A 42708-nucleotide genomic window follows, 5' to 3' on the forward strand; every position below is an offset into this window, starting at 1 on the left:
GATCGCCGTCGCGTTCGCGCGCGCCGGTGCGGCGGTCGTGGCCGTGGCGCGCACGGAGTCCGCCCTGCGGGAGCTGGCCGCCGAGACACCCGGCATCGACATCGAGGTCGCCGACGCGGCAGATCCGACCGTGCCGGGGGCGCTGCTCGACCGCCACCGGCCGGACGTCCTGATCATCGTCGCGGGCGCGCCACCGCTGATGCGTCCGCTGCACCAGCACACCTGGGAGACGTTCTCGGCGAACTGGAATACGGACGTGCGCATCGCCTTTCACTGGTTGCGCGAAGCGCTGCTGACGCCGCTGCCGCCCGGTGCGCGCGTGATCGTCGTCAGCAGCGGCGCCGCCGTCCAGGGTTCACCGCTCAGCGGCGGATACGCCGGAGCCAAGGCGACCCAGCGGTTCATCACCGGCTACGCCCAGGACGAGGCCCGGCGCGCCGGAATGGACATCACCTTCACGACGGTGCTGCCCCGGATCACTCCCGCCACGAGCCTCGGCCTGCCCGCGGTCCGCGCCTACGCCGCCCGGGCCGGCCGGAGCGTGCAGGAGTACATCGAGCAGATGGGTCAGCCGCTCACTCCCGAGATCGCCGGCGCCGCATTGCTCGAACTCGCCTCCGCGGGCGAACCCGCGACGTCCTGTCAACTCACCGCCGACGGCCTGACGGCCCTGCCGTGATCGGCGTCGTACGCCATTCGACCGACGAAGAAGGAGGAACAGATGCGCAAGCTCATCGCGGCGATGAAGATCTCGGTGGACGGGAAATACGAAGGGCCGGACGGATATGCGGACTGGGTGCACGGCTGGTCCGATGATTACGGAATCACTCCGCAGATCGACGCCTGTGTGCTCGGTGGCCGGATGTACGACGGCTACGAACCGTACTGGACCGCGATCGGCGACCACCCGGACGAACCCCTGCCCCGGACCGGCGCGGCGCCGACGCCGGGCGAGCTCGAATGGGTCGACTTCGCCCGGAAGACACCACATTACGTCGTCTCCACAACGAAAAGCGCGGCCGCATGGCCGAATACGCGATTTCTGCGCGGACTCGACGACGTCGCGGCACTGAAATCCCAGCCCGGAAAGGATATCTACCTCCTGGGCGGCGCCACCCTCACCGGCGCCGCGCTCGACGCGGGCTTGGTGGACGAGATACGCCTGATCGTCTACCCACTCATCGCGGGAGACGGGCCGCCCCTGTTCGCGACCGCGAGTGTTCGCCATCCGCTCGAACTCCGGAAGTTCGAGCAGTTGCCCGACGGCCGGCTGAGCTACGTCTACGACGTCGGCTGACCGGCAACGAACGCCGGGCCGCTCCCCAGTGGCGGTCCGGCGTTCGACGCGGTGCGGCGTTTACGATGCCGTTCGCACCGGCGCCTGCTTCAGTTCGCGCAGCGCCGTGCGCAGCCCCCGGCGCTTGCCGGTCTCCGGGTCGACGCCGAAATGCGCACGCATCCCGTCGCGAATCGCGAACCGCAACTCGGAAGCGGTTTCCGGGGCGTCATCGGAGGTCGCGGTGAGCAGGGCGTTGGGCAGGGCCAGTTTCGCGATCGTCCGGAACGACTGCAGATACTGGCGGCCGAGCGAACCGGTCGTGTACGGCAGGTCGTATTTGTCGCACAGTTCCCGGACCCGGACCCCGATCTCCTCGTACCGGTTGCTGGGCAGGTCGGGGAACAGGTGGTGTTCGATCTGATGGCTGAGGTTGCCGCTCATGAAGCGCATGAGCGGCCCGGCGCGAAAGTTGGCCGACCCCAGCATCTGTCGCAGATACCAGCGGGGCTGATCCTCCTCCGCGAGCTCCTCGGTGGTGAACTTCTCCGCCCCGTCGGGGAAGTGGCCGCAGAAGATGACCATGTAGGCCCAGTAGTTGCGGATGAGATTGGCGGTGGCGTCGGCGGTCAGCGTCGTCTTCCAGTTGCGCCCCGACAACGCCGGATAGATCAGATAATCCTTGGCCGCCTGCTTGCCGACCTTCGTTCCGATGATGCGCAGATCCCGGAACGCCTGCCGCCAGGTTTTGTCCTTGCGGCGAATCTTCTCCACCTCGAGGTGGTGCAGCGCGACGCCCCATTCGAACAATGTTCCCAATGCCAGGTTGTACACCGGATTTCCGATGTTCCACCACTCCCACCGCTGGTCGCGGGTCACTCGCAGAATTCCGTAGCCGACGTCGTCGTCCTTTCCGACGACGTTCGTGTACTTGTGATGGACGAAATTGTGCGAATGCTTCCATTGCACGCTGGGGCAGGTGGTGTCCCATTCCCAGGACGAGGAGTGGATTTCCGGATCGTTCATCCAATCCCATTGCCCGTGCATCACATTGTGGCCGAGCTCCATGTTCTCGATGATCTTGGCGAGTCCGAGCATCGCCGTGCCGGCGAGCCATGCGACCTTGCGATTGCTGAACATCAGCGTGACCCGGCCGCCTGCTGCCAGGGCCCGCTGCAGGGCGATGGTGCGATGGATGTAGCGGGCGTCCCGCTCACCGCGAGATTCCTCGATATCGCGGCGGATGGTGTCCAGTTCGGCGCCGAGTGCCTCGATGTCCTCGGGGGTCAGATGGGCGTAGGCGTCGATATCGGTGATGGCCATAGGGGCTCCTACAGATCGAGGGTGCATTCTCCGGACACGCTGCTGATGCATGTCTGGATTCGTTCTCCTTCGCGGCGCTCCGCGCCGGTGCGCAGATCGCGCACATATCCCCCCGCCAGCGGGACGACGCAGGTTTGGCAGATGCCCATCCGGCAGCCGAAGGGCATGCCGATGCCCAGCTCTTCTCCCGCTTCGAGAAGTGTGGTGGCGCCGTCGATCTCCGCCTTCTTGCCGGACGCGGCGAAGTACACCGTTCCGCCTTCGCCGCCGTGGTCGGTGCGGGCGATGGTGAATCGCTCGGTGTGCAGCCGGTGGCGCAGTCCGCCCGCCTCGTAGTGCGATTCCATCTCGTCGAGCAGCGCCGGTGGGCCACACGCCCAGCAGTGGCGTTCGCGCCAGTCGGGCACCCACTCGTCGAGCCGCGCGGCGTCGAAATTGCCCATCTCCCGGGTCAATTGGAGCGTCAGGTCGTAACCGTCGGAGTTGTCGGCCCGGGTCTGCATCTCGTCGGCGAAGATGACGTCGTCGCGGGTGGGCGCCGAATGAATGTGGCAGATGTCGGGTGACTGCCCATGCGCCTCGAGGGCGCGCAGCATCGCGATCACCGGCGTGATCCCGCTGCCCGCGGTGACGAACAGCAGTTTCTCGGGCACCGGCTCGGGCAGATGGAAATCGCCCTTCGGCGCCGCGAGCCGGATCACCGTGCCCGGCTCGACACCGTCGACCAGGTGCGTCGACAGGAACCCGTCGGGATTCGCCTTCACCGTGATCGAGATGGTCTTGTCCCCGCTCGCGCCGATGGAGGTCAGGGAATACGAGCGCCAATGCCAGCGGCCCCCGATCTGCAACCCGATGCCGACGTACTGTCCCGGCGTGTAGTTCGTCGGAAAACCCCAGCCCGGCCGGATGACGACGGTGGCCGACTCGGCGGTCTCCTTGACGACGTCGACGACCTTGCCGCGCAGTTCGCGCGCGGTCCACAGCGGATTGACCAGGCGGAGGTAGTCGTCGGGAAGCAGGGGCGTGGTGGCCCGCGCCACCAGCCCGCGCACGACGTTGACTCGTGGCTTCTTGGCGCTGATATCGGCGGCAGGCCGCTTACTCCATTTCAACAGATCCATGGAAGCCCTCACTTCCGTGTACACCCGTACACTCGAAATGCCTGTGCCTACGTGCGGTCGTATACCACCTTCGCGCGCGGCTACACAGAAGTTCTCGAGGTTGTCCGAAATCGGCCCGGCTGCCCGGGTGGCTGTACGGGTGCTCCGGCCGGTACGCCCATTCGAGTGGACGACTGTGCGCCGAAAGGTCACGCCACGCGACCCGGGCCGGATCAACCGTCCCGTGGTTTGCGCCGGTCGTAGGCTTGCCCCATGGCACACGATCGCGACACGGCGCACGACATCAAGCCTCGCTCCCGGGATGTCACCGACGGGCTGGAGAAAACCGCCGCCCGCGGCATGCTCCGCGCCGTCGGCATGGGCGACGACGACTGGGCCAAGCCGCAGATCGGCGTCGCGTCCAGCTGGAACGAGATCACCCCGTGCAATCTGTCGCTCGATCGCCTGGCCAAGGCGGTCAAGGAGGGCGTGCACGCCGGCGGCGGCTACCCGCTCGAATTCGGCACGATCTCGGTCTCCGACGGGATTTCGATGGGTCACGAGGGGATGCACTTCTCCCTGGTGAGCCGCGAGATCATCGCCGATTCCGTCGAGACCGTCATGATGGCCGAACGGCTCGACGGATCGGTCCTGCTCGCCGGCTGCGACAAGAGCCTGCCGGGCATGCTGATGGCCGCCGCGCGCCTGGATCTGGCGAGTGTGTTCCTCTACGCCGGTTCCACGCTGCCGGGCAACGTCGACGGCCGCGACGTCACGATCATCGACGCGTTCGAGGCGGTCGGCGCCTGTATGAAGGGGTTGATCAGCCGCGAGGACGTCGACCGGATCGAGCGCGCGATCTGTCCGGGCGAAGGCGCCTGCGGCGGCATGTACACCGCCAACACCATGGCCTCGGCCGCCGAAGCGCTGGGCATGAGCCTGCCCGGCTCGGCAGCACCGCCCGCGCCCGACCGGCGCCGCGACGAGTACGCCCGCAAGTCCGGCGAGGCCGTGGTCGGACTGCTCCGCAGCGGCATCACCGCCTGCGACATCCTGACCCGCGAGGCGTTCGAGAACGCGATCACCGTGGTCATGGCGCTCGGTGGGTCCACCAATGCCGTCCTGCATCTGCTGGCCATCGCGCGGGAGGCCGGAGTCGAGCTGACCCTCGCCGACTTCAACCGGGTCGGCGACAAGGTGCCGCATCTGGGGGATCTCAAGCCGTTCGGCCGCTACGTCATGAACGATGTCGACCGCGTCGGCGGCATCCCGGTGGTGATGAAAGCCCTGCTCGACGCGGGGCTGCTGCACGGCGACGTGCTGACCGTGACCGGCGCGACGATGGCCGAGAATTTGGCGCACATCGAACTGGGCCTCGACGGTGACGTGATCCGCCCGCTCGATCGCCCCATCCACAAGACCGGCGGACTGACCATCCTGCACGGCACCCTCGCGCCCGAGGGTGCGGTGGTCAAGAGCGCCGGATTCGACTCCGACGTCTTCCGCGGCACCGCGCGGGTCTTCGACGGTGAGCGCGCCGCGATGGACGCGCTCGAGGACGGCACGATCGGCGCGGGCGATGTGGTCGTCATCCGCTACGAAGGCCCCAAGGGCGGCCCCGGCATGCGCGAGATGCTCGCCATCACCGGCGCGATCAAGGGCGCCGGCCTGGGCAAGGACGTCCTGCTGCTCACCGACGGCCGATTCTCCGGCGGCACCACCGGTTTGTGCGTCGGTCACGTCGCGCCCGAGGCCGTGGACGGCGGGCCGATCGCTTTCGTCGCCGACGGCGATCCCATCGTTCTCGACGTCGCCAACCGCATCCTCGACGTCGAGATCGACGAGGCCGAGCTCGCCGCGCGCAAGGTCGGCTGGGAGCCGCTGCCGCCGAAGTACACCTCGGGAGTGCTTGCCAAGTACCGCAAGCTGGTCAGCTCCGCGGCCCACGGCGCCGTGACCGGTTGAGGCGGACGAGGCCGTGACCGTGCCGTAGCGTTGCGCCATGGCAACGTTGGTCAGTTTCCACGCTCATCCCGACGACGAGGCGATCACCTGTGGCGGGGTGATGCGCAAGGCGTACGAGCAGGGACACCGCGTGGTTCTCGTGGTGGCCACCCGCGGCGAGCACGGGGAGGTGCCGGCGGGATTCCTCGACGAGGGTGAGCCGTTGTGGCAGCGGCGGGTTCGTGAAACCCACGCTGCCGCAGAGATTCTCGGCGTCGCGCGGGTGGAGTTCCTCGGCTACGTCGACTCGGGGATGATGGGGACGCCCACCAACGACGCGGCCGGATCGTTCTGGACCGCACCCGTCGAGGATGCCGCGCGGCGGCTGGCCGCGATCCTCGCCGAGGAGGACGCGGAGGTGCTCACCGTCTACGACGACCACGGCGGATACGGTCATCCCGACCATATCCAGGTCCACCGCGTCGGGATGCGTGCCGCCGAATTGGCCGGTACCCCACGGGTTTTCCAGAGCACCATGAACCGCGACGAGGTCGTGCGCGGCATGAAGGAGATCGCCGCGCAGGCTGGGGAGACCGGAATCGAGGCGCCCGATATCAGCGCGGTCGCCGAATTCGGGAAGCCGGAATCGATGCTGACCACGGCCGTCGACGTCTCCGCCTACCTGAGCCACAAGCGCGAAGCCATGCGGGCGCACCGGAGCCAGATCGACGAGCAGTCCTTCTTTCTCGCGATGCCGGATCCGGCGTTCGCTCGCGCGTTCGGCACCGAATGGTTCATCCGCGGCGGCGCGCGACCGGGCATCCTCGAAACGGATCTGTTCGCGGCTCGATGACATCGGCCCCGCGGTCCGGATCGGGACCGCGGGGCCGACGGCAGGACTCTCCGATTACGTCCGTTCCGAGGGGACGTCGAGGACGTCGAAGCCCTTGTAATCGGCCGCGGCCACCTCGGCGATGATCTCGCCGTATACGCCGAATCCGCCGACGAAGGGCATGAACACCCGCGGCTTACCCGGCACGTTCGCGCCGAGATACCACGAATTGGCTTGCGGCATCAGAGTTTTCGATGCACGCTCGGCGCATTCGGCGACCCAGGCCGAGACCGCGTCGGGCCGCGCCTCGAGAGCGGCCGCGCCGCGGCGGTCCAGGAAGTCGATCGCGTCGCCCACCCAGTCCACGTGCAGTTCCGAATGCAGCACCATATTGGCCAGGACCGAGGGGCTGCCGGGCCCGGTGAGGTTGAACAGATTCGGGAAGCCGCTGATGCCCAGGCCCAGATAGGTTTTCGGGCCCTCGCGCCATGCCTCGTTCAGGGTTTCGCCGCCGCGGCCGACGATGTTCATCTTCGCGACCGATCCGGTCATCGCGTCGAAACCGGTGGCCAGGACCAGGGTGTCGAGGGGGTAGTGCGCGTCGGTGGTGTGCACGCCCGCGGCGTCGATCCGCTGGATCGGAGTGGTGCGCAGATCCACCAGTTCGACGTTGTCGCGGTTGTAGGTCTCGTAGTAGTTCGTATCGGTGCAGATCCGTTTGGCGCCGATCGGATGGTCGCGCGGGATCAGCAGGTCGGCGACGCGCGGGTCGTGGATCACCGCGCGCACCTTCTGCTCCCAGAACCGGCGCGCCGGCTCGTTCGCCTCGGCGGTCACCATCTGATCGGGGAACGTCTTGCTGAACAGCACGCCGCCGAGCTGCCAGCGCTCCTCGTAGGCGTCGTGGCGCTCCTGCTCGGACACCTGGAGGGTGTTCTCGGGGTGCGGCCGGTGCGGGGAACCGCCGCCGCTGGCCATCGACAGCCGCCGCCGCTCCGCATACCCGGCCTTCTGCCGGCGGCGCGTTTCCTCGTCGAGCGGCGTATTACCGGCGGGCACACTGTAATTGGGTGTGCGCTGGAAGACGTACAGCCGCTCCGCCTGCTCGGCGAGATGCGGAATGGCTTGGATGCCCGAGGATCCCGTGCCGATGACACCGACCCGCTGACCGGTGAGGTCGACACCGTCGGCGGGCCAGCTGGAGGTGTGCAGCAGCCGGCCGGCGAAGGTCGCCAGCCCGTCGATGGCCGGGGTGTTGGCATTGGACAGCGGGCCGGTGGCCAGCACGACGAACCGTGCCGTCACCTCGGCGCCGCTGTCGACGCGGACCCGCCAGCGCAACGTGGTCTCGTCGAGCACGATATCGGTTACCCGCGTGCCGAATTCGATATCGCGGCGCAGATCGTAGCGGTCGGCGACATGTTCGAGATAGGACAGGATCTCCGGCTGGGTGGCGTACTTCTCGCTCCAGTTCCATTCCTGTTGCAGGGCGTCGTCGAACGAGTACGAGTAGTCGACGCTCTCGACGTCGCAGCGCGCGCCCGGGTAGCGGTTCCAATACCACACGCCGCCCACGCCGTCGCCGGCCTCGAACGCCTGCACGCGCAGACCCTGTCCGCGCAGCCGGTGGATCGCGTAGAGCCCTGCGATGCCTGCGCCGACGATCACCACATCGACGCCGGTACGGATATTCCCAGTGGACGATGTCGTCTCGGGGGTCACAGTCGGATACCTTTCGCCGGAGACCTGTTTCTCCGCCCTCGACGCTAGGAAAGGGCACGGCTCCCGGGCAGATGTCGTCCCGCTGACCGGCGCTCACGGCGATCCGGCTCCCGATGACCGGGACGCGCGCTGCGCCGGGCAGCGGCGCCGGGACCACCGGCCGCCGCGACACCGAGGACCGGTTGCAGGCGGAAGTCGAACACCGTTGACACCGTGGGTTCGCGGTGGTTGAGTTGATTTACAGCGTGTAGCCAGTGGGTAGCTTTGCAGACTGTCGAAGTGCCCCGGACAGGGCTGTCGCGTCATTCGCCGAATCAGGTATCGACCATGATCATTCTCGGAATCATTCTCCTCGTCGTCGGTTTTCTGCTGAAGATCCACATCATCTGGATCATCGGAATCGTGGTCCTCGTCATCGGCCTGGTGCTGCTGGCCATGGGGTCGATGGGTCGTGCCGTCGGCGGGCGACGCCACTACTACTGACGCCGGTGCCGATGCCGGCCGCACCCCGGTCCGCCCGAGCGAGTTCGAGGAGTCGAGATGAGTACCACCACGATCGTCGTGATCGTTGTTGTCGTGGTTGTGGCGATCCTGGTCATCGCCGCGCTTGCCCGGGTGGCCGTGGCCCAGCGTAAGGAACATCGGCGCGCGGAGGCCGCGGAGATCCGCGAGAAGGCGACCGAGCGTTCCCACGAGGTCGGCCGTCGCCAAGCGCTCGCCGACGAAACCGCGGCCAAGGCCCGGGCGGCGTCCGCCGAGGCCGATATCAAGGCGGCGCAGGCGGCAGGTCTGAAGGAACAGGCAGCCGCTCACCACACCGAGGCCGCGACCTCACGCGACGAACTCACCCAGGAGTTTCACCGCGCCGACAAGGTCGATCCGGATGCGCGAACCCCCGAGCCCGGAAAGGACGCCGAGCGCGGCCGCACGTCCGGAGCCGATACCGCGCGAAACGAGGCGCATCGCAGCGATACTCCGCGAAACGACGTCCCGAGAAGCGGTCCCACCGAGGGCCGCTGACCCCCGCCGCCGTCACCGCGCAGACCGGCGCGCTCAGCGCCCCCACAGTGCGCGGTGGGCGCGCGGCCAGAACTCGAATCCGGCGGTGGCCAGGCCGCCGAGGCCGATCACCAGTACCGCCGCATCGACGCTGGTACGCCCTTCGCGTGCCCAGTAGACGTCCTCGAGATCCAGCAGCAGCGCCAGTTCGTCGACGATCAGGGCGGAACCGGCGCCGTAGGAGGTGGCCACCACCGGATGCCGGCGGGTGCGCTCGGTGCCGCGCAACGCCACCATCCCCACCCCTGCGAGCGTCGCGATCCCGATGTTGTAGTGGTGAAAATGCTTGCCGCCCAGGCTGATTCCGCCACCGCTGGGTCCGTGGCCGGCGCGGATCCAGTGCGTGAGGGCCCGCGTCGTCCCGAAGGTCGCCGTGAACGCGGCCCACGCCCATACCGCCGACCGTTCGCCGGGCCCGAGCGTCTCCATCCACGCCCGCCGCACCTCGCGGCCTCGATGCCGGGCGGTGGCCAGGGCGCTCCTGCCGTCTCGATCGGTCACGCTCTCATGGTCGTCCGGCGAGGCGGTCCCCATGCGGTATTCGGTAAATTCCCAGAGAACTCGGTGGATGTCCGTATGGGCTGGTTCGTGCCGGTAGCAACCGTGCACCGGCGGACATACGATCGAAGCAGCGCCCGAGCGGGCCGAGCAGGTGACGAATGGGAGCACCGCATGAACGACCATCCCGAACACACGCCCCGGGTCACCGCTTTCCCGCGCATCGACGACTATGCGTTCATCTCCGATTCCGAGGTCACGGCCCTGATCGCACCCAGTGGCGCCATCGAATGGATGTGCTTGCCTCGCATGGATTCCCCCAGCGTCTTCGGCGCGATCCTGGATCGCTCCGCCGGGTCGTTCCGCTTCGCGCCCGACGACATCGCGACCCCGGCCGATCGCCGCTACATCCCCGGCACCATGGTCATGGAGACGAGCTGGCGCAGTGGCGAAGGATGGGCAACCGTGCGCGATGTCCTGCTCGTCGGCCCGTGGCGGCATCAGCAACCCGGTCGCAGTGCGCACCGCCGCGCGCCCACCGACTACGACGCCGAGCACATCCTGCTGCGCATCGTGCACTGCGAGACCGGGCAGATCCAGTTCGTGCTCGACTGCCAGCCCGCCTACGACTACGGACGAGCGCGGGCCACCTGGGAATACCTCGACAGCTACCACCTGGCCCAGGCCGACGCCGACGGTGTCGATCTGCCGTTGCGACTGACCACCGATCTGCGTATGGGCATCGAGGGTTCGCGCGCGGTCGCCCGCACCCTGCTCAAGAGTGGCGACACCCGCTTCTGTGCGCTGTCGTGGGGTAGCCGGGAGGCGCCCGAAACCGTCGAAGAGGCCAATCGTCGCCTGGTCGGGACCGTCCATCACTGGCGGCACTGGCTGGCCGGCGGCCGGTTCCCGGATCATCCCTGGAGTGCCCAGCTCACGCGCAGCGCGTTGACCCTCAAGGGCCTGACCTTCGCCCCGACCGGCGCCATCGTCGCCGCACCGACCACCTCGCTACCGGAAACCCCTGGCGGAGAACGCAATTGGGACTACCGCTACACCTGGGTCCGGGACTCGGCCTTCGCGCTGTGGGGGCTGTACACGCTGGGCTTCAACTGGGAAGCCAACGACTACTTCTCCCACATCATCAATCTGGCCGAGAACGCCGAGGACATGCAGATCGTCTACGGCATCGGCGGCGAAACCGACCTGCGCGAACACACCCTGGACAACCTGCGGGGCTACGAGAACGCCGCCCCGGTGCGAGTCGGCAACGACGCGTATCGCCAACGCCAGCACGACGTCTGGGGCGCGGCGCTGGACTCGGTCTACCTCTACGCCCGCCATCAGGACCAGATCGACGCCCGCACCTGGCCGCTGCTGCGGTGGGCGGTCAAGAGCGCGCTCGCGGTGTGGCGCGAACCCGACCACGGTATCTGGGAAGTGCGCGGCAAGCCGCAGCATTTCACCTCCAGCAAGGTCATGTGCTGGGTCGCCGCCGACCGTGGCGCGCGACTGGCCCGCATCCACCAGGACTTCGAGCGTGCCGCCCGCTGGCAGCGCGCGGCCGACGAGATCCGCGCCGACGTCTGCGCCAACGCCGTCGACTCGCGGGGTGTGTTCACCCAGTACTACGGCAGCACGGCACTGGACGCCTCGACCCTGCTCATCCCGCTGGTCCGGTTCCTTCCCCCCGACGACGAACGCGTCCGAAAAACGGTGCTCGCCATCGCCGACGAACTCACCAGCGACGGCCTCGTCCTGCGCTATCGCACCGACGAGACCGACGACGGGTTCGCCGGGGCCGAAGGCACGTTCACGATCTGCTCGTTCTGGCTGGTGTCCGCACTCTCGGAAATCGGCGAGAATCACCGCGCCAAGCAGTTGTGCGAGAAATTGCTCGGCTACGCCAGCCCGCTGGGCCTCTACGCCGAGGAGATCGACCCGGTGACGGGCCGGCACTGGGGCAACTACCCCCAAGCGTTCACGCATCTGGCGTTGATCAATGCCGTCATGCACGTCGTGCGGGACGAGCAGATCGAGTTGCGCACCGCACTCGGGGGCGAGTCCATCGCCCCGCGCCTCGACGACGGCATGCTCACCGGCGGATACATCCATATCTAGGCTGGTGTGGTGCGGCTGGACCACGCAACTCTCGACGCTCGCCTCGAGGCCATCGCCCGGGAGCCGTTTCGGGCGAAGTTCCACCTGCGCGCACCCGAGGTGGAGTTCGTCGCGCTGCGCGGCATGACGGTGGTGCGTGAGCACGCCGCCGACCTCATCGGCAAGCGGCTGGCACCGGCTCATCCGGCCAAGGACGGGAAACAGACCCCGTGGGGCGGTCATCCGGTCTTTCGCGCTCAGCACGCCACCGCCACCTGCTGTCGCAGCTGTCTGCAGCGCACGCACGGCATCGCCAAGGGGCGCGAACTGACCACCCCGGAGCGCGAATACGTCGTGGACATCGTCTGCCGCTGGATCGAGGTGGAGTGCGCTCGCCGGTAGCCGGGAACGCCCCCGTCCGGTTCGATGCGTGCTGGACGGGTACGTGGCCGGTATGCCCCATTCCTTGAAGCGCGCCGTCAGTACCCCTCTGCTGTACTTCTTCATTCTGGGCGACGTGCTGGGAGCCGGGGTCTACGTGCTGATCGGTTCGGTCGCTCAGGCGTCGGGCGGTGCGGTGTGGTTACCGCTGGCCGTCGCGCTCGGCATGGCCACCCTCACCGCGGCGTCGTATGCCGAACTGGCGACGAAGTATCCCCGCGCGGGCGGCTCCGCGCACTATGCGACGCGGGCGCTGGGACCGGCCGCCGGCTCACTGGTCGGCTTCTGCATGCTCGCCGCGGGGGTGGTCTCGGTGGGAGCGCTGGCCCGGGCGTTCGCCGGTGACTATCTCCAGGCGCTCGTGTCCGCGCCGAACCCGGTCGTCATCGTCGTCTTCCTGGTCGCGCTGGCGGCGCTCAACATCCGCGGGATCAAGGAATCGTTGCGCGCCAATGTGGCGGCGAGCCTGGTCGAGCTCAGCGGGCTGGTGCTGATCATCGGGCTGGGTGCGTGGATTCTGCTGCGCGGTGACGCCGATCCCGGCAGGCTCACCGAAATCGGTACCGCGGAGCACGGTCCGGTCGCGGCGGTGCTCGCGGGTACGGTGCTGGCGTTCTACTCCTTCGTGGGTTTCGAGACCTCGGTGAATCTCGCGGAGGAGGTGCGCGATCCGCGGCGCTCCTACCCGATCGCGCTGTTCGGCGCCCTGCTCACCGCCGGGGTGGTGTACGTGCTGGTCGGTGTGGTCGCCAGCGCCGCCGTGCCCACCGATGAACTGGCGCGCTCGAGCGGTCCGCTGCTCGAGGTGGTGCGCCGCGCCGGCGGCGTGCCCGACCGATTGTTCAGTGTCATCGCACTGGTCGCCGTCGCCAACGGCGCATTGCTGACCGGCATCATGGCCTCGCGGCTCGCCTACGGCATGGCTCGCGACGGACTGCTGCCGGCGGTGCTCACCCGTCTGCTTCCCGGCCGTCGCACTCCCTGGGTGGCGGTGGTGGTGACCTCGGGAGCATCCCTCGCCCTCGCGCTCACCGGTGAGGTCGCCGTGCTGGCCGAAACCCTGGTCCTGCTTCTGCTCGTCGTCTTCGCGGCGGTCAACTGCTCGGTTCTGCTCGAGCACCGCCATCCCGTCGACACCGACCACTTCCGCGTCCCGACGCCCGTTCCCTGGCTGGCACTGGCGTCCTGCCTCTACCTGTTCACCCGCATCGACGCCGAGATCTGGGCGCGCGGCCTGATCCTGGTCGGCTTGGGCGCCGTGCTCGCGCTGGTGAACGGCCTGCGTACCCGCCGCGCGCATCCGGAATCCCGCATCACGCAGGCCGTGAAGACGATGCGTCCCTGATCCCCGCACGGTCGCAGCCGGTCGGGCGTTCCGGTTGGACGATCGGCAACCGTTGACTTCACGCTGAGCTAATACCTGGTGTTCGCGGCCCTCGGGAGTCACGATCCATGCGCACATGTGAATGTCCGCACGTACTCCGACGAAGGGCGCGATCATGACCGTGACAGATGAGCTTCTGGCCAACAATGCCGACTACGCAGCGCAGTTCAGCGGGCCGCTTCCGCTGCCGCCGAGCAAGCACGTCGCCGTGGTGGCGTGCATGGATGCGCGGCTCGACGTCTACCGCATCCTCGGACTCCAGGAGGGGGAGGCCCACGTCATCCGCAACGCGGGCGGGGTGGTGACCGACGACGAGATCCGGTCGCTGGCCATCAGCCAGCGGTTGCTGGGCACCACGGAGATCATCCTGATCCATCACACCGACTGCGGCATGCTGACCTTCACCGACGACGAATTCAAACGCGGAATCCAGGACGAGACCGGCCTCAAACCCGCTTGGGCGGCGGAGGCTTTCGACGATCTGGATGTGGATGTGCGCCAATCGATCCGGCGCATCGAGGCCAGCCCGTTCGTGACGAAGACGACCTCGCTGCGCGGCTTCGTCTTCGATGTCGCCACCGGCAAACTCCAAGAGGTTCTCCCCTGATCCCGACCCGGCGCACCGATTCAGCTCCGCCGAACTCGGTATGGCGGCGAAACCGCACTATCCCACAACCTATTCAGCGCAGCTGCGCTATCCCTTCACCGCGGGCAGAGAATGCTGACGGGTCGGTGGATCACTCGGCGTCGGGTGTCCGGGCGGATTCTGGACGGTGCCGCAGTCCGGACACGGCCGGATCCGCCACACCGATCTCGAGGCGGACGCGATCCTGATAGAAGCCGATGTGGTCCCGGATCAACGCCACCTCCGGATAGGGATCGTGATACTCCCAGGCGATCGGCTCGTCGCTGCCGGTCGGGTGCCAATACCGGGCCCAGCCCTTGAAGGGGCAGCGGGAGGTGAGTTGTTCGTCCAGGGTGAGCAGGTCGAAGCGGATATCGGCGACCGGAATGTAGAACACGATCCCGTGGTCCTGTTCGGCGACGAGCAGACTCGCGGTGGTCTCGGCCAGGACCCGATCGTTGTGCAGGACGCGGACCAGATTGCGAATTCGGCGCACGTCGACGCGATAGTCGGGCCAATCGGCGAAGCCGGACGATTCCATGTGTTCCTCCGAATCTGTTCCCCCGAGGGCGGGTGGTCAGAGTACGGTGCCGGCGCGGGTGCGGGCGGCGGTATCGGCGGACCGGAACGCCCGCACCATCGCGTGCACGCTGTAGGACGCCATCAGTCGTCCGTCGGCGGCGTGTACCCGACCTTCGCTCTGGGCGTGGCCGCGTCCGGCGTAGACGACGCGGGTGCTGTACAGCAGCCACTGTGTCACATCGGCATCGTCGTGAAAGGTGATGGTGGCCATGGTGATTCCGGTCGAGATCGCGGAATGGGCCATCGATTCACCGAAGCCGGGATGCGGGCGCAACGCGGCGGCCACCGTCCAGTGTGCACACGATTGCGCCAGCAGCGCGGCATGCAGATGGCCCCCCTCCGGCGCGTCGCGGTACCGCGTCCACACGAACAGTTCCGGAGGACCGACGTGTCCGGGGTCGGGACTGTATCCGTCGCCGGCCACGCGCATGTCCCGGCCGTCGACCTCCGTGCCCGGAATGTCCAGCGACGCCAGCTTTTCCGGTGGTTCGACCCTCGGCATCGGCGCCGCCGACCGGATCAGATCGGGTGCGCCGGCGTCCAGCAGTACGGTGCCCGCGCACCGCAGGGTGTCGTGCTGCCGGATCCGGACCTGTGCCGTGCTGTAGGTGCGACCCGAGTGCAGCACCTCGACGTCGACGTCCAGCGGCGCGTCGTGGGCGGCGACCCGCGTGAAGATCATCGACGCCGACACCACGCGCTGCCGGGGTACCTCCTTGGCGGCCGCCACGATCGCGTCGCCGAGCATCTGGCCGGCCTCGACGACGTTGCGGACGGTCGGACCGTGTGCGGGGGCGACGTAATGTCCTGCGCCACAGGACTGTACGTCCATGAGGCGCAGCAGCTCGCCTTGGCTCCACGGTGGCCCGGCCGGGCCCGCTCCGGCATGCGGATCGTCGACCATCGAACCCCTCGCGTATATGACATTCTCTCTATAGGAGAGTCATATTACCAAAGGGTGTGCGCCGCATCACGAGCTCCGCTGCAACTCGGCCAGCGCATCCGCGAGGTGTGTGGTGATGTCCCAGACGTCGGGAACGGCCTCCGGGCAGGCGACGATGCCGAAATCGAGATGTCCGTCGTAGGACATCACGGTGATGTTCAGGCTGCCGGACAACTCGGTGAGCACCGAGACCGGATAGCTGGCCAGCACGCGAATGCCATGCAGATACAGCGGAATCTGCGGTCCCGGGACGTTCGAGACGATCAGATTGACCAGGGGGAGAGTCGGGGCGGCGACGCGCAGCAGCGCCCGCGTCGGCAGGCCGTGCAGGGCCGGTGTGAGCAATGTGGTCAGTTCGTGCAGCAGAGTCGGTGGCTGTTTGCCGAACCGGTCCTTGGCCACGAGCAGATTGTTGTGCAGCAGTTTCAACCGGGCGTGCGGATCGTGTTCACCGATCGGCAGCGGGGACAGCATGAGCGAGAACTGATTTCCCGCGGTCCCGAACTGTTCGGGCGTACGCACCGAGACCGGGATGGCGGCCAGCAGCGGCCGGTCGATGGGGATCTCGCGATCGAGCATCCAGTTGCGCAGCGCCGAGGTGCACAGGGCCATCACGACATCGTTGACGGTGCCGTCGATCGACTTCTTGATCGCCTTGACCGCGTCCAGGGGCAGCGAGGTGTAGGCGACGCTGCGGGTCGTGGTGAGCGGGCGGTTGAACGGCACGTCGTCGTGTTTGGCGCGGAAAGCGTCCCGGCTGCGCAGCAGTGTCGGGACCGCGTCGAGCGCGGCGCGCGTGCGGGCCGATTGGCGGGTCACCGCCTTGGGAGCGCTGCGGGCCAGCATCTCGATCATCGACGGCATGCGGTCGCGGCGGATACCGGCCTCGGGAGGCGGTGTGGCCGTGGGGGTTTCGGAGATGTCGAGGATCGCTCCCATGATCTCCGCCGCGGACACACCGTCGATCACCGCGTGGTGCACCTTCGTGTAGACCGCCTGACGGCCGCCCGAGAGCCCGGAGACCAGGTGGCACTCCCACAGCGGGCGGGATCGGTCCAGCGGCTGGGCGTGGCGGCGGGCGACATAGTCGGCGAGGTCGGCGTCGGTCGCCCCGTCGGGTAGTCGCACCTCGCGCACATGGAAACCGAGGTCGACGGTGGCGCAGTCGTCCCAGTACGGCTCGTCGAGGCCCAGTGGCACGGTGCGTACCCGGCGGCGTAGCGGCGCCACCAGGTGCAGCCGGGCGGCGAACAGCCGCCGCAGCGTGCCGACATCCAGCGCGCCGCGCGCCGCGCGGCCCGAGTCGAGCAGCATGACGGCGCCGATATGCATGGGCGCCGAGGCGGTTTCGCTGTCCAGCAGATGCAGGTCCAGGGCGCTCAACTGCCGCGGCGGTGCCGAGTGCGCCGCGGCGGGGATCGTCGTCGACGGTGGCGTCGCCGTGCGCTGCGGTCCGGCGGCGAACGATTCGCCCGGCGTCCGGAGGTGGACGGTGGTCCCTTCCGCGTGCGAGACGGTGCTGTGCGAGACGGCCATCGTTACCTCCCGGGGGACGGTCCGGGGCGGTTCACCGGCGGCGCGGGTGCACCGGATCGAGCCCGGACGGCTGGGTGGCGCCTCGGCGAGGCGCGGGACGGTGTTCGCGCGGCGCTGGTCGAACGACGAGTCGTCTCGATGTGCGAGACGTGACTGCGAGTCTAGGGGCGAATACGGCCGCCCGGGCTTCGCCGAGAATTCGAGCCCGTAAATTGTGTGCAAACACCCGATGTGGATCGGCCCGCGCGGACCGCGCCCGCCCCGGTCTCTCGATGCGTCCCGCGGCGTCGGACGGCCGGGTACGATGGGTAAATGCCTTCGCGCAGCGTGCATTTCGTGGGGAGCTTCCCCGCCGCGAGTACGGATGAGGCGATGCGGGCGATGGCGGACAGCGCGGGTCCGCTGTTACACACCCTGCCCACCGGTGAGACCCGCCGGTACGAGTACTACGTCCGCCCGATCCTGGAAGACCTGGTCGCTCAGGGCGCGCTGGAGGTCACCCGGGCTGGGGAGTGGCGGACTCGGCGCGATCGGCCTCGATATCGGGTGCCGGAGGCCCGAACGGCGGCCGGGGACGGGATGCACCTCGGGTATTCGGGGGAAGCCGCCGAGGCGCTGCCGATCTTCTCCGCCGTGCGCGCCGAGCTGGGCCGCCCCGAACTCGCGTTGCAGATCGGCATGCCGACCGATCTCACCCTGGCGTTCGTCGCATTGGGGCCCAAGGGAATTCGCTCCGAACGCGCCGCGTTCACCGAGGCCACCGTCCGGGAGATCGCCGCCGTCACACGGGCGGGCGGTGACGATGTGGTGATCCAGCTGGAGGCCACCGCGGAACTGGTGGCGATGGCGCTGACCCAGCCCGCGCACCGCATGGTGGAGCGGCTGCTGGGCTCGGGCCGGGGAATCGCGGCGCTCGCCGCCGCGGCCCCGGAGGGCACCCGGATCGGCGTGCACCTGTGCCTGGGTAGCCTGCACAACAAGGGCGTGCCGCTGCGCACCGCCCGGCCGTTCGTCGATCTGGCCAATTCGGTTGCGCGGCAATGGCCCTCCGGACGCACGCTGGAGTACGTCCATGTTCCGTTCGCCGCCGGCGACAGACCGCCGGCTGCGGAGTCCCGGTTCTACGCTCCCCTCGCCGATCTGTCCCTGCCCGCGGGCACCCGCTTCTACGCGGGTGTCGTCCACGACGTGCCGACCGAGGATGAGCAGCGAAAGACGCTGCACACCATCGAGAATGCGCTGGGCCGCCGCGTCGACGGCGTCGCCTGCGCCTGCGGGCTCGGCCGTCGCCCCCGTGCCGTCGCGGACGCGCTCATGGCGCGCGCCGTGACACTGGCGGGTTCGTGACGGGCGGACCGTCGTCTAGCCGGCCTTGTTGTAGGCCTCGACGATGTCCTTGTGGATCCGGCCGCGGCTCGAGATCTCGTAGCCGTTGTTGCGCGCCCACTCCCGGATGGCGGCGGTCTGCTCGCGGTCCGGGGTCGTGCGGGCGGCGCCGGACTTGACGGCGCCCTTGCGGTTTCGGCCGACCTTGCGGGCGGACTCGGTCCACTGCTCGAAGATCTTGCGCAACTTCTCGGCGTTCTTGGTCGACAGGTCGATTTCGTATTCGACCCCGTCGATGCCGAAGTGCACCGTCTGGTCGGCATCGGACTTGCCGTCGTAGTCGTCCACCAGCTCGACGATGACCTTCTTGGCCATGAAAACCCACCCTCCACTCAGCTCTTATGTGACGCGGCGAAAATGCTAATCGAGTTGGCGAGAGCGTCGTTGAGCAGGGTGAGAACAGTGGCTCGCGGGTAGGTTCGCGTCACGGGCGGAAGATCGCGCGCACGCACCCTTCTCGTTTGTTCTTGAACAGGTCGTACCCGTGCACGGCGTCCTCCAGCGGGAGATCGTGGGTGATCAGATAGGACGGATCGAGGTCGCCCTGCTGGATGTAGTCGAAGATGCGGCGGACGTAGCGCTGGCCGTGCTGTTGTGCGCTGCGGATCGTGAGGCTCTTGTTGGTGACGACGGCCATCGGGAACTTGTCGGTCAGGCCGTAGACGCCGAGTACCGACACCACCCCGCCCTTGCGGCAGGCGAGGAGCGCCTCGCGCAGTGGTGTGGCGCGGTCCGTTTCGAGGCGCAGGAGTTGTTTGACGCGGTCGTAGGCGTGCTGCAGCCCGGTGCCGTGCCCCTCCATACCCACCGCGTCGATGCAGGCGTCCGGACCGCGGCCGCCGGTCATCTCGGCGATGGTGTTCTGCACGCTGTCCACCGCGGTGTAGTCGATGGTTTCGGCATCGAAGTGCTTGTGCGCCAGCGCCAGACGTTCGCGATAGCGGTCGATCACGATCACGCGTTCGGCGCCGAGCAGCCGCGCCGAGTGCCCGGCCATCAGCCCGACCCCGCCGCTGCCCCAGATGGCGACCGTATCGCCGGGGGAGATGTCGCAGAATTCGGCGCCCATCAGTCCGGTCGGCACGGCGTCGGAGACGAACAGGGCCTGTTCGTCGGTGATCTCGCCGGGGACGGGGAAGCAGTTGACATCGGCGAAGGGGACCCGCACGTATTGGGCGTGCGAACCTTGGTATCCGCCGAAGGGATGGGTGTAGCCGTAGATGCCGGCGGTCGGGTAGCCGAGCACGGGGCGTTGCAGGTGGGCGTTCGGGTTGGTGGTGTCGCAGGCGGCCCACAGGTCGTGTTCGCAGAACCAGCACGAGCCGCATCCGATGAACGAGGGCACCACCACCCGGTCACCGACGCCGCGGTGGGTGACCTCGGAGCCGACGGCGACCACGACGCCGACGAACTCGTGCCCGAAGACGTCACCGTGCCGCATTCCGGGCAGATAGCCGTCGATGAAATGCAGATCCGAGCCGCAGGTGGTGGTCAGCCGGACCGCCACGACGGCGTCGTGCGGGTTGACCACCGAGGGGTCGGGCACGGTCTCGACGGCGAGATCGTTCACCCCGTTCCAGCACAGTGCGCGCATGAATCGTTCCTCTCCGTCCGAGGGGCTATTCGTCCGAGGCGGCGCGCGTGCTCGGATTTCCGGCGAGGGTCGGTATCTCGCCCGTCTGCAGCAGCGCCCGCGCGCGGTAGAGCGCCGCGAACGCGGCGGTGTCGGTGAGTATGTCGGGGAGCGGCGCCCCCACGGACAGGGTCACTTCGGTGCCGAGCCCCTGCGGCGCGTCCCGGAAGTCGAGCTGCAGGTAGGTGCCGGTCGGGTCGTCGCCGGTACCGGTGAAGCGCAGCGTGCCCGGCTCTTCGGTGAGTGCCGTTGTCCAGGTGACGGTTTCGCCGTCGTCCGGGCCCAGCCGCCACACGTATCGGGCGCCGTCGGCGGTGTGTACCGAAGCCATCTCCCCGAACACCCGGGAGAGCATTCGCGGATCGTGCCAGAGCCGTTCGACCTCCGCGCGCGGACGCCCGATCGTCACGATCTGCGGGTGTCCGCGACTCGAGGCCGCGCCGACAACTTTCGTGACCACGGCGCCGAGCCGATCCATGACCGCATCGGTGACATTCATCCGGGCCTCCTCGCCGGTCGCTTCGCTGGCGAGCTACCCGGCGCCGCCGGGGGTAAACGCCAATTGCCGGAAGGTCGCGGGGTGTTCGTAACCGTCTCGTTCGCAACTTTTCCGAGTGGTAATGTCTCGCGCCGCGGTGTCGTTACCACGGGTTCCGAATCGGCGGAGCGTCCGTCAGCCTACCGAATTTTCCGAAATGTCTATCTTTCACAAGATTGCTGGGCTAGGTTCTCCGCTACGCCGGACACTCGGCGGATGAGAAAGTCGGAGGACACCGTGGAATTTCTTGGCTCTGTCGCTGGCATCCTGCAGATGGTGATCGGCACCATCCTTGCCAACACCGGTTCGGGTGGCTCCGGCTCCGGCTGGTGATCGCGACGGATTCGGCTCGCTACCGGCGAGCCGAATCCACCGCGCGGGTGACGGCGGTGTCGCCGAGGCGGTCGTCGGCCCGGTCGTTCACTGATCGAGCGCATGCTCCGGTTGGCAGACGTGCATCGGTGACGGCAGGTACCGGACCATCGCGTCCAGCAGTGCGGCGGTGTCGTCGGTGCGCGGCGACGCATCGCACAGGATGGGCACGACGTCGCCGATCCGGGTGAGGCGGCGGATCCGGTCGTACAACTGTTCCGGCGGCGGCTTCCCGGTGCTCGGCACGCCGGGGCGCGCGGTGTCCTGCGCCAGCACCGCGTCGACGAGTTCGTGATACCGCTGTTCGGCGACCGGCCAGTGACTGCCGAAGAATTCGACGGCCATCGGTTCGAGTGCCCACATCGGGATCAGATCGATGACGCCCTCGAATGTGGCTCCGATGCCGAGCGGAATCTGCACCGTCAGCGGCACCGCTCCGCGCGTGGCGGCGACGGTGCGCACGCAGCGGCCGAAATCCGCGGCGCGATGGTCGAGTCCGCGCACCAGGCACAGGCGGGCTACCTGGTGGTCGTCGGCCACGCGCAGAATCGTCTCGAGTCGCGCGGCGCTCGCCGCGGCCGCGTTCATCAGCGCGACCACCCCGTCGGCCGTCCGCACGGCCCGTTCGAGTTCCGCGATCGGCGCGTGGCTCGACAGTTCGGTGAGGCGAACCGTGTGCTCGACGCCGTCGGTCACCCAGTGGACGGTGACCGCTGAGTGGGACCCGTTCCCGGCGGGCCGGCGGCACAGCCGGCCGAGGAGCGCCGTCGTCTCCCCGGGTTCCCCGACGATCGTGACGTTGCGAATCGACTGCGGGTCAATGATTTTCATGCCCATCGCGGTGTGGTACTCCAGATCGACTCGAGGGTGGGGGCCATCCTCGATCCGGTCACACCGTACCCGGGCGCGTGCATCGGCGGAGCGGATTTCCTCGCCAAAATAGAACGTGTTCCTATATCGTCGGCGCTGTGCAGAAAGAACAACGCCCCGCCGTGGAAGGTTGGTTCACTGCGGACGACGGCACCGTACGTCTCCAGGGAAGTCGCTGCGATGTCTGCGGCACACCGTACTTCCCGCGGAACACGCTGGCCTGCCGCAACCCGCAGTGCGCGAGTCCGAAGGACGGATCCGAACTGGTCGAGTATCTGTTCTCCACGCGAGGCCGGATCTGGTCGTACGCGGACGCCCGCTACAAACCGCCCGCACCCTATGTCTCGCCGGATCCGTTCGAGCCGTACGTCGTGGCGGCGGTGGAGCTCGAGGAAGAGCAGATGGTGATTCTCGGGCAGGTCGTGCGCGGCCTCACCGTGGACGACCTGGCCGTCGGCATGCCGGTCGAACTGACCCTGGGCGTGCTGTACGAGGACGAGGAAGCGGAGCACACGGTGTGGATGTGGAGGCCGGTCGATGCCTGACAACGATCGCGATATCGCCGTCCTCGGTGCGGGTATGCACCAGTGGGGCAAATGGGGACGCAATTTCGTCGAATACGGCCTGGTGGCCGCGCGGGCGGCGCTGGCCGATGCCGGCGTCGACCATCGCGACGTCGGCTACATCGCCGGCGCGGACACGATCCGCAACGGCTACCCCGGATTCGTGTCGGGTGCGACGTTCGCCCAGGCGCTCGGCTGGTCCGGCGCCCGGATCTCGAGCAGCTACGCCGCGTGCGCCTCCGGCGCTCAGGCCATCGCCAACGCGCGGGCGCAGATCCTGGCCGGGCTGACCGATGTGGCGCTCGTGGTCGGTGCGGATGCCGCCCCGAAGGGGTTCTTCCAGCCGGTCGGCGGTGAGCGCCGCGACGATCCGGACTGGTTGCGTTTCCATCTGCTCGGCGCCACCAACCCCATCTACTTCGCGCTCTACGCGCGCCGGCGGATGGCGCTGCACGGGGCCACGCTCGACGATTTCGCCGCCGTCAAGGTGAAGAACGCCAAACACGGCCTGAACAACCCTTACGCGCGCTACCGCAAGGAGGTCGCGGCCGAGGAGGTCGCGGCGTCGGCGATCGTCTCCGATCCGTTGCGGCTGCTCGACATCTGCGCCACCAGTGACGGCGGCGCCGCGCTGGTGCTGACGTCGATGGATTACGCCCGCCGCCACGGCATCGCCGACCCGGTCCGCATCCGGGCGCTGTCCACGGTCACGCCGACCTTCCCGAAAACCGTGCTCGATCTGCCGGATTTCGCGACCGACTCCGCGGTGGCCTTCGATGCGCCCTCGCGGTCGTTCCGGTCCGCGATCGCGGACGCCGCCTACGAGGAGGCCGGACTCGGCCCCGCCGATCTGTCCTTCGCGGAGGTCTACGACCTGTCCACCGCGCTGGAGCTGGACTGGTACGAAGATATCGGGCTGTGCGAGATCGGCGGCGCCGAGGAGCTGTTGCGCAGCGGCGCAACCACTTTGGGTGGCCGCGTGCCGGTGAATCCCAGCGGCGGCCTGGCCTGCTTCGGTGAGGCCATCCCGGCGCAGGCGATCGCTCAGATCTGCGAACTCACCTGGCAGTTGCGCGGCCAGGCCGACGGTCGTCAGGTGGAGAACGCCCGCGCCGGTATCGCCGTGAACCAGGGCCTGTTCGGCCACGGTTCGGCGATCATCGCCACCCGCTGAAGCCGCTCCGCTCACGAAAACCCGGGTCGCACCCGGGTTTTCGCGTATCCAGGCAGGTTCGGGGTCCGGCTCGCTCAGCCCCAGGTTGCCTGGTCCGGCACGGTGGAAGTGAAGATCACGTAGAAGTGCTGGCCCGGCAGGAGTTCGTTGATGTCGTGCCAGCGGCCGGCGGGATCGCGCTGGTAGTAGTGCTCGAGGCCGGTGCCGTCGTCGTAGCAGACGATGCCGGCGGTGCCGAACGGGCTCCAATACACCTCGGTGCCCGGTCGCGGTGGTTCCAGTGGGGTACGGAACTGCTGGCTGCACGGGGTGATCACCGGGTGATAGATGCTGGGTTGGGCGACCGCGCTCGGCGCCAGTGCCGCGAGTCCGGCGGCCGAGATCGCGGCGGCGGTGAGAACACGGCGGACGGTGAAATTCGGCAATTCTGCTCCTTGCCTGTCGGAAAAGAGTTCACTGGCCTGTGTCGGCAACCCTACGGTCTCCTCGTGTGATGAAAAAGTGGTTTGGCAGGCCGGGATCGGGGTTTTCGGTAGTCAGCTGTGATCTTGGGGGAACGAGGAGTGAGCCGCATGCCGAGTAACAGAGATTCCGTATTCGTCGACGATGAGGCCCTGGCCTCGATGCCTGCCGAACAACCGGCCGCGGTGAGCTGGCCGGATCCCAGCCCCCTCGATTCGTGGTGGAACGACGTCATGGGCCTGTCGGCCGACCCGCCCCGCCCGAACGCCTAGCCCGACATCACCGCGTCGCTCGGGCTGCGGCGAGTCACTGCCGGGCGCGGCGCGCCGACGACAGCGCGCACGAATGAATACTCAGGAGGTGGGGCCGGATGACGGCTCTGCGCCGCGTCCCTCGCGGCTGCCCCGGTAGGCGCTGCGCCGAAGACGGGTGATGAACCGCGGGGCCAGCGCGACATCGGGCGGATGGTGCAGGGTCGGGTCGACGGCGTCTTCGGGAGGCGGGGCCACGGTTTCGGCGGTGAGCCGCAGGTCCGCGAACGGTTCTTCGGGTCCGTTCAGTCGCGCGGCGGTCAGGGTGAAACCGAGGCCGTGTGTGGTCGCGTATTCGCGCAGCGTCGCCAGGGAGGCATCGGCGGGTTGATCGGCGTTCGGCCGGGCGAATATCCACTGCGGGTCGCCGCCGTCGAACCGATAGGCCATCAGCGTCCCGTAGGTCGCGTGGCGCCAGGACGGAACCGGTATCGCGAAGAATCGGGTCAGCGTGCCGGTGGGTGTGGACGCCAGGGCGAGGTCCCAGCGCCCGCCGGGGGTCCGCACGCGCAGCCCGATTCCCACGGCGTCGGGCACGCGTCCCGGCATGCCGAGGGCTTTGGACAGGCGGACCTCGACGTCGCGTTCTCCATCCCCGAAATACCTCTCGAAGGCCGCGGCGGGGCGCAGGTGCCCGCTGAACCAGAGGCCGCGTGGATGGAAGACGCGGGCGCGCCGGGCACGGGCGACCAGCTCGAACGATTCCTCGACCAGGCGTTCGGCTTTCACATCTTCACCTTCATCGTGACGGTCGGGTGGGGCCGGCGGCAGCCGACATCTGGCCGGTACCCCGTCACGGCCGAGGTATTCGCGCGACCCGGCTCAGGATTCGGCGCGGGCGTACGGGAAGGGGAGAACCTGCGTGGCCTCGGGTCCGCCGCAGGTGTGGGTCACGGTGAAGACCACCGCTTGCCCGGGGCTGAGGGTTTTATATCCCGGCATGTCGATCGTGCGGTAGTCGACGAAGACCGCGTCGCCGGTGGCGCTGGTCAGGTAACCGAACCCCTTCTCGGCGTTGAACCACGCCACCTCCCCGCGCTGCCAGTCGGGCAGCTTCTCGTCGACCTGCACGAGGTGCGGATCCGGATGGGTGCGGTGCTCGGCGGGAACAACGGCGGGGTTCCAGGTCACGGTCATGCGCATACTCATTCCGGTCGCGGTGCGGGGTGGGCAACTGGCCGGCAGCCGGTTTCCCGGCGCCGCCAGCCGCGATACCCGCCCGTGCCGAGACCAAACAATCACCTCGGCCCCTGGGTGAGCCGGCTGCGACCGGACCGCCGACGCGTACTCGCGCGCCGGCGGTCCGTGGAGGTGCTGCGTCAGCCGGCCGGTGCCGGTTCGGGTGCGGTGAGGAACTGCGCGATCGTGGGGTCGACGGCATCGCGGACCCGAATCTTCTTGGGCAGCAAGCCGTTCGCGTGCAGCAGGTCGGCGGCGTGCTGTTGTTCGTCGAGGAATTGTTCGGTGACCGGGCCGAGGCCGAACGGGCGGCCGCGCAACGCGGCCTCCCAGGCGTCGAGGTCGGCGGTGCCGCCGCGGGCGACGATATCGTCGACGAAGTATTGTGCTGCGGCGCGGGGGTTTTCGGCGATCCAGGCGTCGGACTCCCGCAGGGCGGTGATGATCGCTTCCAGCGCCGGGCGGTGGGCTTGCGCGAAGTCGCGGCGGGTGAACCACAGCGAGGGGTGGCTGAAGACCGATTCGGTGTCGACGAGGGTGTGCAGCGGGGTGGCGGCCTCCACGGCGGCCAGGCCGGGATAGGCGCCGACCCAGGCGTCGAGGCTGCCGTCGAGCAGCAGGGCGCCGCCGTCGTGCACGTCGGTGTCGACCGGTTCGATGTCGCCCCAGCCCAGACCCGACCGCTCCAAGGCGAACAGCAGCAGCGTGGTCTGCCAGGAACCGTGCGCGATGCCGACCCGCTTACCCTTCAGATCGGCCACCGATTCGATGCCGTTGCCGGCCTTGGTGACCAGCCGGCCGTTCTCGATGCGCGGTCCGGAGATGCCGACGTAGACGATGTCGCGGTCGTTGCCGAGCGCGGTGATCGGCGGGGTGAATCCGGTGCCGATGAAGTCGTAGCCGTTCGCGTCGAAAAGATAGTCCGAATGGACCGACGGCAGTGCGGTCTTCACGTCGGCGCGGGGCGGCTGCGGCAGGGCGCGCAGGTCCACCCACTCCACGTCGGGCAGTGCGCGTTCCAGGATGCCGCGGTGACGCAGGACGAACAGCGAATTGTTGTGCGGGAAGTAGCCGACACGAACGGCCATGGGTTGCTCCTCGGGAAAGTACGGAAGGGGGTCAGATCAGTCCGCGGCGGCGGGCCTCGTCCGCGAGCCCGGTGCGCCCCCACTGCACCGCGAGATTGGACTTGTCGAATTCGACGGAGCCGCCGAGGGTTTCGGCGATCGCCTGGTACTGTGCGCCCTCTTCGAGCAACACGACCAGCTTCGCCAGCTCCAGCAGTCCGGCACGGCCGATGACGTTCGCGCCGCCGTTGGCCTCGAAGATGGCGATGAGGTCGGGGTCGCGGGACAGTTGGCCGAGGATGAACTCGCCCGCGCCGATGCTGCGATCGATATGCGGCGGGATCTCGCGGGACAGGGTCAGCCGCTGCACGGCGGCGTAGCGGATCGGGAAGACGCGGTGGGTCTGCGCCCAGCCACCCAGCCAGGGGCTGTGCACGTGCACCACCGAAGTGATCTCCGGGTGCGCGCGGAACACCGCGGCGTAGCCGGTGACGAAGCCGGCGGAACCGGTGCCGGACAGTACTTCTCCGTCGAACGTGGCGACCACGGGTCGCACGGTGCGGTCGTCGGCCCAGGGGCCGGGCTCGTTGAGCGCTACCGCGATGTCGTGGCCGGGCACGCGTTCGACGAAATTGACGGTCCCGTTGCCTGCGACGGTGCCGGTTTCGCGGAACACCCGGAACGCCTTCTCGGCGTCGCGGGTGGCGGCGGCGACGAATTCGGTGACGGTGTCGTCGAGCGGGATTTCGGTGGTGGTCACGATTCTCCTAGTGGGCGTGCGTCAGTGCGGGGGTGGCCTCGGGTGCGGTCAGGCGGGAGCGGCCGAGCAGCGGCAGCACTTCCTCGCCGACCCGGTAGGCCTCTTCCAGATGCGGGTTTCCGGCGAGAATGAAGGCGTCGACCCCGAGGTCGATCAGCTCGTCGAGGCGCTGCGCGACCTGTTCGTAGCTGCCGACCAGGCCGAAGGCGGGCCCGCCGCGGATCAGGCTGAATCCGCACCAGACGTTGGGTTGCACCTCGAGATCCCGGTAGCCGGTGATGGTTTCGGGGACCCAGCCCTTGATCCGCGCCGCTCCCACCGAATCGCCCTGGGCGGCGCGGTTGGCGGCCTCGCGGTCGACGAAGGCCCAGCCCTTGCGGATCTCGTCCCACGCGGCCTCTTCGGTGTGCCGGGCCAGGATGTCGATGCGGACCGCGAATTTCGGTGTGCGGCCGATCTTTTCGGCATGGGCGCGCACGCCGTCGAATTTGGCGCGCAGGTCGCCGAAGGGCTCCAGCCAGGACAGGTAGTAGTCCGCGTGACGTCCGGCGGCCTGCACCGCGGCGCCGGAGGATCCCGAGAAGTACACCTCCGGGAACGGTTGGCCGGCCAGCCCCGGCGGCAGGGCGGCGGCCTCGGTGTGGAAGAACCGGCCGTCGTGGGTGTACGGCCGCCCGTCCCACACCCCGCGCAGCACGTCGAGGAATTCGCTGGTGCGGGCGTAACGGTCGTCGTGGGAAACCTTGTCGCCCCACCACAATTGGGCCGGACCCCCGCCGCCGCTGATGATGTTGTAGACCAGCCGCCCGCCGGTGGCGCGTTGCAGACTTGCCGACATGCGCGCGGCCTGCACCGGGTGCAGGAAGCCCGGCTGGAAGGCGACCATGAAGCGGTAGGTGGTGGTCTCGCGGGCCAGTGCGGCGGCGAAGGCCCACGGATCCTCGGTGACCGGGAACGAGGGCAGCAGCCCGCCCAGGAATCCCGCGGATTCGCTCGCTCGGGCGACGGCGGCGACGTGATCGATATAGCTGTACCCGTCGAGTTCACCGCCGCGCACGGCCGGGGCGATATTGCCCGGGCCGTAGCCGTCGGCGTTGCCGCGATTGTGGCGGCGTGGTGTGCGCAGCGAGGCGTGGTCGCCTTCCATTCCGATGCGCCAGTAGATGTCGATCGTCACAGCGCGACCTCCTTCAGGGTGCGTCCGGCCGGATCGGCGAGGAACAGCAGGTGCTCACCGGCCCGATGTATCTCCTCGATGTGCGGGTGCCCGGACAGCACGATGGTGTCGAAACCCGTTGCGGCATAGACCTGCAGCTGCCGGGCCACCTGCTCGTAACTGCCGACCAGACCGATGGCCTGCGAATATCCGAGCAGGTCGAATCCCGCCCAGCGGCCGTCGCCCAGCGCCAGCGATCGCGCGCCCGGCCCGTCCGGGCGCACCTCACGCCATTGCCGTTCCGCTCGCGCCCAGGCTTCGTCCTCGGTCTCGCGCGCGATGACCGGGATCTCGAGTCCGGCGCGCACGGTGCGCCCGGTCTCGCCGGTCCGGGCGCGCAGTGCGGCCAACTGTTCGCCCGGGCCGTCGGGGGATTCGGTGAACACGTGCACATCGCCGTGACGTGCCGAAAGGTCCAGAGCCTCGGGCGAGGTGCCGGACAGGTAGACGGTCGGGAAGGGCAGGCCCGACAGCACGCCGCGGAAACCGCCGTCGATCACGTCGTAGTAGTCGCCCGCGAAATCGAATCCGGTGCCCCGGAACCCGGCCGCCGGCACCGGATCGCTGTTCCACACACCGCGTGCGACGGTGAGGAATTCCGCGGCGCGACGGTAGCGGTCGGCACCGGACACCCGGTCGCCGCGCGAACGCGCCTCCGCGTCGTCGGTGTCGACCGCCAGGTGCCAGCCCAGCCGCCCCGCCGACAGGCGCTGCAGGGTCGCCGACACCTTCGCCGCGTAGACGGGAGTGCCGAAGGCGGGCTGGAATTCGACGATCACCCGGCTGTGCCGGGTGGCGCGCAGGGCGCCGCCGGCGACGATCCACGATTCCTCGCCCAGCGGGTCGTAGGGCGCGAGCACGCCGTCGAGTCCGGCCAGTTCGGCGGCGTCGATCACCTGATGCAGGTCGTCGAAGGGGCCGAAGCGGCCGGGCCGCACATCGGTCGGTTCGCGATCGGGCGCACGATCCCCGGTGTGCCCGCTCGCCGGGGTGGGCACCGGACCGCCGAAACCGCCGCGATGCCGCAGTTCCGGGCGTGCGCGGCGGCCGTCACCGCGGCTGGGCAGTCGCCACAGGTATTCGGTCATGCCGCCGCCCGTCCGGTCGCGACCAGCTCCCGTGCCCGGGCCAGCGGCTCCGGCGCGATCCACGATGCGAGATCGAAGTCGGTGGCGAGGAAGCCGTGGGTGTACAGGAACTGTTTCTGCACACCCAGCAGCTCCAGCCGTTCTTCGTCCAGGCTGGGATGCAGGCTGCGGTGGAAGTCCTCGCCGTAGGCGGCCACGACTCCCTCAGGGCCGGACAGGGTTTCGCGTTGCAGCACCGCGCGGACGCCGTCGAGATTGTCGCCGGCCCAGTCGGCGGCGCGCAGACTCTGCGCGAGGAAGTCGACCACCACCTCGGGCCGGGTGTCGAGAAGTTGCTGATGCACGGTGATGGGGCGCGGGGTGCCGTTGTTGACGCGCAGCCGCTTGCTGTCGGTGGCATCGAGGTCCACCGCCACCCGCAGCCCGTGCTCGGCGGCGACCTCCTGGGCCCGGGCGCCCTTGACGTAGATCGCGTCCACCTCGCCGCGCAGCAACTCCTCCGCGCCCCAGGTGACGCGGCGGTCGCGCTGCTGAACATCGGTGCGCACCTGCGGATCTCGTTCCACGGCGAGTTCGACCACGGTGACATCGGCGAGGGTCAGACCGCCCAGCCGCAGCGCGTTGGCGAAGCCGTGCAACGCCATGGCGCGCGGGAAGCTGCGGGCCTGATCCTGTGCCCAGGCCGGAATGCCGATGCGCAGACCGGCCAGATCGGCGGGGGAGGCGACCGCGGAATCCGGGCCGACCAGGATGGCCTGCGATTCGTCGATCCAGGTGAGGCCGATGAGCCGGGTGGGTGAGCCGGCGGCACGGGCCGCCAGCGCGGGCACGTTGCCGCCTTCGCGCACCAGGCCGGCCAGGCCGTGGTCGAAGTGGAATCCGGCCAGTTCGGGTCCGGCGTCCTGCAGGACGCCGAAGGTGAGGCCGCCGCGCTGCGCGGCGTCCCCGAGCCAGCCCAGGCTGTGCGCCAGACCGCTGGCGGTCGGCACGGGGCAGCGGGTGTACCAGAGGGTGTCGGTCATGAAAAGCTCCGTGGTTTCAGGGAATTCGGTGGTGGTCGGTGGTGTGGCCGACGCCGAGTTCGGCGAGCAGAGCCGCCTGGTAGCGCAGGGCGGCGGGGTCGGTCCGGTCGCGCGGGCGGGGCAGATCGATATCGATGTCGACGGCGAAGCGGCCCCGGTTCAGGACGAGGACCCGGTCGGCCAGCCGGACCGCCTCGTCGACGTCGTGGGTGACCATCAGCACCGCCGGGCGATGGCGCTCCACCAGGTCGCCGACGAGGTCCTGCATCTGCAACCGGGTCAGGGCGTCGAGCGCGGCGAACGGCTCGTCCAGCAGCAGCAGTTCGGGCTCCCGGACCAGTGCGCGCGCGAGGGCGGCGCGCTGGGCTTCGCCGCCGGACAGGGTGGCGGGCCATTGCCGGGCTTTCTCGTCGAGTCCGACCTCGGCGAGGGCGCGCAGGCCCGCCTCCCGGACCGGCTTGGAACGGCGTTGCCCGACAACGACATTCGCCAGCACCCGTTTGGACGGGATGAGCCGGGGCTCCTGATAGACGGTGGTGCGGACGGCCGGAACCAGCACCTCGCCCGCATCCGGAGCCTCCAGCCCGGTGAGCAGTCGCAGCAGCGTGGTCTTGCCGGTGCCGCTGGGTCCGAGCAGCACCACGAACTCGCCGCGGCGGATGCTCAGGTCCACACCGTCGAGAACGATCTTGTCGCCGAAGGCTTTTCGCAGTCCGGTGATGTGCACGGCCAGCGGTGTGGCGGTGCGGGGTTCGTCCACGGCGGTCATCGGATCGCCACCTGCCCGCGCCACGGCATCGCGAAGCGTTCGATCAGCCGCACCGCGCCGTCGAACACCAGGCCCAGGACGGCGTAGAGCACGACGCACAGCACCATGTAGTCGGTGCGGTTGTATTCCTGCGCGAGGGTGACCAGATAGCCCACGCCCTTGCTGGTGCCGACTTGCTCGGCCGCGATCAGGCCGGTGATGCTGATGGACAGGCAGACCCGCAGCGCCATCAGGATGCCCGGCAGCGCCGACGGCAGGATCACCTCGAGCACCAGTCGCGGGCCGGCCAGCCCGAAGCCACGGGCGGCCTCCACCACCTTGCGGTCCACATTGCGCACGCCGAGGTAGGTGTAGGCATACATGGGCGCGACGGTGGCGACCGCGATGAGCAGCACCTTGTACAACTCGTCGATGCCGAACCAGGCGATGAACAACGGCACCAGCGCGAGGAACGGGACGGCGCGCACGATCTGCATCGTCGAATCGACCAATTCCTCACCGAGACTGGACAATCCGGCCGCCAAGCCGAGCAGCAGCCCGGCCGAGACGCCGAGTCCCACCCCCAGCCCGGCGCGGACGAAGGAGGCGAGCGCGAAATCGACCAGCTGGCCGTTGTGCACCAGTTCGGTGAACGCCGACCAGACCTTCGGCGGGCCGGCCAGCACCTGCGGCGACAGCGCGCCGGTGGCCGACCCGATCCACCAGCCGGCGAAGATCAGTACCGGAAGCAGGAAGCGCAGCGGCACCGAAAGCCATGCGGGTCGGCGTTTCTCGACCCGGCTGCGCGGCGGTGCCAGCCGGCCCGTCGACGCGGCGGGAGCGATGACGGCGGTCATGTCAACGGCCCGTCTTCAGCGCGGCCAGCTGGTCGGGGGTGAGCTTGGCCTTCAGGTCGTAGAAGATGTCGGCGGCGGTGATCTTGCGGCTGATCACCCCGTTACCGGCGAACAGGTCGACCACGTCGGCGAGGTCGGCGGCATCGGATTCCAGCGGCAGCCGGGGCACGGTGGCCTCGCTGTCCACGCGGATCGCATCGGCGAGCCGGGCGCCGGTCAGCGCCCGCGGGCCGGTCTGCTCGAAGACGTTCTCGAACGCGGATGGATTGTCGTGCTGCTGAACGGTCAGACCCTGCAGCACCTCGAGATATTTGGCGGCGACCTCCGGGCGTTTGTCGAGGATCTCGGTGCGGAAGACCACCACCGTGTTGTCCTTGGAGCCGATGCTCTGCTCGGTCGCGATCTCCACACCGCCGTTGGCCTTGGCCTCCTGATAGGGCACCAGGAACGAGGCCCAGGCGTCGACCTTGCCGGTGGCGAAGGCCGAGGCGGCGTCCTTCTGCTGCAACGGCACTCGCGTCACCTTGTCGGCCGGCACGCCCGCCTGGGCGAGGGCCTTCAGCAGGATGTATTCGCCCTTGCCGGCCGGGTTCACCGCGACGCGCTTGCCGACCAGTTCGGCCACCGAGTGGATGCCCGATTCCTTGGTGGCGATGATGCCGCTCTGGTCCTTACCGGCCGGATCCTGCACCGCCACGATGCGGACCGCGACATCCTTCGACAGCGCACCCACGACCGGGCTGAACGCGGCCCCGGAGATATCGAGTTGCTTGGTGTTGAACAGCTTGAGCATGGAGCTGAAACCCGGTGTGGTGTTGACCCATTCGACCTTGGCCCCCAGCGGAGCCAGGGCCTTGTCGAACGTGCCGTCCCGTTTGGCCACCGCGAGCGGACCCGCGTTGCCGGGATCGGCCACCTTCAACACCAGCTGCGATCCGGCGCCGGATTCGGTCGCGGATCCGGAGCCACACGCCGCGACCAGAGCGACGACGGGGGCGAGCGCGAGCGCGAGTCGCCAACCGTGTGGCCTGCGCGTGCGGAACATCGTGGAGCACCTCTTCCGAATCGGGAACCGAAGTCGAGTGATATCCAGCGACAGTAGGGACGGACGGACCTCGTTACGAGGTAATGCTTTCCGAGGATCGGAAGGCTTGACGAAACCTCCTCTTCGGGTGTATTCGCGGCACGCGAGTCCTCTGTACTGGTCAATCAGCTTGATCGACGCGGCTTTTCGCGCAGCGTGATCCGAAGTCGGTGCGGGTTGTCTTTCCGAATAGTGGAATGAACGAGGCGATGCGGACCGCCTTTCTGTGTTACCGTCCCCGGCGTGGAAGCCTCCGGAGTGCAGACCGTCACCCGCGCGCTGTCGGTCCTCGACTGTTTCCGCGACGGCGACGAACGCGGCGTCTCGGAAGTCGCCCGTCAGCAGGGCCTGGCGGTGAGCACCACCCACCGCCTGCTCGCCGCGCTGGTGCAGGCGGGCTTCCTGGAGAAGGACGAGGCCTCGAGCCGCTATCGCATGGGCGGCGCACTCGCCGAATACGGTCAGATCGCCTACCGCCAGCACCGCATCTATCTCGCCGAGCCGAGCCTGGAACAGCTCGCGGCCACCACCGGCGCCAGCGCGTCGGTCGCGATCCGGCACAGCATTCATGCCGTCCTGCTCGGCACCAGCCGCTGGCGGGAGACCGACGGACATCGGCTGATGGGAGTCCGCCTGCCCCTGCACGCGAGTGCGCTGGGCAAGGCCCTGCTCGCCTGGTCGGGTGCCTCCGACGAGGTCCTGGCCACTCTTTCCTACGACGAGGGCACCGCCCGGTCGGTCTCCTCCCCAGCCGAACTGCGTGCCGAACTGGAGCGCACACTCGCCCGCGGTTACGCCTACAACGACGAGGAGCTGGATCCCGGCTTCCGGACCATCGGCCTGCCGATCCTCACCCGGGACGGCGACTGCCGCTTCGCGCTCGGACTGCGCGGGCCCACGGCGCTGATGATTCCCGAGCGACTCCCGCTGTTCGTCGAACTGGCCAAGGTGACGGCCGCCGACATCGCCACCCGATTCGAGGCGGGCTGAGCGGATCTTCCCCGAACCGCTGCCGGTGCGTGCCGGGGGCGCTATCGTCGCTGCCAGGTCACCTTTGCCCATGGATTGCCGGACGCGTGCATCTGCCCGCCGGCGTAGCGATGAAGGGACACGTCATGAGATTCACCCGTTTCGTGAAAGCGGTGTCGCTCGTGTTCGCGCTGTTCGCCGGATTCGTCGTGGCGACAGTCGGACCCGCGAATGCCCAGACCATGCCGACAATCGTGCTGGTACACGGGGCCTTCGCCGACACCACCAGCTGGGATGCCGTTGCCGCCGATTTGCGTGGGCGGGGTTACCAGGTGGTGGTGCCCGAGAATCCGCTGCGCGGCCCGGCCCACGACGCCGCGGCCGTCGAGAAGACCGTCGCCGGAATCTCCGGCCCGGTCGTCCTGGTCGGCCACTCCTACGGCGGCGCGGTGATCACCAACATCCACAATCCGAACGTGCGGGCGCTGGTGTACGTGGCGGCGTTCGCGCCGGCACAGGGGGAGCCGGTGGCGCTGGCGCTGGATCCGATCCGCTTTCCCGGCAGCCAATTACTGCCGCCCGCACTGCAGATGAAGATCGTCGACGATTCGAGCAACGCCCTCGGCCGCAACCTCGACGCCTACATCGCCGACGCGTCGTTCCATCAGGTCTTCGCCCCCGACGTCAGCGACGCGACGGCGGCTACCATGCTCGCCCACCAGAAGTCCCTCGCGGTGTCGGCGAATGTCGAGCCGTCCGGGCAGCCCTCGTGGTCGAGCACGCCGAGCTGGTATCTGGTCTCCGCGAACGACACCGTGATCCCGCCCGCCGCGCAACGGTGGATGGCGGGCCGGATCGGCGCGCACACCAGCGAGGTGCAGGCATCGCATGTCGCGCTCGTCTCGCAGCCCGCCGTGGTGGCCGATGTGATCGCGTCGGCGGCATCGGGAGTCTGACTCGAGTCGCGATTCGGTGTTCACCTGTTCTCTCGATGTGTCGTGTCATTGGTCACATCGCTGCACCGAAGCTTGTGTGTAGCTCGCCCGGATTCGATTATTGCGGAACAACTGTTCTCTAATATGGAGGCGTTGTGCCGCTGTGTGGACGGCCGTCGTCGAGGGCGGGGGTCGCGGAATCCGGGCGAGAAGGAGCAGGTACCCGATGGCCGAGTCCCCTTTGCACGATCCGCCGGTTCGGGAGCTCGGCGAGGTCGCCGCCTACCTTCCCCGGCTGACCGCCGTGATATCCGACCGGTTGATCGCGATGCAGCCCGAACGTGATCGCCGATCGAATCGCGCCATTGTCGCGGCGACCGCGATCGCGCTGGATTACACCAGTGCCGTGATCGACGGCCGCGGCTGCGTGGAATCGCTGGGCGCGCTGGAACAGTCCGCGGTGCGGTGGGCGCGGCAGGGAGTCGAATTGCCGACGATCACCCACTGTCTGCACAAGGGCATGCGCATGGTCATCGACGAACTGTCGACGGCATTCGACGCACAGACCAACGCGCGTGTCTTCTTCGTGTTGTTCTCGGCGCTGAAAACACTCGGTGTCACCGTGTCCCGCGCGTATATGGGAGAGCTCACGCGCGGTCCGCACAATCCCGAAGGGGCGGAATACAGTATCGCGTCCGCTGTGCTCGCCGGACGCGATATGAGAGTGGCGGCCCGGGATGCCGGCATCGCCCTGGCGGACACCTACTGGGTTTTCGCCATCGCGTTCGGTGAGCCGCTGGGCAGCCGCGCCCGCATCCGCACGTGGTGGGGTTCGGCGCGGCACGAACTCGTCCGGCAACGTCGGCTGCGCGGTGGCGGCGACCCGCTGGCCGTGGTCGGGCGCGATCTCGCGACGGTGCTGGTTCCCACCTCCCAGCTCGCCGAGGCGGACACCGCGGGTGTCGCCGAACTGCTCTCGCAGACGCTCGGCCGGCCGATTCACGCCGTTGTCGAGGGTGCCGACCGGCGTGCGCTGCGCCGGACCGCGAACACGGGCCACGAGCTGGTTCGACTGGCCCGTCGCACCGGCTACCCGGGCGGCCTGTATCGCTTCGGTGATCTCGCGGTCGAGCGGCTGCTCGCCCGCCCCTGCGTCGAGCGGGACCGTCTGGCCGCGATGATCGCGCCGCTGATCGACTGTCCCTACCTGCTCGACACGTTGCGTGCGCATCTGGCCACCGGACTCAGCCGGCCACGGACGATCGAGTCGCTGCACATTCACCTGAACACGCTGGACTACCGCCTGCGGCGGATCGAGCGGCTGACGGGACTCGACCCCCGCGATCCGGCACAGCAGTTCCGGCTGCGCGCGGCCCTGATCGCCTACGACAGCGCGCGCCCGGACCGGCCCGAGTGATGGTGTGGCACAACAGGACCGGGCACCGACCTCGTTGTCGGTGCCCGGTCCTGTTCCTGCCGCCGGTAGCGGCGGTCCGTCCGCTCAGCGCATCCCGGCGCCGGTTTCCGCGATTCCACCGTGCGCTCGGCGAGGCTGCGGTGCGGACGTCTGCGCCAGGTGGCGGCCGGCCACCCGCAGGTGGAGTGCGCCGTTGACCGAGGCGTACCCGACGGTGCTGCCCTCGACCGAATAGCGGAACGCCTGCGGTGTGCCGACGAGACCGCGGGTGGGTGTGAACCGCGCCGCGAGGTCGGGGTGGTGCGCCAGGTTCAACGGTTGCGGCTGTCGTCCGGGGCCGTGGAAACCGAGGACGTCGATCCGGAGTTCCGCACCGACCGAGGTCCAGAAATACGGCAGCGCGTCGAACGGTTCCTTCGCTCCGAGCATCGAGCGGGCCGCATGGCGCCCCTGGGCCGCGGCGACACGGTCGTGCTCGATATTCGTTGCCCGGCCGAGGCGGACGCTGTGAAATTCGCAGACGTCGCCCGCGGCCCACACGGCGTCGTGGGCGCGCAGCGTGCTGTCGCACAGGATGCCGCCGGCCGGTCCGAGGGGGAGACCGGCGGCGGTGGCGAGCGTGGTCTCACGCCGCGATCCGGTGCCGACGACGACGAGGTCGGCGGGAAGGTGCACGCCGGTCGACAAGGTGACGGCGTCCACCCGCTCGGTGCCCTGGAAGGCGGCGGCGGTGGTATGAGGGACCATTCGCACGCCGAGCCGAGCCAGTTCGTCGGCCACCAGCGCACCGATCGGGGCCCCGAGTGCGCGGACGAAGGGCAGATCCTCGGGAAAGACCATCGCCACATCGAGGCCGAGTGCCGCCAGCGAGGCGGCGGTTTCCGCGGCGATGAACGAGCCGCCGACGACCACCGCCCGGGCCGCCGACCGCGCCTCGTCGCGCAGATCGGCGGCGTTCCAGGTCGTGCGCAGGTAGTGCACGCCGCGCAGGCCCGCGCCCTCGCAGATCAGCGGGCGCACAGTGGATCCGGTGGCCAGCAGCATCCTGCCCCAGGACACGGTTCTGCGTCCCACCCGCACGGTGTGCGCGTCCAGGTCCGGATTGGCGACCGGCGCGCGTAGCCAGAGCGCAATGTCGTTGTCCTGCCACCATTCCGGTGAGTGGACGAACAGATCCTCCCGGCTCACCTTGCCGCGCAGATATTCCTTGGTCAGGTAGAAGCGGTAGTAGGGGGGATCGCTCTCCCGCGTCGCCACGGCGATCGTGCCGTCGAACCCGTTGCGGCGCAGCTCTTCCGCCGCGTTGGCGGCGGCGACTCCGCCACCGACCAGAAGGATGTCGACGTGCTGGCCGTCGACGGGTTTGCCGGTCATGATCAGTCCTCGTAGGGGATGAAGTCGACCTTGCGCGCCCCGCAGACCGGGCAGACCCAGTCGTCGGGGATGTCGGCGAACGCTGTGCCGGGGGCGATGCCGCCGTCCGGATCGCCTTCGGCGGGGTCGTAGATCATGCCGCATCGCGTGCAGATCCAGAGCTGTGTCGTGGTGGCGGTGGTCATGTCGTCTCCAATTCGGGGCTCGGGTGAATTACGGCTCGACGGATGCCGAGGTGAGCGCGAAGCGGTTGGCGCGCCGGAACGTGCCGAAGTCGTTGAACCGGACGTCGTTGTCGCGCAGCACGGCCTGGCAGTCGTGCTTGATGGCCTCGCGGATGTAGAACGGGTCGCGGACCAGGAAGTGGTGAATGGCGTGGGTTTCGCCGAAGTTGAAGCACAGCGCGTGGAACGGCTTGAGCCACTTCGCCGTCCACACCTGCGTCTGCTGCAGCACGTTGTGCGCCTGGACGTCGCCGAAGTAGTGCATGTTGGAACTGACGAAGTGCAGGCAGAACGTGCGGACCGCGTTGGGCGCCAGGATGGCGACGGCCAGGAAGTCCAGGATTCCCTGTCCGGGAATCGAGATCGGGCCCATCACCAGCTGGTAGGCGTGGATGCCCAGGAACAGGTGCCACAGCGTGTAGTGGACCGCGCCCAGCGGGAAATAGGACAGGGCGTTGACGGTGGCCAGCTGTCGAGCCTCCTGCGGGGTGCGCGCCTCGTGTTCGATGTAGTTCTCCACGATGCGCCGCATCCGGAACGGTTTGGCGTACATGCCCAGCACCGAGTCGAGCAGGCTCACGAGCCGGTGCGCGCCCCAGCCCTCACCGTTGGTGATCGCCCGCTCCTCGAGGTCGGAATCCGTGCCGGAAACTTCGTGGTGGTGCAGGTGCAGGCGGCGGCGTACCCACGGGTTGATGGTGCTCGGCCGGAAGAACCACACGCCGAACATCATCAGGTTGTGAACGAAACGGTTGTTCCGGAAGTACATCGAATGGATCAGATCGTGCTCCAGCTCGTGCAGCAGCGAGAGCCAGAAGCCGGTGAGCGGGATCGTCACCCACCACGGCAGGACGCCGGCGTGGTACAGCCAGCCGTCGGCGACCACGCCGGCGATGGCGGCGAGGAAGATCCCCAAACCGATCCGATCCTGGTGGGCGGTGATCCACGGATGCCGCGCGCGCCACGAGTCGCCGATCGCGATGATCGCCCCTCTGATCTGCGCAATTCGGTCCGCGTCGGCGCGTTCGAGGTGTCGTTCCCCTGGTAGCCTGGTCGCGAGTTTCATGTGTTCCTCCAACTTAGAGAACAGATGTTCCGAATGTTGACGAACAAGGCTAGATCAACTCAAGCTTTCAGGAGATTATGTGAGTAGACGCACACACGGAAAGCAGAACAAGCGTTCACTGGATGAGGAGGGTGGGCGACCCCGCGCGGCGACCGCGCAACGGACGCAGGCGCAGCGCCGGCACGAGAGCCGGTCGGCGATCATCGAGGCGGCGCTGGAGCTGATCGCGGGTGGTGAGGCCTTCGAAGCGCTGAGCCTGCGCAAGATCGCGACGACGGCGGGACTGGCTCCCTCGGCCTTCTACCGCTACTTCGAATCGCTGGACGCGCTGGGCATCGCGATCATCGAGGAGTCGTTCCGGCGCCTCAAGAAACTTCTCGCGAGTATGGACCCGCCGGCCCCGGGCGAAGCGGATACGCTGCTGTCGGATCTGGTCGATGTCGTCGGCGAATACACCCGGCAGGAGTACAGCTACATCGCCTTCGTCGCCCGGGAGCGAATCGCCGGCAGTGCGACGATGCGGCGCGTGATCCGGACCGAGATCCGCGTCATGATCAACCAGATGGCCACCGTGCTCGCCCGGACCGAGCCGGTCAATCGCTGGCCCATCAAGGACACGAAGATGCTGGCGACACTGCTGGTCACCGTTCTCATCGTGTCGCTGGACAGTTCGCTCGACGTGCTGTCGGTACCCGCCCGGCGCGACGATCCCGACGCGCTGGTGGAGGTCAACGCCAATACGAAGATGCAGCTGGCCTATCTGCTCGACGCGCGATCCGCCTGGCGGCCGGGCAGGCGAGAGGCGGCCCGGAAAGGCGAGTCGTGACCGAGCTCGCCGAACCGCGAAAAGGCCTGCACCACTGAGGGATACGTCTTATGTCGCGTAGTCAGGCGAGTGCGATCACCAGGTCCAGTACGCGCTCCGGGTCGTTCAGGTCGTCGCCGAGGATTTCGCGAATCCGATCCATCCGATAACGCACGGTCTGCGGGTGCAGGATCAGATGCCGGGCGACGTCCTCACGCCTGCCCTGGTGCAACAACCAGGCCCGCAGCGTCTGTTCGTATCTCTCCCGGGTGTCGGGGCGCAGATGATCGAAGGCCGCGAGCGCCGCCGCGCGCTGGAGCTGCCTGGTGCGCGGATCCGCGTGCACGACCAATTGCGCCAGCGACTTCTCGGCATCGAGGGGCCACGGCCCGTCGGTGTGACATTCCCATGCCCGGGTGGCGAGCACAGCCGAATACCGCACATCGAGCCACGGTTGTTCGGGTCCGACAGCGGCCCGGAGGTCGGCGAGCCGCCGGACCAGCGTGGTGCGTGACGTTGTCGCGCTGATCGGCACCAGCAGGACCGCGAGCCCGGAACCGGCCGGGCCGGGCACGAGATCGTCGTCGGCCTGGAGGGTGCGGTGATCGACGAGTGGAACGGCATTGCGCGCGTCGCTGCGCGGGAGGACGACCGCGACCATCGTCTCGGGTGCGTGCCATGCGGCGAGCTCGGCCGCGGCCCGAATCTCGTCGTCCGCCGCACCGGTCAGGAGATGTTCGGTCAGCCGCTCCCGGCGTCGCTGGCGTTGTTGTCCGGCCGAGATCAGCTCGGCGGCATGCCCGCTGACGGCGGCGTCGGCGAGATTGTCGATGTAGTCGAAGTTCAACTCGGCCAGGCGCGCGATCCCGGAGGTGCTCATGCCGTGGGTTTGCGCGGTGCCGCTCCAATGCCGCCAGCCGATGCGCGCACCGAGCCGGAAGGCCGCGTTGAGCGCGTCGATCGAACGCCCGGAATACGCCTCGAACCGCCCGAGATCGTAGGCCGCGCGCTCCACGGCGACCAGGTCGACCGGCCGCCGGCCCGGGCCGTCACCGCAGGCCAGAACCAGGAATCCGGCCAGCATCGTATTGATGTCGGCCCGCGCCCGGCCGCCCAGCGCGCCCTCGAAAACCTCGGCGAACACCGGTAACTCGCGCGCGACGGTCTCGAAGACCTCGTCCTCGGCGACCGGCAACGCGTCGTAGAGCGCGGGGGCGATATCCGCGGGAACCACGGGATCGGCGCGAAACGGCATATTCACACCCACAGTATGAACGAGATCCCGGATTCACCCTCGGCGGCCAAGCATTTGCCTCGAGGAAGCAAGTAGAACAGAGGGAACGGTCTTCGGAGAAGGAATGATGAGAGTCGCAACCACAGTCCACGCGCAGGTCGGCCCCGGCACGCTTTCCCTCGCCGCTGTGGCTGTGGACGCCGCCGCCGAACCGGGAACGGGACGGTAGCCGATGTCGGCCGCATGGCGCACGCTGAGCCGCCGCAATCGGGCACGGTTGCGCGGATCGGGCGAATTCCGGCTGTACGAGGGTTTTCCGGCGGGCCGGGTCGTGGATGTCCGGTCGGCCGACGGAACCGCGATCCATACCGAGGTGTTCGGCCCGGCCGAGGGCTACCCGATCGTGCTCTCGCACGGCATCTGCTGCGCGATTCGCTTCTGGGCCAATCAGATTGCCGCGCTGTCGTCGCATCACCGCGTGATCGCCTTCGATCATCGCGGGCACGGACGCAGCGGGCGTCCGGGTCGTGCCGGATGGACGGTCGAATGTCTGGCCGACGACCTCGCCGCGGTGGTGCGCGCCACGATCCGTCCGGGGGAGCGCGCGCTCGTCGCGGGACATTCCATGGGCGGCATCACGATTCAGTCGTGGGCGCACCGGTATCCCGAGGACGTCACCCGCTGTGTCGACTCCCTCGCTCTGATCAACTCCAGCCCGGGCGACATCGCGATGGACGTGGCCGCCACGCTGTCCGGGGGCGGTCTGCGACCGCCGCTGTCGACACTGCTGGATCGGTTGGGTCCCCTCGGGCTCAGCGCGTTCGGCGGCGTGCCCGTCCCGCGACGCATGCCCCTGCGGGCGGCGATGATGGCGCCGGTAGCGATCGGTGCGGGCGCGCCGCCGGCGGCGCGGGCGCTGATCCAGGAACTGCTGCTGACGACTCCGCCCGCCACCCGAGGCCGATTCTTCCGCACCTTGCTCGACCTGC

Annotated in this window: 45 protein-coding genes; 19 read left to right on the forward strand and 26 right to left on the reverse strand. The window is 68.5% G+C overall.

Translation table 11 applies throughout. The features are described 5' to 3' along the window. The coding region (locus ON23_RS18485) for an SDR family NAD(P)-dependent oxidoreductase (RefSeq protein ID WP_039779699.1) at window positions 1-679 on the forward strand (679 nt) is incomplete at its 5' end. A 42-nt stretch (window positions 680-721) separates the two neighbouring features. Further along, window positions 722-1297 carry a dihydrofolate reductase family protein gene (locus ON23_RS18490; protein ID WP_039779701.1) on the forward strand — a complete coding sequence of 192 codons (576 nt, stop codon included), beginning with the start codon at window positions 722-724 and terminating at the stop codon, window positions 1295-1297. A 60-nt stretch (window positions 1298-1357) separates the two neighbouring features. On the opposite strand, the gene ON23_RS18495 is transcribed toward ON23_RS18490, so the two are convergent. Both ON23_RS18495 and ON23_RS18500 read right to left on the reverse strand, forming a co-directional pair. After that, a complete protein-coding gene (locus ON23_RS18495) occupies window positions 1358-2599 on the reverse strand; it encodes a fatty acid desaturase family protein (RefSeq protein ID WP_039779703.1) in 1242 nt (413 codons plus the stop codon). Between the two features lie 8 nt (window positions 2600-2607). Beyond that, window positions 2608-3720, reverse strand: coding sequence for a ferredoxin reductase (locus ON23_RS18500; RefSeq protein ID WP_039779705.1), 1113 nt, complete (start codon window positions 3718-3720; stop codon window positions 2608-2610). A 252-nt stretch (window positions 3721-3972) separates the two neighbouring features. Between ON23_RS18500 and ilvD the strand changes: the two genes are divergently transcribed. Together ilvD and ON23_RS18510 are read left to right on the forward strand one after the other, a co-directional pair. Next, window positions 3973-5664, forward strand: coding sequence for a dihydroxy-acid dehydratase (gene ilvD, locus ON23_RS18505; RefSeq protein WP_039779707.1), 1692 nt, complete (start codon window positions 3973-3975; stop codon window positions 5662-5664). A 37-nt stretch (window positions 5665-5701) separates the two neighbouring features. Next, window positions 5702-6496 (forward strand): PIG-L family deacetylase, encoded by a 795-nt coding sequence (locus ON23_RS18510; protein ID WP_039779709.1) that lies wholly within the window; start codon window positions 5702-5704, stop codon window positions 6494-6496. A gap of 54 nt (window positions 6497-6550) precedes the next feature. Here the strand turns inward: ON23_RS18510 and ON23_RS18515 are convergent, their stop codons facing one another. Beyond that, complete coding sequence (locus tag ON23_RS18515) at window positions 6551-8197, reverse strand: flavin-containing monooxygenase (RefSeq protein ID WP_051042853.1); 1647 nt, start codon at window positions 8195-8197, stop codon at window positions 6551-6553. A 327-nt stretch (window positions 8198-8524) separates the two neighbouring features. Here ON23_RS18515 and ON23_RS38500 point away from each other — a divergent pair, with 327 nt between their 5' ends. Next, window positions 8525-8680, forward strand: coding sequence for a DUF6131 family protein (locus ON23_RS38500; RefSeq protein WP_086006941.1), 156 nt, complete (start codon window positions 8525-8527; stop codon window positions 8678-8680). Between the two features lie 57 nt (window positions 8681-8737). After that, on the forward strand, window positions 8738-9217 hold the full coding sequence (locus ON23_RS18520; RefSeq protein ID WP_039779711.1) for a hypothetical protein: 480 nt from the start codon (window positions 8738-8740) through the stop codon (window positions 9215-9217). A gap of 33 nt (window positions 9218-9250) precedes the next feature. Here ON23_RS18520 and ON23_RS18525 read toward each other — a convergent pair whose 3' ends face one another. Then, window positions 9251-9685: a hypothetical protein gene (locus tag ON23_RS18525; RefSeq protein ID WP_039779740.1), complete on the reverse strand. Its 435-nt coding sequence runs from the start codon at window positions 9683-9685 to the stop codon at window positions 9251-9253. Between the two features lie 243 nt (window positions 9686-9928). Between ON23_RS18525 and ON23_RS18530 the strand changes: the two genes are divergently transcribed. The 4 genes from ON23_RS18530 to ON23_RS18545 all read left to right on the forward strand — a co-directional run bounded on the left by ON23_RS18530 (window position 9929) and on the right by ON23_RS18545 (window position 14286). Next, window positions 9929-11875, forward strand: a complete 1947-nt coding sequence (locus tag ON23_RS18530; protein WP_063821293.1) for a glycoside hydrolase family 15 protein — start codon at window positions 9929-9931, stop codon at window positions 11873-11875. A gap of 9 nt (window positions 11876-11884) precedes the next feature. Then, window positions 11885-12256, forward strand: a complete 372-nt coding sequence (locus tag ON23_RS18535) for a DUF4186 domain-containing protein (RefSeq protein WP_245556007.1) — start codon at window positions 11885-11887, stop codon at window positions 12254-12256. A 52-nt stretch (window positions 12257-12308) separates the two neighbouring features. Then, the gene (locus ON23_RS18540) at window positions 12309-13640 is read left to right on the forward strand and encodes an APC family permease (protein WP_039779745.1); all 1332 of its coding nucleotides are present in this window, start codon (window positions 12309-12311) and stop codon (window positions 13638-13640) included. 154 nt (window positions 13641-13794) lie between these two features. After that, window positions 13795-14286 (forward strand): beta-class carbonic anhydrase, encoded by a 492-nt coding sequence (locus tag ON23_RS18545; RefSeq protein WP_039779713.1) that lies wholly within the window; start codon window positions 13795-13797, stop codon window positions 14284-14286. 130 nt (window positions 14287-14416) lie between these two features. Here the strand turns inward: ON23_RS18545 and ON23_RS18550 are convergent, their stop codons facing one another. From ON23_RS18550 to ON23_RS18560, 3 genes are all read right to left on the reverse strand, one after another. Continuing rightward, window positions 14417-14845, reverse strand: a complete 429-nt coding sequence (locus ON23_RS18550; RefSeq protein WP_039779714.1) for a DUF427 domain-containing protein — start codon at window positions 14843-14845, stop codon at window positions 14417-14419. Window positions 14846-14881: 36 nt separating this feature from the next. Continuing rightward, window positions 14882-15790, reverse strand: a complete 909-nt coding sequence (locus ON23_RS18555; RefSeq protein WP_051042854.1) for an acyl-CoA thioesterase — start codon at window positions 15788-15790, stop codon at window positions 14882-14884. Window positions 15791-15856: 66 nt separating this feature from the next. Further along, on the reverse strand, window positions 15857-17365 hold the full coding sequence (locus ON23_RS18560; RefSeq protein ID WP_051042855.1) for a WS/DGAT/MGAT family O-acyltransferase: 1509 nt from the start codon (window positions 17363-17365) through the stop codon (window positions 15857-15859). A 312-nt stretch (window positions 17366-17677) separates the two neighbouring features. On the opposite strand from ON23_RS18560, the gene ON23_RS18565 reads away from it, so the two are divergent. Then, window positions 17678-18712 carry a uroporphyrinogen decarboxylase/cobalamine-independent methonine synthase family protein gene (locus ON23_RS18565; protein ID WP_039779715.1) on the forward strand — a complete coding sequence of 345 codons (1035 nt, stop codon included), beginning with the start codon at window positions 17678-17680 and terminating at the stop codon, window positions 18710-18712. A 15-nt stretch (window positions 18713-18727) separates the two neighbouring features. Here the strand turns inward: ON23_RS18565 and ON23_RS18570 are convergent, their stop codons facing one another. From ON23_RS18570 to ON23_RS18585, 4 genes are all read right to left on the reverse strand, one after another. Next, complete coding sequence (locus ON23_RS18570; RefSeq protein ID WP_039779716.1) at window positions 18728-19066, reverse strand: histone-like nucleoid-structuring protein Lsr2; 339 nt, start codon at window positions 19064-19066, stop codon at window positions 18728-18730. Between the two features lie 109 nt (window positions 19067-19175). Beyond that, the gene (locus ON23_RS18575; RefSeq protein WP_039779717.1) at window positions 19176-20345 is read right to left on the reverse strand and encodes a zinc-dependent alcohol dehydrogenase; all 1170 of its coding nucleotides are present in this window, start codon (window positions 20343-20345) and stop codon (window positions 19176-19178) included. Between the two features lie 25 nt (window positions 20346-20370). After that, window positions 20371-20883, reverse strand: a complete 513-nt coding sequence (locus ON23_RS18580) for an SRPBCC family protein (protein ID WP_039779718.1) — start codon at window positions 20881-20883, stop codon at window positions 20371-20373. A 459-nt stretch (window positions 20884-21342) separates the two neighbouring features. Beyond that, window positions 21343-22125, reverse strand: a complete 783-nt coding sequence (locus tag ON23_RS18585) for a hypothetical protein (RefSeq protein WP_244969553.1) — start codon at window positions 22123-22125, stop codon at window positions 21343-21345. A 137-nt stretch (window positions 22126-22262) separates the two neighbouring features. Here ON23_RS18585 and ON23_RS18590 point away from each other — a divergent pair, with 137 nt between their 5' ends. After that, window positions 22263-22709, forward strand: a complete 447-nt coding sequence (locus ON23_RS18590) for a Zn-ribbon domain-containing OB-fold protein (RefSeq protein WP_439116732.1) — start codon at window positions 22263-22265, stop codon at window positions 22707-22709. Continuing rightward, a complete protein-coding gene (locus ON23_RS18595) occupies window positions 22702-23901 on the forward strand; it encodes a lipid-transfer protein (RefSeq protein ID WP_039779722.1) in 1200 nt (399 codons plus the stop codon). The genes ON23_RS18590 and ON23_RS18595 overlap by 8 nt, the downstream gene beginning before the upstream one ends. A gap of 74 nt (window positions 23902-23975) precedes the next feature. Here ON23_RS18595 and ON23_RS18600 read toward each other — a convergent pair whose 3' ends face one another. Further along, a complete protein-coding gene (locus tag ON23_RS18600; RefSeq protein ID WP_039779723.1) occupies window positions 23976-24326 on the reverse strand; it encodes a hypothetical protein in 351 nt (116 codons plus the stop codon). Window positions 24327-24473: 147 nt separating this feature from the next. Between ON23_RS18600 and ON23_RS37980 the strand changes: the two genes are divergently transcribed. After that, window positions 24474-24635, forward strand: a complete 162-nt coding sequence (locus tag ON23_RS37980) for a hypothetical protein (protein WP_157170243.1) — start codon at window positions 24474-24476, stop codon at window positions 24633-24635. Window positions 24636-24716: 81 nt separating this feature from the next. Here ON23_RS37980 and ON23_RS18605 read toward each other — a convergent pair whose 3' ends face one another. The 10 genes from ON23_RS18605 to ON23_RS18650 form a co-directional block, all read right to left on the reverse strand. Beyond that, the gene (locus ON23_RS18605; protein ID WP_039779724.1) at window positions 24717-25403 is read right to left on the reverse strand and encodes a hypothetical protein; all 687 of its coding nucleotides are present in this window, start codon (window positions 25401-25403) and stop codon (window positions 24717-24719) included. A 93-nt stretch (window positions 25404-25496) separates the two neighbouring features. After that, window positions 25497-25811 (reverse strand): cold shock domain-containing protein, encoded by a 315-nt coding sequence (locus tag ON23_RS18610; RefSeq protein ID WP_083904067.1) that lies wholly within the window; start codon window positions 25809-25811, stop codon window positions 25497-25499. Between the two features lie 182 nt (window positions 25812-25993). After that, window positions 25994-26941, reverse strand: a complete 948-nt coding sequence (locus ON23_RS18615; RefSeq protein ID WP_039779725.1) for an ABC transporter substrate-binding protein — start codon at window positions 26939-26941, stop codon at window positions 25994-25996. A gap of 31 nt (window positions 26942-26972) precedes the next feature. Next, window positions 26973-27680, reverse strand: coding sequence for a class II aldolase/adducin family protein (locus ON23_RS18620; RefSeq protein WP_039779726.1), 708 nt, complete (start codon window positions 27678-27680; stop codon window positions 26973-26975). A 7-nt stretch (window positions 27681-27687) separates the two neighbouring features. Then, window positions 27688-28857 (reverse strand): LLM class flavin-dependent oxidoreductase, encoded by a 1170-nt coding sequence (locus ON23_RS18625; RefSeq protein WP_039779727.1) that lies wholly within the window; start codon window positions 28855-28857, stop codon window positions 27688-27690. Further along, on the reverse strand, window positions 28854-29984 hold the full coding sequence (locus ON23_RS18630) for an LLM class flavin-dependent oxidoreductase (protein ID WP_039779752.1): 1131 nt from the start codon (window positions 29982-29984) through the stop codon (window positions 28854-28856). Before ON23_RS18630 ends, ON23_RS18625 begins: the two co-directional genes overlap by 4 nt. Continuing rightward, a complete protein-coding gene (locus tag ON23_RS18635) occupies window positions 29981-31006 on the reverse strand; it encodes an ABC transporter substrate-binding protein (RefSeq protein ID WP_039779728.1) in 1026 nt (341 codons plus the stop codon). The genes ON23_RS18630 and ON23_RS18635 overlap by 4 nt, the downstream gene beginning before the upstream one ends. 16 nt (window positions 31007-31022) lie before the next feature. Further along, a complete protein-coding gene (locus ON23_RS18640; RefSeq protein ID WP_039779753.1) occupies window positions 31023-31775 on the reverse strand; it encodes an ABC transporter ATP-binding protein in 753 nt (250 codons plus the stop codon). Next, on the reverse strand, window positions 31772-32611 hold the full coding sequence (locus tag ON23_RS18645; RefSeq protein WP_039779730.1) for an ABC transporter permease: 840 nt from the start codon (window positions 32609-32611) through the stop codon (window positions 31772-31774). The genes ON23_RS18640 and ON23_RS18645 overlap by 4 nt, the downstream gene beginning before the upstream one ends. Window position 32612: 1 nt before the next feature. After that, on the reverse strand, window positions 32613-33656 hold the full coding sequence (locus ON23_RS18650; protein WP_039779731.1) for an NrtA/SsuA/CpmA family ABC transporter substrate-binding protein: 1044 nt from the start codon (window positions 33654-33656) through the stop codon (window positions 32613-32615). 282 nt (window positions 33657-33938) lie between these two features. On the opposite strand from ON23_RS18650, the gene ON23_RS18655 reads away from it, so the two are divergent. The 3 genes from ON23_RS18655 to ON23_RS18665 all read left to right on the forward strand — a co-directional run bounded on the left by ON23_RS18655 (window position 33939) and on the right by ON23_RS18665 (window position 37016). Then, window positions 33939-34685 carry an IclR family transcriptional regulator gene (locus ON23_RS18655; RefSeq protein WP_039779732.1) on the forward strand — a complete coding sequence of 249 codons (747 nt, stop codon included), beginning with the start codon at window positions 33939-33941 and terminating at the stop codon, window positions 34683-34685. A gap of 125 nt (window positions 34686-34810) precedes the next feature. Further along, on the forward strand, window positions 34811-35620 hold the full coding sequence (locus tag ON23_RS18660) for an alpha/beta fold hydrolase (protein ID WP_039779754.1): 810 nt from the start codon (window positions 34811-34813) through the stop codon (window positions 35618-35620). Window positions 35621-35825: 205 nt separating this feature from the next. Next, on the forward strand, window positions 35826-37016 hold the full coding sequence (locus ON23_RS18665) for a PucR family transcriptional regulator (protein WP_039779733.1): 1191 nt from the start codon (window positions 35826-35828) through the stop codon (window positions 37014-37016). An 84-nt stretch (window positions 37017-37100) separates the two neighbouring features. Here ON23_RS18665 and ON23_RS18670 read toward each other — a convergent pair whose 3' ends face one another. The 3 genes from ON23_RS18670 to ON23_RS18680 are packed head-to-tail and all read right to left on the reverse strand — an operon-like array spanning window position 37101 to window position 39680. After that, window positions 37101-38390 (reverse strand): NAD(P)/FAD-dependent oxidoreductase, encoded by a 1290-nt coding sequence (locus tag ON23_RS18670; RefSeq protein ID WP_051042856.1) that lies wholly within the window; start codon window positions 38388-38390, stop codon window positions 37101-37103. A 2-nt stretch (window positions 38391-38392) separates the two neighbouring features. Then, entirely contained in the window at window positions 38393-38575 is a 183-nt protein-coding gene (rd, locus tag ON23_RS18675; RefSeq protein ID WP_039779734.1) for a rubredoxin, read from the reverse strand. Window positions 38576-38603: 28 nt separating this feature from the next. Continuing rightward, a complete protein-coding gene (locus ON23_RS18680; protein WP_039779735.1) occupies window positions 38604-39680 on the reverse strand; it encodes a fatty acid desaturase in 1077 nt (358 codons plus the stop codon). 79 nt (window positions 39681-39759) lie between these two features. On the opposite strand from ON23_RS18680, the gene ON23_RS18685 reads away from it, so the two are divergent. Then, complete coding sequence (locus ON23_RS18685; RefSeq protein WP_039779736.1) at window positions 39760-40506, forward strand: TetR/AcrR family transcriptional regulator; 747 nt, start codon at window positions 39760-39762, stop codon at window positions 40504-40506. 61 nt (window positions 40507-40567) lie between these two features. Here the strand turns inward: ON23_RS18685 and ON23_RS18690 are convergent, their stop codons facing one another. Then, entirely contained in the window at window positions 40568-41740 is a 1173-nt protein-coding gene (locus tag ON23_RS18690; RefSeq protein WP_039779756.1) for a helix-turn-helix domain-containing protein, read from the reverse strand. Window positions 41741-41951: 211 nt separating this feature from the next. Here ON23_RS18690 and ON23_RS18695 point away from each other — a divergent pair. Continuing rightward, window positions 41952-42708 (forward strand): alpha/beta fold hydrolase (locus ON23_RS18695; protein ID WP_051042858.1); only part of this gene is annotated, 757 nt, incomplete at its 3' end.

The sequence above is a fragment of the Nocardia cerradoensis NBRC 101014 genome, assembly GCF_000308535.1.
In the GTDB taxonomy this organism is placed as follows: Bacteria; Actinomycetota; Actinomycetes; order Mycobacteriales; family Mycobacteriaceae; genus Nocardia; species Nocardia cerradoensis.

Bases quoted from the DNA above. Each gene is read 5' to 3' on its own strand.
- ON23_RS18490 (WP_039779701.1), top strand. From the start codon at position 722: ATGCGCAAGCTCATCGCGGCGATGAAGATCTCGGTGGACGGGAAATAC.
- ON23_RS18495 (WP_039779703.1), bottom strand. From the start codon at position 2,599: ATGGCCATCACCGATATCGACGCCTACGCCCATCTGACCCCCGAGGAC.
- ON23_RS18500 (WP_039779705.1), bottom strand. From the start codon at position 3,720: ATGGATCTGTTGAAATGGAGTAAGCGGCCTGCCGCCGATATCAGCGCC.
- ilvD (WP_039779707.1), top strand. From the start codon at position 3,973: ATGGCACACGATCGCGACACGGCGCACGACATCAAGCCTCGCTCCCGG.
- ON23_RS18510 (WP_039779709.1), top strand. From the start codon at position 5,702: ATGGCAACGTTGGTCAGTTTCCACGCTCATCCCGACGACGAGGCGATC.
- ON23_RS38500 (WP_086006941.1), top strand. From the start codon at position 8,525: ATGATCATTCTCGGAATCATTCTCCTCGTCGTCGGTTTTCTGCTGAAG.
- ON23_RS18520 (WP_039779711.1), top strand. From the start codon at position 8,738: ATGAGTACCACCACGATCGTCGTGATCGTTGTTGTCGTGGTTGTGGCG.
- ON23_RS18525 (WP_039779740.1), bottom strand. From the start codon at position 9,685: ATGGAGACGCTCGGGCCCGGCGAACGGTCGGCGGTATGGGCGTGGGCC.
- ON23_RS18530 (WP_063821293.1), top strand. From the start codon at position 9,929: ATGAACGACCATCCCGAACACACGCCCCGGGTCACCGCTTTCCCGCGC.
- ON23_RS18540 (WP_039779745.1), top strand. From the start codon at position 12,309: ATGCCCCATTCCTTGAAGCGCGCCGTCAGTACCCCTCTGCTGTACTTC.
- ON23_RS18545 (WP_039779713.1), top strand. From the start codon at position 13,795: ATGACCGTGACAGATGAGCTTCTGGCCAACAATGCCGACTACGCAGCG.
- ON23_RS18550 (WP_039779714.1), bottom strand. From the start codon at position 14,845: ATGGAATCGTCCGGCTTCGCCGATTGGCCCGACTATCGCGTCGACGTG.
- ON23_RS18555 (WP_051042854.1), bottom strand. From the start codon at position 15,790: ATGGTCGACGATCCGCATGCCGGAGCGGGCCCGGCCGGGCCACCGTGG.
- ON23_RS18560 (WP_051042855.1), bottom strand. From the start codon at position 17,365: ATGGCCGTCTCGCACAGCACCGTCTCGCACGCGGAAGGGACCACCGTC.
- ON23_RS18565 (WP_039779715.1), top strand. From the start codon at position 17,678: ATGCCTTCGCGCAGCGTGCATTTCGTGGGGAGCTTCCCCGCCGCGAGT.
- ON23_RS18570 (WP_039779716.1), bottom strand. From the start codon at position 19,066: ATGGCCAAGAAGGTCATCGTCGAGCTGGTGGACGACTACGACGGCAAG.
- ON23_RS18575 (WP_039779717.1), bottom strand. From the start codon at position 20,345: ATGCGCGCACTGTGCTGGAACGGGGTGAACGATCTCGCCGTCGAGACC.
- ON23_RS18580 (WP_039779718.1), bottom strand. From the start codon at position 20,883: ATGAATGTCACCGATGCGGTCATGGATCGGCTCGGCGCCGTGGTCACG.
- ON23_RS18585 (WP_244969553.1), bottom strand. From the start codon at position 22,125: ATGAAAATCATTGACCCGCAGTCGATTCGCAACGTCACGATCGTCGGG.
- ON23_RS18595 (WP_039779722.1), top strand. From the start codon at position 22,702: ATGCCTGACAACGATCGCGATATCGCCGTCCTCGGTGCGGGTATGCAC.
- ON23_RS37980 (WP_157170243.1), top strand. From the start codon at position 24,474: ATGCCGAGTAACAGAGATTCCGTATTCGTCGACGATGAGGCCCTGGCC.
- ON23_RS18610 (WP_083904067.1), bottom strand. From the start codon at position 25,811: ATGACCGTGACCTGGAACCCCGCCGTTGTTCCCGCCGAGCACCGCACC.
- ON23_RS18615 (WP_039779725.1), bottom strand. From the start codon at position 26,941: ATGGCCGTTCGTGTCGGCTACTTCCCGCACAACAATTCGCTGTTCGTC.
- ON23_RS18630 (WP_039779752.1), bottom strand. From the start codon at position 29,984: ATGACCGAATACCTGTGGCGACTGCCCAGCCGCGGTGACGGCCGCCGC.
- ON23_RS18635 (WP_039779728.1), bottom strand. From the start codon at position 31,006: ATGACCGACACCCTCTGGTACACCCGCTGCCCCGTGCCGACCGCCAGC.
- ON23_RS18640 (WP_039779753.1), bottom strand. From the start codon at position 31,775: ATGACCGCCGTGGACGAACCCCGCACCGCCACACCGCTGGCCGTGCAC.
- ON23_RS18645 (WP_039779730.1), bottom strand. From the start codon at position 32,611: ATGACCGCCGTCATCGCTCCCGCCGCGTCGACGGGCCGGCTGGCACCG.
- ON23_RS18650 (WP_039779731.1), bottom strand. From the start codon at position 33,656: ATGTTCCGCACGCGCAGGCCACACGGTTGGCGACTCGCGCTCGCGCTC.
- ON23_RS18660 (WP_039779754.1), top strand. From the start codon at position 34,811: ATGAGATTCACCCGTTTCGTGAAAGCGGTGTCGCTCGTGTTCGCGCTG.
- ON23_RS18665 (WP_039779733.1), top strand. From the start codon at position 35,826: ATGGCCGAGTCCCCTTTGCACGATCCGCCGGTTCGGGAGCTCGGCGAG.
- ON23_RS18670 (WP_051042856.1), bottom strand. From the start codon at position 38,390: ATGACCGGCAAACCCGTCGACGGCCAGCACGTCGACATCCTTCTGGTC.
- rd (WP_039779734.1), bottom strand. From the start codon at position 38,575: ATGACCACCGCCACCACGACACAGCTCTGGATCTGCACGCGATGCGGC.
- ON23_RS18680 (WP_039779735.1), bottom strand. From the start codon at position 39,680: ATGAAACTCGCGACCAGGCTACCAGGGGAACGACACCTCGAACGCGCC.
- ON23_RS18690 (WP_039779756.1), bottom strand. From the start codon at position 41,740: ATGCCGTTTCGCGCCGATCCCGTGGTTCCCGCGGATATCGCCCCCGCG.